The 57,671-nt window shown below is 38.5% G+C and carries 49 protein-coding genes (1 of these 49 running past the window's edge); 32 read left to right on the top strand and 17 right to left on the bottom strand.

The features are described from left to right. The 16 genes from RM549_RS12000 to hisIE form a co-directional block, all read left to right on the top strand. Window positions 1-345 carry the 3' portion of a nuclear transport factor 2 family protein gene (locus RM549_RS12000; protein WP_311685134.1) on the top strand. Its footprint begins 24 nt before the window's first position, so 345 of the gene's 369 nt are visible here — the last part of the coding sequence; the start codon falls outside the window, past its left edge; it ends in the stop codon at window positions 343-345. A 139-nt stretch (window positions 346-484) separates the two neighbouring features. Next, on the top strand, window positions 485-856 hold the full coding sequence (locus RM549_RS11995; RefSeq protein ID WP_311685132.1) for a BlaI/MecI/CopY family transcriptional regulator: 372 nt from the start codon (window positions 485-487) through the stop codon (window positions 854-856). Next, window positions 853-2,349: a M56 family metallopeptidase gene (locus RM549_RS11990; RefSeq protein ID WP_311685130.1), complete on the top strand. Its 1,497-nt coding sequence runs from the start codon at window positions 853-855 to the stop codon at window positions 2,347-2,349. The genes RM549_RS11995 and RM549_RS11990 overlap by 4 nt, the downstream gene beginning before the upstream one ends. Before the next feature lie 214 nt (window positions 2,350-2,563). Next, window positions 2,564-3,439: a succinate--CoA ligase subunit alpha gene (sucD, locus tag RM549_RS11985; RefSeq protein WP_311685128.1), complete on the top strand. Its 876-nt coding sequence runs from the start codon at window positions 2,564-2,566 to the stop codon at window positions 3,437-3,439. Window positions 3,440-3,565: 126 nt separating this feature from the next. Beyond that, window positions 3,566-4,312 (top strand): 3-oxoacyl-[acyl-carrier-protein] reductase, encoded by a 747-nt coding sequence (gene fabG, locus RM549_RS11980; RefSeq protein WP_311685126.1) that lies wholly within the window; start codon window positions 3,566-3,568, stop codon window positions 4,310-4,312. Between the two features lie 119 nt (window positions 4,313-4,431). After that, window positions 4,432-6,468, top strand: coding sequence for a vWA domain-containing protein (locus tag RM549_RS11975; RefSeq protein WP_311685124.1), 2,037 nt, complete (start codon window positions 4,432-4,434; stop codon window positions 6,466-6,468). Window positions 6,469-6,481: 13 nt separating this feature from the next. After that, window positions 6,482-7,285, top strand: a complete 804-nt coding sequence (gene fabG, locus RM549_RS11970) for a 3-oxoacyl-ACP reductase FabG (RefSeq protein WP_311685122.1) — start codon at window positions 6,482-6,484, stop codon at window positions 7,283-7,285. A 29-nt stretch (window positions 7,286-7,314) separates the two neighbouring features. Continuing rightward, window positions 7,315-8,130 (top strand): prohibitin family protein, encoded by an 816-nt coding sequence (locus RM549_RS11965; protein ID WP_311685120.1) that lies wholly within the window; start codon window positions 7,315-7,317, stop codon window positions 8,128-8,130. Window positions 8,131-8,391: 261 nt separating this feature from the next. Then, a complete protein-coding gene (hisG, locus tag RM549_RS11960) occupies window positions 8,392-9,255 on the top strand; it encodes an ATP phosphoribosyltransferase (RefSeq protein ID WP_311685118.1) in 864 nt (287 codons plus the stop codon). 20 nt (window positions 9,256-9,275) lie between these two features. Next, window positions 9,276-10,562 carry a histidinol dehydrogenase gene (gene hisD / locus RM549_RS11955; protein WP_311685116.1) on the top strand — a complete coding sequence of 429 codons (1,287 nt, stop codon included), beginning with the start codon at window positions 9,276-9,278 and terminating at the stop codon, window positions 10,560-10,562. Window positions 10,563-10,597: 35 nt separating this feature from the next. Further along, window positions 10,598-11,653, top strand: coding sequence for a histidinol-phosphate transaminase (gene hisC, locus RM549_RS11950; protein ID WP_311685114.1), 1,056 nt, complete (start codon window positions 10,598-10,600; stop codon window positions 11,651-11,653). Between the two features lies 1 nt (window position 11,654). After that, window positions 11,655-12,794 carry a bifunctional histidinol-phosphatase/imidazoleglycerol-phosphate dehydratase HisB gene (gene hisB, locus RM549_RS11945; protein ID WP_311685112.1) on the top strand — a complete coding sequence of 380 codons (1,140 nt, stop codon included), beginning with the start codon at window positions 11,655-11,657 and terminating at the stop codon, window positions 12,792-12,794. An 85-nt stretch (window positions 12,795-12,879) separates the two neighbouring features. Continuing rightward, window positions 12,880-13,464: an imidazole glycerol phosphate synthase subunit HisH gene (gene hisH / locus RM549_RS11940; protein WP_311685111.1), complete on the top strand. Its 585-nt coding sequence runs from the start codon at window positions 12,880-12,882 to the stop codon at window positions 13,462-13,464. 135 nt (window positions 13,465-13,599) lie between these two features. Further along, on the top strand, window positions 13,600-14,340 hold the full coding sequence (hisA, locus tag RM549_RS11935) for a 1-(5-phosphoribosyl)-5-[(5-phosphoribosylamino)methylideneamino]imidazole-4-carboxamide isomerase (RefSeq protein ID WP_311685110.1): 741 nt from the start codon (window positions 13,600-13,602) through the stop codon (window positions 14,338-14,340). 57 nt (window positions 14,341-14,397) lie between these two features. Next, complete coding sequence (gene hisF / locus RM549_RS11930) at window positions 14,398-15,153, top strand: imidazole glycerol phosphate synthase subunit HisF (protein WP_311685108.1); 756 nt, start codon at window positions 14,398-14,400, stop codon at window positions 15,151-15,153. After that, window positions 15,154-15,810, top strand: a complete 657-nt coding sequence (gene hisIE, locus RM549_RS11925; protein WP_311685288.1) for a bifunctional phosphoribosyl-AMP cyclohydrolase/phosphoribosyl-ATP diphosphatase HisIE — start codon at window positions 15,154-15,156, stop codon at window positions 15,808-15,810. 152 nt (window positions 15,811-15,962) lie between these two features. Here the strand turns inward: hisIE and RM549_RS11920 are convergent, their stop codons facing one another. The 9 genes from RM549_RS11920 to RM549_RS11880 form a co-directional block, all read right to left on the bottom strand. Continuing rightward, on the bottom strand, window positions 15,963-16,364 hold the full coding sequence (locus RM549_RS11920; protein WP_311685106.1) for a GlcG/HbpS family heme-binding protein: 402 nt from the start codon (window positions 16,362-16,364) through the stop codon (window positions 15,963-15,965). Between the two features lie 87 nt (window positions 16,365-16,451). Beyond that, complete coding sequence (locus tag RM549_RS11915) at window positions 16,452-17,306, bottom strand: pirin family protein (protein ID WP_311685104.1); 855 nt, start codon at window positions 17,304-17,306, stop codon at window positions 16,452-16,454. Between the two features lie 9 nt (window positions 17,307-17,315). Continuing rightward, window positions 17,316-18,050, bottom strand: a complete 735-nt coding sequence (locus RM549_RS11910; RefSeq protein ID WP_311499079.1) for an NYN domain-containing protein — start codon at window positions 18,048-18,050, stop codon at window positions 17,316-17,318. Between the two features lie 94 nt (window positions 18,051-18,144). Beyond that, complete coding sequence (locus tag RM549_RS11905; RefSeq protein WP_311685102.1) at window positions 18,145-19,299, bottom strand: baeRF7 domain-containing protein; 1,155 nt, start codon at window positions 19,297-19,299, stop codon at window positions 18,145-18,147. 382 nt (window positions 19,300-19,681) lie between these two features. Continuing rightward, window positions 19,682-20,500 (bottom strand): DUF1853 family protein, encoded by an 819-nt coding sequence (locus tag RM549_RS11900; protein ID WP_311685101.1) that lies wholly within the window; start codon window positions 20,498-20,500, stop codon window positions 19,682-19,684. An 86-nt stretch (window positions 20,501-20,586) separates the two neighbouring features. Beyond that, window positions 20,587-22,107 (bottom strand): vanadium-dependent haloperoxidase, encoded by a 1,521-nt coding sequence (locus tag RM549_RS11895; RefSeq protein WP_311685099.1) that lies wholly within the window; start codon window positions 22,105-22,107, stop codon window positions 20,587-20,589. Window positions 22,108-22,204: 97 nt separating this feature from the next. After that, entirely contained in the window at window positions 22,205-24,076 is a 1,872-nt protein-coding gene (locus RM549_RS11890) for a DUF4139 domain-containing protein (RefSeq protein WP_311685097.1), read from the bottom strand. Window positions 24,077-24,136: 60 nt separating this feature from the next. Continuing rightward, the gene (locus tag RM549_RS11885; protein WP_311685095.1) at window positions 24,137-24,646 is read right to left on the bottom strand and encodes a DUF6265 family protein; all 510 of its coding nucleotides are present in this window, start codon (window positions 24,644-24,646) and stop codon (window positions 24,137-24,139) included. A gap of 125 nt (window positions 24,647-24,771) precedes the next feature. Further along, window positions 24,772-25,164, bottom strand: a complete 393-nt coding sequence (locus RM549_RS11880; RefSeq protein ID WP_311685093.1) for a hypothetical protein — start codon at window positions 25,162-25,164, stop codon at window positions 24,772-24,774. 230 nt (window positions 25,165-25,394) lie between these two features. Here RM549_RS11880 and truA point away from each other — a divergent pair, with 230 nt between their 5' ends. After that, the gene (gene truA, locus RM549_RS11875; RefSeq protein WP_311685091.1) at window positions 25,395-26,186 is read left to right on the top strand and encodes a tRNA pseudouridine(38-40) synthase TruA; all 792 of its coding nucleotides are present in this window, start codon (window positions 25,395-25,397) and stop codon (window positions 26,184-26,186) included. Between the two features lie 91 nt (window positions 26,187-26,277). Here truA and recQ read toward each other — a convergent pair whose 3' ends face one another. Then, window positions 26,278-28,380, bottom strand: coding sequence for a DNA helicase RecQ (gene recQ, locus RM549_RS11870; protein ID WP_311685089.1), 2,103 nt, complete (start codon window positions 28,378-28,380; stop codon window positions 26,278-26,280). Window positions 28,381-28,556: 176 nt separating this feature from the next. On the opposite strand from recQ, the gene corA reads away from it, so the two are divergent. The 9 genes from corA to RM549_RS11825 all read left to right on the top strand — a co-directional run bounded on the left by corA (window position 28,557) and on the right by RM549_RS11825 (window position 38,246). After that, window positions 28,557-29,639 carry a magnesium/cobalt transporter CorA gene (corA, locus tag RM549_RS11865; RefSeq protein WP_311685087.1) on the top strand — a complete coding sequence of 361 codons (1,083 nt, stop codon included), beginning with the start codon at window positions 28,557-28,559 and terminating at the stop codon, window positions 29,637-29,639. 114 nt (window positions 29,640-29,753) lie between these two features. Beyond that, window positions 29,754-30,905 (top strand): lactonase family protein, encoded by a 1,152-nt coding sequence (locus tag RM549_RS11860; protein ID WP_311685085.1) that lies wholly within the window; start codon window positions 29,754-29,756, stop codon window positions 30,903-30,905. 204 nt (window positions 30,906-31,109) lie between these two features. Beyond that, window positions 31,110-32,081 carry a TIGR03885 family FMN-dependent LLM class oxidoreductase gene (locus tag RM549_RS11855; RefSeq protein ID WP_311685083.1) on the top strand — a complete coding sequence of 324 codons (972 nt, stop codon included), beginning with the start codon at window positions 31,110-31,112 and terminating at the stop codon, window positions 32,079-32,081. A gap of 13 nt (window positions 32,082-32,094) precedes the next feature. Continuing rightward, window positions 32,095-33,726: an alpha-amylase family protein gene (locus RM549_RS11850; protein ID WP_311685081.1), complete on the top strand. Its 1,632-nt coding sequence runs from the start codon at window positions 32,095-32,097 to the stop codon at window positions 33,724-33,726. A gap of 47 nt (window positions 33,727-33,773) precedes the next feature. Beyond that, window positions 33,774-35,384 carry an alpha-amylase family glycosyl hydrolase gene (locus tag RM549_RS11845; protein WP_311685079.1) on the top strand — a complete coding sequence of 537 codons (1,611 nt, stop codon included), beginning with the start codon at window positions 33,774-33,776 and terminating at the stop codon, window positions 35,382-35,384. A gap of 34 nt (window positions 35,385-35,418) precedes the next feature. Further along, complete coding sequence (locus RM549_RS11840) at window positions 35,419-35,790, top strand: sensory rhodopsin transducer (RefSeq protein WP_311685067.1); 372 nt, start codon at window positions 35,419-35,421, stop codon at window positions 35,788-35,790. Between the two features lie 6 nt (window positions 35,791-35,796). Continuing rightward, window positions 35,797-36,993, top strand: a complete 1,197-nt coding sequence (locus tag RM549_RS11835; RefSeq protein WP_311685061.1) for a D-arabinono-1,4-lactone oxidase — start codon at window positions 35,797-35,799, stop codon at window positions 36,991-36,993. Next, on the top strand, window positions 36,990-37,373 hold the full coding sequence (locus RM549_RS11830; RefSeq protein WP_311685058.1) for a sensory rhodopsin transducer: 384 nt from the start codon (window positions 36,990-36,992) through the stop codon (window positions 37,371-37,373). Before RM549_RS11835 ends, RM549_RS11830 begins: the two co-directional genes overlap by 4 nt. Window positions 37,374-37,379: 6 nt before the next feature. After that, window positions 37,380-38,246: an EamA family transporter gene (locus tag RM549_RS11825; RefSeq protein WP_311685056.1), complete on the top strand. Its 867-nt coding sequence runs from the start codon at window positions 37,380-37,382 to the stop codon at window positions 38,244-38,246. Window positions 38,247-38,859: 613 nt separating this feature from the next. Here RM549_RS11825 and RM549_RS11820 read toward each other — a convergent pair. The 7 genes from RM549_RS11820 to RM549_RS11790 all read right to left on the bottom strand — a co-directional run bounded on the left by RM549_RS11820 (window position 38,860) and on the right by RM549_RS11790 (window position 47,786). Then, window positions 38,860-39,771 carry a succinylglutamate desuccinylase/aspartoacylase domain-containing protein gene (locus tag RM549_RS11820; RefSeq protein WP_311685054.1) on the bottom strand — a complete coding sequence of 304 codons (912 nt, stop codon included), beginning with the start codon at window positions 39,769-39,771 and terminating at the stop codon, window positions 38,860-38,862. Between the two features lie 11 nt (window positions 39,772-39,782). Next, window positions 39,783-40,829, bottom strand: a complete 1,047-nt coding sequence (locus tag RM549_RS11815; protein ID WP_311685052.1) for a glutathione synthetase — start codon at window positions 40,827-40,829, stop codon at window positions 39,783-39,785. Further along, window positions 40,826-42,685: a peptidase MATCAP family protein gene (locus RM549_RS11810; RefSeq protein WP_311685051.1), complete on the bottom strand. Its 1,860-nt coding sequence runs from the start codon at window positions 42,683-42,685 to the stop codon at window positions 40,826-40,828. The genes RM549_RS11815 and RM549_RS11810 overlap by 4 nt, the downstream gene beginning before the upstream one ends. Before the next feature lie 425 nt (window positions 42,686-43,110). Beyond that, window positions 43,111-43,932, bottom strand: coding sequence for a 3-keto-disaccharide hydrolase (locus RM549_RS11805; RefSeq protein ID WP_311685050.1), 822 nt, complete (start codon window positions 43,930-43,932; stop codon window positions 43,111-43,113). Between the two features lie 38 nt (window positions 43,933-43,970). Next, window positions 43,971-45,179 (bottom strand): glycoside hydrolase family 88 protein, encoded by a 1,209-nt coding sequence (locus RM549_RS11800; protein WP_311685049.1) that lies wholly within the window; start codon window positions 45,177-45,179, stop codon window positions 43,971-43,973. Window positions 45,180-45,188: 9 nt separating this feature from the next. Further along, window positions 45,189-46,526: a BNR repeat-containing protein gene (locus tag RM549_RS11795; RefSeq protein WP_311685048.1), complete on the bottom strand. Its 1,338-nt coding sequence runs from the start codon at window positions 46,524-46,526 to the stop codon at window positions 45,189-45,191. A 21-nt stretch (window positions 46,527-46,547) separates the two neighbouring features. Continuing rightward, the gene (locus RM549_RS11790) at window positions 46,548-47,786 is read right to left on the bottom strand and encodes a DUF2264 domain-containing protein (RefSeq protein WP_311685047.1); all 1,239 of its coding nucleotides are present in this window, start codon (window positions 47,784-47,786) and stop codon (window positions 46,548-46,550) included. A 318-nt stretch (window positions 47,787-48,104) separates the two neighbouring features. Between RM549_RS11790 and RM549_RS11785 the strand changes: the two genes are divergently transcribed. The 6 genes from RM549_RS11785 to RM549_RS11760 all read left to right on the top strand — a co-directional run. Then, window positions 48,105-48,533 carry a hypothetical protein gene (locus RM549_RS11785; RefSeq protein ID WP_311685046.1) on the top strand — a complete coding sequence of 143 codons (429 nt, stop codon included), beginning with the start codon at window positions 48,105-48,107 and terminating at the stop codon, window positions 48,531-48,533. A gap of 315 nt (window positions 48,534-48,848) precedes the next feature. Continuing rightward, window positions 48,849-50,903 carry a catalase gene (locus RM549_RS11780; RefSeq protein WP_311685044.1) on the top strand — a complete coding sequence of 685 codons (2,055 nt, stop codon included), beginning with the start codon at window positions 48,849-48,851 and terminating at the stop codon, window positions 50,901-50,903. 467 nt (window positions 50,904-51,370) lie between these two features. Continuing rightward, complete coding sequence (locus RM549_RS11775) at window positions 51,371-53,851, top strand: glycogen/starch/alpha-glucan phosphorylase (protein ID WP_311685286.1); 2,481 nt, start codon at window positions 51,371-51,373, stop codon at window positions 53,849-53,851. Between the two features lie 985 nt (window positions 53,852-54,836). Further along, window positions 54,837-56,093, top strand: a complete 1,257-nt coding sequence (locus tag RM549_RS11770) for a tyrosine-type recombinase/integrase (RefSeq protein WP_311685042.1) — start codon at window positions 54,837-54,839, stop codon at window positions 56,091-56,093. Between the two features lie 866 nt (window positions 56,094-56,959). Next, window positions 56,960-57,316: a single-stranded DNA-binding protein gene (locus RM549_RS11765; protein WP_311685040.1), complete on the top strand. Its 357-nt coding sequence runs from the start codon at window positions 56,960-56,962 to the stop codon at window positions 57,314-57,316. 67 nt (window positions 57,317-57,383) lie between these two features. Continuing rightward, window positions 57,384-57,671: JAB domain-containing protein (locus RM549_RS11760; RefSeq protein ID WP_311685038.1), on the top strand; the 288-nt coding region annotated here is incomplete at its 3' end.

The following is a 57,671-nucleotide window of genomic DNA, read 5'->3' as shown; positions in this document are numbered from 1 at the left end:
ATTGAAAAATTCTATGAATGTTTCTATACAGATCCTGATGTGATTAAGCAATATCTACATCCTGATGCTGAATTGACCTGGAATAGCAGTACCGGTTTACGATTAATGGATTTTGATGATATTTCTGCTCTTGCTTCAGAAATGTCCGATTCTTACGATTCTTTACGAATGGAGGTTAAAGATATACTCAAGGAGGAAAACCAGGTTGTTATTAACTTCACTTACCACGTAAATACTATAGAAAATCCCGATGAAGAAATTCCGATGGCGCATTTCATGGCTATTTGGAAAATTAAAGACAATAAACTATATAAAGGGCATCAGTTTAGTCAGTTGGCAGATTAATGTCCGTTTTAAAAACAGATAAAATCCTTGTTGAGTTTTTCAGCAGGGATTTTTTTTGATTAAAAAAGTATTATTCTATGTTTGTAGAATTAAATATTTATTCTACATTTGTAGAGGTAATTCTAATTCCGTAGAACAAATGCAGCTTTCCAATTCAGAAGAACAACTAATGGAAATCCTTTGGAAGAAGGGAAAAGCTTTTATGAAAGATTTGGTTGCGGCTTATCCTGAACCAAAACCTGCAACTACTACGATCGCTACTTTGCTGAAACGTATGCGGGATAAGAATTTTGTAGATTATGTGCAGTACGGGCGCTCCCGGGAATATTTTCCGCTGGTGAAGAAGAAAGATTATTTTTCTAAACAGGTAAACGGGATGATCAGGAATTTTTTCAATGATTCTGCATCACAGTTCGCTTCTTTTTTTACAAAAGAAACAAATCTTAGCCAGGATGAACTGGAAGATTTAAGGCAGCTTATAGATGAACAAATTAAAAAGAAGAAAACATGAGTATTTATCTTCTAAAATCAGCTCTTTGTCTTCTGGTGCTGTTCATTTTCTATAAAATGGCGCTGGAAAATGAAAAAATGCACCAATTTAAGCGTTTTTACCTTCTGGGAGTATTTTTATTGTCGCTTTTGATCCCTTTAATCACCTTTTCCTATGAAACTGAAGCCATAAAAGTTCCGGTGCAAAGTCAGGAAACCATTGAGTTTAGAGAGAGTGCCGAAAATGGCAATTTTCGACCATCTGCTGAAGCTATGGCAGGCGTTCTTTCTTATACATTATGGACACTTTACGGAATTGGATTTGCAATTTTTGGATTTCGGTTTCTTCGGAATTTGCTTCAGATAAAAAATAAAATCAGGAATAACAAAAAGATAGCTTCAGCAAAATGCACTACTGTTTTACTCCGCACGAAAACCGCTCCGCATTCTTTTTTGAAATACATTTTTCTGAATAAAAAGGACTTTGAAGAAGAACGTATCGCTCCTCAAATTCTTGCTCATGAACAGGCGCATGTAATGCAGAAACATTCCTGGGATATTTTGTTTGTAGAAATTTTGCAGGTAGTCTTCTGGTTTAATCCGTTGTTGTTTTTTCTGAAAAAGTCAATACAGATCAACCACGAATTTCTGGCAGACGAAAAGGTGATTTCAGAAAACAATCAGGTATTAGATTATTCAAAACTTTTACTCAATTATTCGGCAGGTATTCATCATACCAGCATGTCGAGTGCATTTAATCATTTATTAATCAAAAAACGAATTCTTATGATTACAAAACCATTTTCATGGAAAAAACTGGTAGCAAAACTTAGTCTTTTGCTGCCGGTAATTGCAACTTGCCTTTTACTCTTTAATAACAAAATTGTGGCAAAACCGGCTTCGGTAGAATTTCCAAGTTCAGAGCTTCAGCAGGATTATTTATTTTATATTGAAGTTGAGGGAGAAAAAATAAAATTAAATGGCGAAGAAGTGAAGCTTCAGGGTTTTGCCAAAAAACTAGATGAAATTACCGATAAATATAATGAGGAGGAAATCAAGAATGGGAATATCAGGCTGCGTTTAATGAATATTCCTGATGAATTTGAAGAAAAGCTAAATAAAGAATATAAAAAAACCACGTACTTTAAATTGAATCCAAGTGAGGACGGATTATTTCCCCCGGCACCGCCAGCCCCACAAGCACCTCCAAGTCTGGATGAACTGCCAGAGCCGCCCGCTCCTCCTGTCCCGCCTGCTCTTGTTAAACAATCTAAGGTAGAACTGAGTAGGACAGAGGCCTTGGAAAAGCGCATGGCCATTTTGCAGGAAAAGGAGAAGCGAATGGAGCAACGTCAGGAGGAATTGGAAAAGCAGCAGGAGATGCTTAAGCGATTGCAGAAAAGCGAGGAGTTGCAGGCTATTACAGAAGAGCGAAAGGAAGAATTGGAGCAGAGACGACAGGAAATGGAAAAGCGTGCAGAAAAACTCAGAGATTCTGCAATAATTCTTCGTTAGGACACAATTCACGCGAATTTAGAATACTCAAGTTTAAACGTGAAATAGTAAAGCCGAAAAGACTTTTTTCGGCTTTACTATTGATTTCAATTTCAGAATAAATTATTATTACCCCCTCATTCTGCTCAAACTTCCCTTAATAAACTTTCTAAAAGGCTTTAAACTTTATCTTTAAACACTTACTTTTGTTATTCCAAAAAATCAATACATATTTATGAGCGTTTTAGTAAATAAAGATTCAAAGATAATCGTGCAGGGATTTACCGGAAGTGAAGGTACTTTCCATGCAGAGCAAATGATAGAATACGGAACTAATGTTGTAGGTGGTGTAACTCCCGGTAAAGGAGGTAGCAAGCACCTGGATAGACCTGTTTTTAATACAGTTTCTGAAGCTGTTGAAAAAGTAGGGGCAGATGTTTCAATTATTTTTGTGCCACCGGCTTTTGCTGCAGATGCCATTATGGAAGCAGCAGATGCGGGAATTAAAGTAATTATTACAATTACTGAAGGAATCCCGGTTGCCGATATGGTGAAAGCTTCAGAATATATAAAACATAAAGACTGCCGTTTGATTGGCCCTAACTGTCCTGGGGTAATCACTCCGGGAGAAGCAAAAGTAGGTATCATGCCTGGTTTCGTTTTCAAAAAAGGAAAAGTAGGGATCGTTTCAAAATCTGGAACGCTAACTTATGAGGCAGCAGATCAGGTTGTAAAACAAGGTCTTGGAATCACTACAGCTATTGGAATTGGTGGGGATCCAATTATTGGAACTACCACAAAAGAAGCTGTGGAATTACTGATGAACGACGACGAGACAGAGTGTATTGTGATGATTGGTGAAATTGGTGGCCAACTGGAAGCCGATGCCGCCCAATGGGTTAAAGCAAATGGAAACAGAAAACCTGTTGTTGGCTTTATTGCGGGAGAAACTGCACCTGCAGGAAGAACAATGGGCCACGCCGGAGCTATTGTTGGAGGTAGCGAAGATACTGCACAAGCTAAAAAAGCTATTCTAAAGGAGAACGGAATTCATGTTGTGGATTCTCCTGCTGAAATTGGTAAAAAAGTTGCCGAAGTTTTAAAAGGATAAACATTTTTATAAACTATTAAATCCTCCTGGAATCACCGAAACTGGTAAATTTCAGGAGGATTTTTCATTTCTTACCTTTTTGGTTTTGCTATATTTGAGCTACAATACAATCTAAGCAATCAACTTATGAAATTATTAGAAGGAAAAAATGCAATAATTACAGGTGGAAGCCGCGGAATAGGTAAAGGGATAGCAAAAGTTTTTGCAGAACACGGTGCCAACGTTGCTTTTACTTATGCCTCTTCAGCACAAGCCGCCGAAGAGCTGGAAAAGGAATTATCAGGATTAGGAATAAAAGCAAAGGGATATAAATCTAACGCAGCCAGTTTTGAAGAAGCACAGGAGCTTATAAAAAAGGTTGCTGAAGATTTTGGTGCCATAGACGTGCTTGTAAATAACGCCGGAATTACCAAGGATAACCTGCTTATGCGCATGAGCGAGGAAGATTTTGACCAGGTGATAGAAGTTAACCTGAAGTCGGTATTTAATATGACCAAAGCCATCCAGCGTACAATGCTCAAGCAGAGAAGCGGGAGCATCATTAATATGAGTTCTGTTGTGGGAGTTAAAGGAAATGCCGGACAGGCAAATTACGCAGCTTCCAAAGCGGGAATTATCGGTTTCTCCAAATCTATGGCCCTGGAACTTGGTTCCAGAAATATCCGGACTAACGTAATCGCACCAGGGTTTATTGAAACCGAAATGACCGAAAAACTGGATGAAAAAACAGTCGAAGGCTGGAGAGATTCTATTCCGTTAAAAAGAGGTGGTACGCCTGAAGATATTGCCAACGCTTGTGTTTTTCTTGGTAGTGACCTCAGTACTTATGTCACTGGTCAGGTTCTGCATGTAAACGGTGGGATGCTAACATAGGAAGTTGGAAATTAGAAGTGGGAAGTACAAAATGAGAAAAAGTACAAAGATTCAGATCTCATTCTTTTAACTTCGTTCGTACCTCGTCCTTCTACCTTCTAATCTATATTTTACCTCCAATGGAATTAAGCACTATTTTATTTATAGCCCTGGCTGCAGTTTTTGCGCTGGGGTTTGCTTTTTTTCAATATCTCTTTAGAAGTAAAAGAAGAACAAGGAATGTATATATTTTCTTTACTCTTCGTTTTTTATCAGTCTTTGTGTTGCTGATTTTGCTTATTAATCCTGAAATATCATCGACCACTTACGAACTTAAAAAGTCAAACCTTGTTTTGGCAGTAGATGACTCAGAGTCGATCGCACATCTTAAACAGGAGGATACGGTGCAGATTGTCATTCAACGAATAAAGCAGAATGAGGATATTCAGGAGCGTTTTAATGTGCAGCAAGTCAGTTTTGGAGAAAAGCTTTCTTCAGGCAGCGATCTAGAATTTAATGAGCCACAAACAGATATTTCCGTAGCTTTAAATCAGGTTAATAAATTATACCGAAGGGAAAACACGGCGGTAATTTTAATTTCAGATGGAAACCAAAATATAGGTCGTGACTATCAATATTTCAAAGCTCATGACAATATTAATCTTTTTCCTGTGGTTGTTGGCGACACTACGCAGTATGCAGATTTGCAATTATCGAACTTAAATGTAAATCGTTATGCTTTCCTGAATAATCGGTTTCCTGTAGAGGCTATCATTAACTACACTGGTGAAGAGAATATTTCTGCAAATTTCGTTATCCGCTCCGGAGAGAACGTGATTTATTCAGAAGAAGTAAAATTGAATGAGGATCAAAATTCTGCAATTATCGGCACTACATTACCTGCTTCGCAACTTGGAGTGCTGACTTATGAGGCGGAAATTATTCCGTTGGATAATGAAAAGAATAGGATCAATAATGTTGAAAAATTTGCTGTAGAAATTATAGATGAGCGAACTAATGTTCTGATTCTTTCAGCTATTGCGCATCCGGATCTTGGTGCTCTTAAAAAGGCAATTGAATCTAATGAACAGCGGGAAGCCACAATTCAATATATAGATTCTGAAAATTTAGAACTAAAAGACTTTCAGTTAATTATATTGTATCAGCCAAATAATACCTTTAATTCGGTAATTGAAGAAATTCAGCAGGAGAATATTAATTATTTTCTGGTTACCGGCACTAAAACCGACTGGAATTTTGTTAACGGAATCCAGGAGCAGTTTAAGAAAGATGCCTCTTTTCAGGAGCAGGATATTTTTCCGTTAGTGAATAACAACTTTAATAAGTTTCAATTTGAAGATATTGGTTTTGACAATTTTCCGCCGTTGCAGGATCAATTTGGAGGTATTGAGGTGCTGGATAATTCATTCAGTACTCTTCTTTATCAGCAAATAGAAGGAATAGAAACAGAGCAGCCCTTATTGGCAATTTCAGATGAAAATTCTTCAAAACAAGGTGTGTTATTTGGTGAAAATATTTGGAAATGGCGTTCACAGTCATACCTCAAAAATGGCAATTTTCGGCAATTTGATGACTTTTTTGGTAAGATTATTCAGAATTTATCGTCAAAAAAGAGTAGAGATCGCTTAACCGTGGACTATGAATCATTTTATTATGGAAATACCGGAGTAATTATTTCGGCTCAGTATTTTGATGAAAATTATCAGTTCGATCCACGCGCTAAAATTACAATTCAGCTAACCCATAAGGAAAGTGAAGAAACGATTGAAGCTCCACTACTGCTTCGGAACAATCAATACGAAGTTGATTTGGGAAATCTGGAAGAAGGAGAATATAATTTTAAAGTGCAACCTGAAAATTCAACAATATCAGAAAACGGCAGCTTTACAATTATAGATTTTAATGTAGAACAGCAATTCATTTCGGCAGATTTTGAAAAGCTTCAGTTATTGGCAGGAAATAATGATTCCGGGGTTTATTTTTCAGATACCACAGAGATTTTAATATCTGATCTTTTACAAGACAAACGTTATCTTCCTGTGCAGAAAAGCCGTGAAAAAACAGTACCTTTGATAGACTGGTATTTTCTACTGTTTCTGCTGGTTTTACTGCTCACAGCGGAATGGTTTTACAGAAAGTACAACGGATTAATATAAATTCATCTTCACTATGGAAAAAAGCTTAAAAGATCAGGTTGCATTGGTAACTGGAGCCAGCTCCGGACTTGGAAAAAGTATTGCTATTTATCTTGCAAGAGCAGGAGCGAAAGTTGCCGTGAATTATCACAGTGATGAAGAAGGGGCTCAAGATACTGTGAATATTATTAAAAAAGAAGGCGGCCAAGCTTTTGCGCACCAGGCAGATGTTGGTGATGAAGAGGAAGTGGAGGAGATGTTTCAAAAAGTCTTCGACACCTATGATAATTTTGATATTCTTATAAGCAATGCCGGTATCCAGAAGGATGCTCCACTGGATGAAATGACTTTAGAAGATTGGGAGCTTGTTATTAAAACCAATTTAACGGGTGCTTTTCTTTGCTCCAGAGCTGCAGTAAGATATTTTCTTAAACACGGGGTGGTAGATGGCATTAGCAAATCTGCCGGAAAAGTCATTTTCATGAGTTCTGTTCACCAGGAAATTCCGTGGGCTGGCCATATTAATTATGCCGCAGCTAAAGGCGGACTAACAGAGTTTATGCGTACGCTGTCCCAGGAGGTTGCCAATAAACAAATACGTGTAAACAGCGTTGCCCCAGGAGCTATTAAAACCTCAATTAATGAAGATGTCTGGAAGGATGAAGAGCAGGTGAAAGAACTTTTGAAACTTATCCCTTACAATCGCTTGGGAGAACCTGAAGATGTTTCTGAAGTAGTGCTTTGGTTAGCTTCAGATAAATCTGAATATGTTAATGGTACCACCATTTTTGTGGATGGCGGTATGTCACTTTATCCCGGTTTCATCGGGAATGGTTAAACACAAAAACAAATAAATTAAAACAAAGAATGGAAAGATTACCCAAAATTGCAATTCCGGCGTTTATTGTTGCCGTATTTTTAATAATTATTATAGCTAAATCTGCAGTTACCGTAGATTCGGGCCAGGCCGGAGTTTTATATAAAACCTTTGGTGGCGGTGTTGTTACCGATGAGCCTCCAATGAGTGAAGGTTTCCATATTGTGGCTCCGTGGAATAAAGTTTTTATTTATGAAGTGCGCCAGCAGTCTTTAGATGAGAATATGCAGGTTTTGTCATCCAATGGTTTGGAGATAAAATTAGATGCATCAGTATGGTTTCAGCCGGAGTATAGTGCTCTTGGAAAACTTCACCAGGAAAAAGGAGAGGCATATATTCAGCGTTTATTACAACCGGCAGTACGGTCTGCAGCTCGTGCTGTAGTTGGACGATACAATCCCGAGCAGCTTTATGCCAGCAAGAGGGAAGCAATTCAGAAAGAAATTTTTGAAGAAACCAATATTCTACTTGCAGAGCAGTATGTTCAGGTAAATGAAGTTCTGGTAAGGGATGTTTCCTTGCCGCCAACAATTAAAGATGCAATTGAGCGGAAGTTGAGGCAGGAACAGGAGTCCCTGGAATACGAATTCCGCTTAACTAAAGCAGAGCAGGAAGCAGAACGGCAGCGAATTGATGCTGAAGGTAAAGCCCGTGCAAACAGGATCCTTAGTGAATCTTTGACCGATAAGGTTCTACAGGAAAAGGGTATTCAGGCTACGGTTGAACTGGCTAAATCTGGTAATGCAAAAACAGTAATTATTGGTTCAGGAGAAAACGGATTGCCGCTAATACTTGGGAATAATTAAAAAACAATTGATAAAAATTGAAAAGCTGTTTTGCTTTTTAAAAATTATAGTTAGATTTGTGACAGTTATGAAAGCAAAGCAATTACATCATCATCATGTTTACTTCTACGCTTAGGCGAGGTAAGTTTGGTATGCTGTAATTTTCACCATATTTCAAAACCCGTTTGAGCCAATCAGACGGGTTTTTTATTTTCAATATTATTGAATAATGTTATTTAGGATTATAAAGGAATACTGAAACAGAAAAAGGAAAAAAGAACAATGAGTACAGAAAAACTTAGGATAGCAATACAAAAGTCGGGACGGCTTAACGAAGATTCCTTAAAAATTTTAAAAGATGCGGGAGTTTCCATAGACAATGGAAAGGAGCAGTTAAAAGCTTCAGCACGTAATTTTCCTTTGGAGGTGATGTACCTGCGAAACGGCGATATTCCACAATATCTTCGAGATGGGGTGGTGGATGCAGCCATTATCGGAGAAAATGTATTAATTGAAAAAGGTAAGGATATTGTCCGTGGTGAAAAGCTCGGATTTTCGAAGTGCCGTGTTTCCCTTGCGGTACCAAAATCAATGAAGTACAAAGGGATTCAGGATCTTGATGGTAAAAAAATTGCTACTTCCTATCCTAACACTGTTAATGAGTTTTTAAAAGAAAAGGGAATAACTGCAGACCTTCATATTATCAATGGCTCTGTGGAAATTGCTCCGAATATCGGACTTGCTGATGGAATTTGCGATATTGTTTCCAGCGGAAGTACACTTTTTAAGAATAATCTCAAGGAAGTGGAAGTAATGCTGAAGAGCGAAGCAGTGTTAGCTATTTCTCCGGAAATTTCTGAAGAAAGAAAAGCTATTCTGGAAAAGCTTCAATTTAGAATTAAGTCGGTGCTAAATGCGCGTACTTCCAAATATATTCTTCTAAACGCTCCCAACGAGAATTTGGGTAACATTATAAAATTGTTACCGGGCATGAGAAGCCCTACAGTTCTTCCTTTGGCTGAAGAAGGTTGGAGTTCGATCCATACTGTAATAAATGAAGAGCGGTTCTGGGAAGTTATAGATGAGCTTAAGAACAATGGGGCAGAAGGTATACTGGTTGCGCCTATTGAGAAAATGGTGCTTTAATTTTTTTGAAAGAGGAAACCATGAATAAAATATATAATCCTGGGGCTTCAGAATGGCTGGAACTTTTAAAAAGGCCCACCAGTACTGTTAATGATATTGAAGAAACAGTAAATAAAGTCTTTGCAGAAGTTATTGAGGATGGCGATGCGGCTATAGAGAAATACACCGAAATTTTTGATGGTTTTAAACCTGAAAATGTACGGGTTACTTCTATGGAAATTGATGATGCGCGTAACAGGATTTCGCAGGAATTGAGAGATGCTATCCACCTGGCATATGCCAATGTTGAAAAATTTCATGCTGCTCAAAAAACAGAAAAAGTTGTTGTAGAAACTGCTGAAGGTGTGCAGTGCTGGCAGGAAAAACGGCCAATTCAAAAGGTGGGCTTGTACATTCCCGGTGGGACGGCTCCCTTATTTTCGACAATCCTGATGCTGGCAATTCCGGCAGCAATAGCAGGTTGTAAGGAGATCGTACTTTGCACTCCGCCAAATAAAGAAGGCAACATACATCCCGCAATTCTATACACAGCACATTTATGCGGAGTGACAAAAATTTTTAAAGTAGGTGGGATTCAGGCCATTGCGGCAATGACTTTTGGAACTCAGACTATTCCGAAGGTTTACAAAATCTTTGGCCCCGGAAATCAGTTTGTAACTGTGGCAAAACAGTTGGCTACAAAACATAATGTAGCCATTGATATGCCTGCCGGACCTTCAGAATTGTTGGTGGTGGCAGATGAATCTGCAAATGCTGCTTTTGTAGCTTCAGATTTGTTAAGCCAGGCAGAACATGGAATTGATAGCCAGGTGATCCTAATTTCTACTTCAGAAAAGTTTATGGACGAAGTTGAAAAGGAAATTGAAGAACAGATAAAAGTGTTGCCAAGGAAAGAAATTGCGGAAAAAGCTATAGAAAATTCGAAGCTAATCTTTATAGAAGATAAAGAAGTTGCACTGGAAATCATTAATGAATACGGTCCTGAACATTTTATCGTCTGCACAGAAAATGATAATTATTTTGTCGAAAATGTGCAAAATGCGGGCTCTGTCTTTATCGGGAATTATACACCTGAAAGTGCAGGGGATTATGCATCGGGCACCAACCATACACTGCCAACAAATGGATATGCAAAACAATACAGCGGAGTAAACCTGGATAGTTTTATGAAGAATATGACTTTTCAAAAAATAAGTCAGGAAGGAATTAGAAATATTGGACCTGCAATTGAATTAATGGCAGAAGCCGAAGGTTTGCAGGCTCATAAGAATGCTGTGAGTTTGAGATTAATAGACTTGAATAAATAAAATGTCACCCTGAGCGAAGTCGAAGGGTCTTTGTTATGATTAAAAATTTCAACATAAATAAATTAGTCCGGGAGAATGTGGCAGGGTTAAAACCGTATTCTTCTGCAAGGGACGAGTACCAAAGTACAGGATCTGAAATGGTGTTTCTGGATGCCAATGAGAATCCTTTTCAGACAGATGTAAACCGATATCCAGATCCGCAGCAGCGCAATTTAAAGTCCGAACTGGCTAAAATAAAAGGTGTAGATACATCAAATATACTTTTAGGCAATGGAAGTGATGAAGTGCTGGATTTGCTTTTCAGAGCTTTCTGTGAACCAGCAAAGGACAATGTGATTACGTTGCCACCTACTTACGGTATGTATAAGGTTTTGGCAAATATCAATAATATCGAAAACAGGGAAATTCTGCTGACTCCCGATTTTGAGCCAGATATAGCCGAGATTCTGGAAGCAACAGACGAGCAGACAAAAATGATCTTTCTCTGTTCACCAAATAACCCGACGGGAAATTCTTTTTCAGAAGAGAATATTACAAAAATCCTTGAGAGCTTTAACGGGCTCGTTGTGATAGACGAAGCGTATATCGATTTTTCAGCAAAGGAAAGTTGGCTGCTTCAGCTGAAAAAATATCCGAATTTGGTGATTACCCAAACCTTATCCAAAGCTTATGGAATGGCAGGAATAAGACTTGGAATTTGTTATGCTTCCGAAGAAATTATTCAGATTTTAAACAAAATCAAACCGCCTTATAACGTAAACGAACTTACCCAGCAAAGAGCATTGTACAGAGTATTGAACCAGGATAAAGTAAATTTGGAAGTATCTGATATTCTGAGTGAAAGGAAGCGCTTATTTAAAGAATTAGATGAAGTTGATTTTGTTAAAAAAATTTATAATTCTGATGCTAATTTCATCCTTCTGAAAGTTGATAATGCAACCCGCAGATATGATGAATTAATATCCAAAGGAATAGTAATCAGGAACAGAACGACACAGCCACTTTGTGAAAATACATTGCGATTCACAGTAGGCACAAAAGATGAAAATGATAAACTAATCAAGGCTTTGCAAAGTCTTAAGCAACAATAAAATGAAAAAGGTTTTATTTATAGATCGTGACGGGACTTTAGTTTACGAACCTGAAGATTACCAACTCGACAGTCTCGACAAGCTGGAATTTTATCCGGAAGCTTTTTATTACCTCACAAAAATTGCAAAGGAACTGGATTATGAATTGGTAATGGTTACTAATCAAGATGGTCTGGGAACAGATTCTTTTCCCGAAAGCGATTTCTGGCCAATTCAGAATTTCATTACCAAAACTCTGGCCAACGAAGGAATTGTATTTACGGATGCTTTAATTGACCGGACTTTTGCTAAGGACAAAGCGCATACCCGTAAACCAAATACCGGATTGCTGCAGGAAAAATATCTGAATAATCAGGAATATGACCTTAAGAACTCCTACATGATTGGCGACAGACTAACTGATATGGAATTCGCTCTCAATTTTGAAGGGAAAGGGATTTTTATAAATACTCACGAAGCCCTGGGTGCAGATGAGCTGAAAAATAAAAAGGAACTTTTGGACGAATGTATAGCTCTTAAAACCGACAGTTGGAAAGAAATTTACGAATTTCTTAAGCTCAATGACCGTACGGCAGAGATTAGCCGCAAAACGAATGAAACGGATATATTTATAAAGCTCAACCTGGACGGCACCGGAAAATCACAAATATTGACCGGAATTGCCTTCTTTGATCATATGCTGGACCAGATTGCAAGGCACGGCCAGATGGATCTAATTGTTAAAGTTGAAGGAGATCTGGAAGTGGATGAGCATCACACCATCGAAGACACTGCAATAGCACTTGGAGAAGTCTATAGTAAAGCGCTGGGAAACAAATTGGGTATAGAGCGTTATGGTTTCTGTTTACCCATGGATGACTGCCTGGCACAGGTGGCGATTGACTTTGGTGGGCGGAACTGGCTGGTTTGGGAAGCGGAATTTAAGCGTGAAATGGTAGGTAAAATGCCTACGGAAATGTTTTATCACTTTTTTAAATCTTTTACAGATGGAGCAAAAGCAAACCTGAATGTAAAAGCTGAAGGTACCAACGAGCATCATAAGATAGAAGCGATTTTTAAAGCTTTTGCCAAAGCAATCAAAATGGCTGTAAAACGTGATGCTGAGAAAATGATTTTACCTTCAACTAAAGGAATGCTCTGAATGAGCAGATAGTACAGAGTATGGAGTATTGAGGTCCTGCAAGCTAAACCTCACTACTCATCACTTAGTTTTCAATACGAATAACATGAAAATAGCAATTATAGATTACGGCGCGGGAAATATCCAGAGCATCAAGTTTGCTGTACAAAGATTGGGTTTTGAAGCTGTTCTTAGCAGTGATGCAGAAGAAATACGTGGAGCAGATAAAGTGATTTTTCCGGGTGTGGGGGAAGCCAGCAGTGCAATGAGAATGCTGAAGTCAACAGGACTGGAGAAAGTTTTTCCCACTTTAACACAGCCTGTGCTGGGAATTTGTCTGGGAATGCAGTTGATGTGCGATTATTGTGAAGAAGGTGATACTACCGGACTCGGAATTTTTGATGCACAGGTAGTGAAATTCAACAACAAGCTGAAAGTGCCACAAATAGGATGGAACCACATTTTTGACCTTAAGTCAGAACTATTTGAAGGTATTAGTGAAAAGGAATATGTGTACCTGGTGCATAGTTTCTATATTCCGGAGTGTGAGGAAACGATAGCTTCTACTGAATACGGAGTTGAATACACCTCTGCCATTAAGAAAAACAACTTTTACGGAGTTCAGTTTCACCCTGAAAAGAGTAGTAATGCCGGGGAGAAGATCCTGAAGAATTTTTTGAAGCTAAGTTGAAGAATAAAGAGCAAAGAAAAAAGAGCCAGGAATCAGGGTTATCGGTCTGGACAATGAATAATTATAAAGAACATAGAATAATCTTACAGCGGAGCGGTCTAACATCTGGCAGCGAAGCGGTCTAAAATCTAAAGAATGAGAATCATTCCCGCTATAGACATCATTGAAGGTAAATGTGTAAGGCTCTCTAAAGGAGACTACAGCACAAAAAAAATATATAACGAGCATCCTCTTGAGGTGGCAAAGAAATTTGAAGCGCACGGGATTGAATACCTGCACCTTGTTGATTTGGATGGTGCAAAGTCGAAGCACATCGTAAATCATAAAATTCTGGAGGAAATAGCTTCCAAGACGAATCTAAAAGTGGACTTTGGCGGCGGATTAAAATCTGATAAAGATTTAGAAATTGCTTTTGAATGTGGTGCAAATCAGGTTACCGGAGGAAGTATTGCGGTTAAGAATCCGGAAATATTTAAGTCCTGGTTGCAGAAATTTGGTTCGGAAAAGATTATTTTAGGAGCAGATGCCAATGATGAAAAGGTGGCAATTAGCGGCTGGCAGGAAGAATCGGAGAAGGAGCTTATTCCGTTTATCAAGGAATATCAGCAGGAAGGGGTGAAGTACATCATTTGTACCGATATTTCCAAAGACGGAATGCTCGAAGGCCCGTCCTTTGAATTGTACCAGAGAATACTGGAGGAAACTTCGGAAACTGGCAACAAACTCAATTTAATTGCTTCCGGCGGAATTTCAACCTTTAATGAGCTTCCTCGTTTAGCTGAAATCGGCTGCGAGGGAACAATTATTGGAAAAGCGATTTACGAAGGAAGAATTAGCCTGAAACAGCTGGAAGCGTTTATTTTAGAAAGAAGTTAGATGTTAGAAGTGAGTATAGAGAATTTTTCTCGCTACTCAATACTCAATACCAATAAGATGTTAACAAAAAGAATAATCCCCTGTTTGGATATCAAAAACGGACGTACTGTAAAAGGCGTTAATTTTGTGGATTTGCGCGATGCGGGAGATCCGGTGGAACTGGCTGCAAAATATGCAGAATCTGGTGCAGATGAACTGGTTTTCCTGGATATTTCGGCTACAGAAGAGCGCCGTAAAACTTTGGCTAAGCTGGTCCTGCGTGTTGCTGAAAAGGTAAATATTCCGTTTACCGTAGGAGGCGGAATATCTTCAGTGGAAGATGTGGATATATTGCTTCAGAATGGCGCCGATAAAGTTTCGGTAAATTCTTCCGCAGTGAAGAATCCGGGGCTTATAAATGAGTTGGCAAAGAAGTTTGGAAGTCAGTGTATTACTGTTGCCATAGACGCCAAGCAGGTGCATGGGAAGTGGCTGGTTCATCTCGTGGGAGGAAAGGTGCCAACAGAGCTGGATCTTTTTGAGTGGGCAAAAGAAGTTGAGGAGCGCGGAGCCGGAGAAATTCTTTTTACATCCATGAACAACGACGGTACAAAAGGCGGATTTGCAAATATTGCCTTGGCAAAACTATCTTCAGAATTAAATATTCCTATTATTGCTTCGGGTGGAGCAGGGAATATGCAACATTTCACCGATACTTTTAAAGAAGGAAAAGCCGATGCAGCTCTTGCGGCGAGCGTTTTTCATTTTAAGGAAATAGAAATTAAAGATTTAAAAGAAGAATTGCGGAAGAACGGAGTTGCCGTACGACTATAAATAAATTCAGAGGAAAAACATTACAACAGATACAACAAGATGAACATAGACTTCAATAAAAACCAAAATGGACTCGTTCCAACCATTATTCAGGACGCTTCAACAAAAAATGTGCTGATGCTTGGCTACATGAACGAAGAAGCTTTTCTGAAGACCAGCGAGACCAAAAAAGTGACATTTTTCAGCAGGACCAAGAACAGGCTTTGGACAAAGGGCGAAGAAAGTGGCAATTTTCTTCATCTTGTTGCTGTCAAAAATGACTGTGATAATGATACGCTGTTAATCACTGTAAATCCTGAAGGGCCTACCTGCCACAAAGGAACCGACACTTGTTGGGGCGAAGAAAATGAGCCAAATTTTGGTTTTCTTTCTCAACTGGAAGGAATTATAGCAAAGCGAAAAAGGATGAGTGAAGTGGAGCCGGAATTACGTGAAGATAAATCCAGTTATGTGGTTTCCCTTTTTGATGAAGGCATCAATAAAATTGCACAGAAAGTAGGCGAAGAGGCTGTAGAGACAGTTATTGAAGCTAAAGATGATAACGAAGAATTATTTCTGAATGAAAGTGCAGATTTGCTTTTCCATTATTTAATTTTACTGAAAGCAAAAGGATATTCTTTAAAAGACGTGGTGAAAGTGCTGGAAGGAAGACATTAGAAGAGGTGAAGAACCACCCCTGCCTTTGACCAGCCCCTCCTTGAAAAAGGAGGGGAGCTATTATAAGCGGAATAAATAAAGTATAGCCTCAAAAATGGCAATTATCGACAATGAATTCTTCAAACTCCGAACCCCGAACTAACTACTCCAAACTATTTCACCGCATTCATACCGTATGTGGCAACTTCATGATCCTGGTCTACCGCACCTCCCGAAACACCTATTGCGCCAATAATATCACCATTAATGTCTTTAATAGGTACTCCTCCTGGGAAGGTAATAAGTCCGGCATTGGAATGTTCTATATTAAATAGAGGTTGTCCCGGTTGGGATAATTTTCCTATTTCCCCTGTATTCATGTCAAAATAACGTGCGGTTTCTGCTTTTTTTATGGCTATATCTACAGAGCCAAGCCAGGCACCGTCCATTCTTGCAAAAGCTGTAAGATTTGCGCCTGCGTCTACAATGGCAATATTCATGGCAACGCCAATCTCTTCTGATTTCTTTTGGGCAGCCTCAATGGCAGTATGTGCTTGTTCAAGTGTAATATTCATAATATACCAGTTTTAAAATTATTTTTTAATTTAAACATTACAACTAACACTTGACTCATGTTTAAGATGATAATAACAGTAGTTTAATTATTCCTTCCAGGCACCCATTTTACCGGTCTGGAAATCTGCATAAGCCTCATCAATTTCTTCCATAGTGTTCATTACAAATGGTCCTCTTGCAACTACAGGTTCATCAAAAGGTTTGGCATGTCCTAAGAGTAAAGTACTTTCAGATTTGGCTTCGATTTCAAGTTGCTCATCGTCATTATTAAATTCAGCCAAATGCAAAGCTTTTACCTGTTCACCATTTACTTCAAATTCTCCTTTAATTACGTAGAAAAAGATATTGTGGTCTTTAGGAATATCAAGACTAACCTTTGCGTTTTCTTCAAAATTTAGAGTAGCAAGGTTAACATCAGTAAACGTATTAAAAGCTCCTTTTGTACCTTCCAATGAACCGGAAACTACCTGACCAGTAACTTTTCCATTATCAAGGGAAATTGTTGGAATCTGATCTCTCTGGAATCCGACATATTTAGGTTCTGTCATTTTATGTTCTGCGGGAAGGTTTACCCATAGCTGCAAAATTTCAAGATCACCACCTTCTTTTTTAAATTTTTCCGAAGAAACTTCAGCATGTAGAAGTCCGCTTCCTGCAGTCATCCACTGTACGCCACCGTTCTCTATAACGCTCTTATGTCCGCCGGAATCTTTATGTGCGATGTCTCCATCAAGAATAAAAGTTACGGTTTCCATCCCCCGATGCGGGTGAGGACCAAAGGGCAATCCGTTGTTGTTTGGCGGATATTGTTGCGGGCCGTGATGATTCAGAAATAAAAAAGGATCGATCATCTGGATACTACCTGTTGGCATTGGTGAATAGGTAATAAGGTCTGAAATTGGACGATATTCGGCTTTATGTATTTGTTTTATGCTTCGCATGGTGTACTATTATTTGTTTCTAACATAGATAAGTTTGAACCTGGAATTATGATTTTCCCGGGATTCAATTTCAAATTTATCTATAGCATTAATCATTGGAGTTAACTTTTGATATCCGTAATTACGGGAATCAAAATTGGGTTGTTTTTTCTGAAGAAGACTTCCAACATCTCCTAAAAAGGCCCATCCATCTTCATCGGCAACATCAGAAATTGTATTGGCCAGAAGGCGGATTAATTTCGGATTTATTTTATCTACATTGTTTTTCTTTTCAGTCTTTTCTTTGCTGGTTCCCAGGCTTGAATCTTTATCCTTATTTTTAAGGATTTCGATATAAATAAACCGGTCGCAGGCAACAATAAAGGGCTCCGGCGTTTTTTTCTCACCAATTCCAATTACTTTTTTACCTGCTTCCCGCAATCTTGTGGCAAGACGTGTAAAATCACTGTCACTGGAAACGATACAGAAACCATCGACTTTGTTGGAATATAAAATATCCATGGCGTCTATGATCATTGCGGAATCTGTCGCATTTTTCCCCTGCGTGTAGCCGTATTGCTGCATTGGATTAATAGCGTTTTCCAGCAGCACGGTTTTCCATTTGGCGAGGTGAGGTTTGGTCCAGTCTCCGTAAATTCTTTTAATTGTAGGATTACCATATTTGGCAATTTCCTCCATCATTTCCTTAACATATGCAGAAGGGATATTATCTCCATCAATTAAAACTGCAAGGTTTATTTCCATAAAATTTTTGTGCTTTTCCTGAACTATAAAGATAGTGTTTTTGACTAAAAAAGGCGGCAGTAGCCGCCTTCTTGAATTTTTTAAAATGGTGATCCTAACTATACCTAAAGATAGCGTTGACTTTAGCTTCTTTATCTGGCATAAAAGCACTTTCGATTAGAAAGACAGATCCTCCGGTTTCAATAACCTTTGCTGCGGCAAGGTTCATTAAAGAAGTATTGTCTTTAGATTGTTCTTCCCGAACTTCAACTTTTCGATTTTTCTCATCATAAGAACCCCAGATTTCTGAACGATTCTCCAGGAATAATGTATCCACTTTTCCTTCAAAAGCTGCAGGAACAATGTCTGAAATACTGGAAGATGTTTTATCCGGAGTAAGTTCTCCGTAACTCTCAAGTTTAGAACGTTTTTTCTTTTCCAGATGAGGCTCCATAATTTTTAATGCTTTTTCATGCAGGCCAAACATATCGGCATCAGATGGATTCCCCGGAACTACTTGATCAAACAGGTTTTTATAAGAGTTTGCTTCCTTATAAATAGGGAAGAGGTAATCCTGACAAGCTACCACTAAAGGGACATTCTCGTCATGAAGTATTTCTTTTAAGCCTTTATCTATAGCATTAAAGAAACGGAGAATTTCATTTTTGTCATCCCGGTTAGCAGCGTCATAGCCATGGCTGGTGGAAGTTCCCATGGAACTATTTTGTGTTACGGTTTTCCTGTTTTTCTCTTCATAATCATAACCCACACGGTCTTCCAGACGTGACGGGGTTAAATCTTCTACATATACTTCACCAATGGTATTCTTTGTAGCTTCAAAAAATTCTACTTTATCCTGTTGTACAGCGAGAAGATAAAACCTTCCTTCATCTGTGGTTAGTGGCGCCAGTGGCTTTATATAAAAATGATTGGAAATGTAATGATGCGCTTCAAAATTTACAGGAACCGTATATTTCTCAAAAAAGCCTTCTGAAGAAAATATTGCCAGTCCATCAGACTGATGTCTCCAGAAATCCGGTTTGTTTAGTAGATCTTCAATTGGCTTCCCAATGTTCTTAATTTCTTCTGCAGATACGTTCTGAGATTCCAGTTCCCGTTTTACCTGGTCCCAGGTAGATTTTAGGTGTTTCTTATTTTTTTGCTCCAGTACTTCTTTTCCACCACGTTGAGTAGGAATGAAAATAGATACACACGTATCTTTTTTAAAGTCTGTTATTTTTTTGAATTCTTCCTGACTTATCAATGCCATACTATTATATTTTTTGGGTTAAAAAAGGGAATGAAAAAATTCATTTTCATCCCTATTCTTGTTTAGTTTTCTCTTCTTTCAAGATAAGCCGAATTGCAGTCAATTCAAAGGTTTTCAGACGTGCGGTGTGCTAAATCTTTCTTAATTAATGTTTATGTTTTTATAAGAAAAGCTTCAATTAAAGGATGCCTGTAATCCCAGGCATTTCTGGCGCTATTTAGAAACTAGCTTAATTATTTCTGAAGAAGGATTTATGGAATACTACCTGCCGATAATTGCCATTTTTGAAGTGTCATCTTTTTAATCACTTCAGAAAAGAATATCTGCTGAAGTCTGAAAAAAAAACTTAGCTAAAGAAAGTGCTAATTCCTTTTGAAGCTGCTTACCACCAAACTATAAAAAATCGCTCAAATTCAGATTCGCCTTTCTTCATCCAAAGAAGAGGAGATCTTTTACGTTCTATAAAAGAGTCCACCTGTTTTTTAATCAAAGCGTAAGAATGCCACTTTTCGGCATACTTTGGGTGGACAGGCCATTGTTGTTTTTTGGGTGAAAAAAAATGGTAACCTTCATACTCTTCACCGCAAAATTCTTCAGAATGTATCCAATAACCGGCAATACATTCTTTGTTGATGGATCCAGCTTTTTCAGTATAATTAAAATGCTTCGGAAGAAACAAATTAGCTTTAAAACAGACTTCCTGTTTCAAATCCTTCGAATTAAGCTGAAGATTGGAGAGATAATCTTTAGTTTCAGGCTTATAAAGTAGTGGAAACTGCTTTTCCTTTAGTTTTCTCAGCTTTTGAAGGAGCGAATCTTTTCTGTTGGGGCCAATCCAGCGTTCAAGCTCCTCGTTATAGTCAGGATCATAAACATAGAATTTATAAACCAGTTCAACGTGATATTGTTGATTTTCGGCAATGCTCTTAAGAAGAAAATCTATTTCTCCAATGGTAATTTTTTCCCTGGTAACCTGAATATTAGATCCTAGTATCTTGTAATCTTTTGAATTTTTAAGAAGCGCTTCAAAAAAGCTTTCCATCCTTTTTCCAAGAATAGAATAAGGAGAATATGAAATAGCGGTTTTTTTATCAGGTAGATCTGCAGGAAAATCAAATTGAGGAATACCAAATAGATCGTTTTTCCATAAGGGAGGCGTAGCCAGAAATCCTAAAACCTGCTGATAAATAATTTTTTCCATAGAAACCCCAAGATAGGAATTCCTGTTCTTAGGAAGAATAAAATATCTCCGGGAGCACTTTAATTAAGATGAAATAATTTGAAGTTCTATTCTGAAGCCAGTTTTATCGCTTCCCCTACATGTTTTTTGTAGAACTTCCAATTTTCACGGGCAACTTTTCTCCCCTGTTCCAGGCCTGCAATATTATCTGCCTGGATGTGGTATCCACCTAAAACCCTCGAAATTCCGGCAAGTTCTGCCGCTTCAGAAAAAGTTGGAAACTTGATGGTTACTTCCTCACCAAGATTGTCAGGTTCGGTTAAAATTCCCGGAACCAGCGTTACTTCAGATCCAAATTCATCACTACCTGTAAATAGCTTTAGAGCTTCCCCACAGGCACCACTAATGGTACTGTGACCGGAGGTATAACCTGGAAAAGGAGGACAAAGAAAAGTGTCCGGTGAATATGGTCGCCAATCCTGACCTTTCATTTCGATCATTCCTTTACCCGGACCGCCCCAGCCTATAATTGTCTTGTCCTTAAAGTATTTATGAACGAGGGCATAAGGACGTGCAAAGTCGTAAAACAATTTTGCATCCCAGGAGGCGATAAAAGCATCCATAGCAGTGATCTGATTATAGAAATACATTTTTACATCCAGATCCAGAGTATGTTCATCACGGATAGAAACTTCCTGGGCAAATTTGAGCCAGTGCCCCGCCTGTTGGACAGATTGTGGACCATCTCTCATAAATTCCACCAGTGCTCTTTGCTCGTCTGTTAAATTAGCCTGTAATTCCACCACCTCTTCAACTTCTTTTTGAAGCTGTTCTGAACCAACTAGAGGAGGAGGTCCCGGTCTAAACTGGTCTCCTGATTTTAATCCGATAGGTTTTACCTCTGCCCAATAAGGAGTAAGGCATTTTGGAGCAAATTTTCCTCCTTTCCCATCAGAAAAATATTTTGACTGCCAGCGGTTAATATCTACATTTTCATCTGCAGTGTTTACCGGCTCGTAACCTGAATAATCGAAATAGGGCGTTCCATTGGAACCTTCTTCTTCGCCGTATTGATTAGCACCATCATTATGCCTGGCTTCTATAACAGCTTTTGCTGCCAGGTTTCCTACACCGGCGGGAGTAGTGGGGTCAAGGGATTCATCATCCGGATCCATTCCCAGTTCTACCATAAAGTCGCGGAACATTTCTTCGTCACTATAATAATACTCATTCATAGCTCGGAAGGCGGCATAGCTTATAGCTATTTCCTTGTTCCTTAGATTCTGTTCTGCCGTTGGTCTTCTGTCTACTTTTTGAAGGTATACAGGAATGGCCTTTTCGTCATATCTAGACCAGGCATCGAATACAGCAGTAAAAATAAGTCCGAGAAATCTGGAAGAAACAGTAGGACGCGGATTAAATTTATCTGTATCATTAGCAGTGGCTTGCAGCGCCACCTTACCCCATTTATAGGCAATATTGTCTGCTCCTTTTGGTTCATTTATTTCAATAGCATTTTCAGATCTACTGTCGGAGTTCTGAGCCTGGATGCCAGAAATTACGGAGAAAGTCAATAAAAAAGTGAGTAAAAGTCTTGCCATAACCTTGTAAATAATAATTCTGTACATGTTTCTATTAGATTGTAAATGAATTAAATACTCACGACAATTCATAATTTTTTCTTAATTTTTTTGCCAAAATCATTTTCAGCCTGTAACGCTTCAGCTATTCCAGGACTACCCTTTCACGCCTTGGATATTTTACCTCATAACCCAGGATGAGTTCCTTCTGTTGCTGAGGATCCAGCGATAATTGCCATTTTACCTCTCCCGTTTTTTCACCCAGTTTACCACCAGAGTGTTCTGTTACCTCTACTTCGATGTCCCCAATAGCCGAAACCGGGATTTGATCGAAAAGTGTAAGCTGGATTGGCTGAGACTTCTTATTCCTAACCAGGATTTTAAATTCCCGGCTGTCAATCCTGTTAGTTCCTATAAATCTTTCTTTAGAGTATTGATCTACTTTTGTTCTTCCAATCACGATGTTACGGTCCCGGCCAAGGGAAATATTCAGGGTATCACTAAGTGATTTTGCATCAAGAACGGTGCGACCCACAAAAGCATCTTCAAAGAAAAGATTTGCTTCACCCTCGAGTAAATTATATTGATCCCAGTTTATTATGCGGGCGATTAAAAAAGCATCTTTTTCCAGTTTTGGAACTGCATAATATTCATAATTGGTTTCGATGGCGTACTCATTAAGTTCAATGGCTAATTTCTCGCCATTGGATTTAATTGAATATGGTTTTTCTACTTCAAATTCTACAGTGGTTTGGTTTTCTACCGCTGTGGTTGTAATTTGTTTAGATTGTGGCAGAGAGGAAGCTCCTCTAATTCTTACACCTGCAACACTGCCCTGCAATTCTCCTCCATAACCGGTTACCACTACCTCTTCAAGTGCCTGAGAGTCTGCTTCCAGTTTCACGTCCATCCGGGAACTTATTATAGGCATTTCTTTTGTCTGCATTCCTACAAAAGAAAAAACCAGCCTTTCTGCATTGTTTGGTAAAGTAAGCTGGTAATTACCGTCAAAATCTGTTTGGGTGCCAACGCTACTTCCTTTTACCACCACATTTGTGCCCGGAAGTGGCAAATTGTTTTCATCAAGAACTACACCCGTAACGGTCCGAACAGAATGATCTATTGCGCCATTTATTGATGGTCTGAAAATTGTATTTCTTGCAAAATTGAGATACCAGGTGGAAAGTTCTGGAGCTACGCCGCTCTCATTGGGATTTCCATTGGAAAACTTCAGTTTCACATTATCCCAGTCCACACCGGTATTTTGGTAAACATCTGCTTTATACTGAAGCTGTAGCGGATTATCAATGTCTTCTACCCGAATGTCATAATTAGGAAACCAACCTGCGTTTGCTACTAAATAATTTACCGTAAATTCTCCGCGAGTGGCATTATCTGCTTCTATCCTAATTTCTATTTGTCCTGAAGGTAAATTTTCCTCCCGGCTTACATCAGAAATTTGTTTTTCCAGTCGCGATTTTCTTTCCGTTAATTCCCGAATTTCAATTTGAGTCTGGATTTCTTCATTTTTAATATCCGTAAGTTGTTCATCATAAAAATTTATAGCTTCTCTAAGCTGAGAAAGTGAGGCTCCGGAATTTGTTCCGCCCAGGTTTTTATTTTTGTCGAGCAGACTTTGCTTTTCCTGAAGAATTTCCAGCCGCGACTTACTTTCTGAAAGCTGAAGTTCCAGGCTACTAATCAGGTTTTGAATACTATCGATCTTCTCATTTTTTTGGCGCTCATTCAGGAAGTTTTGTTTATGGTTAACAGAAAGAATAGTGAAATCCCCGTCTGCACTTACCTGCACACTTTTGTCATTTATATGCGGAGATAGCCCTTCCAGTAGGAGCACAGAATTTCCTGCGGGTATTTGCACTGTTCCTTCGCGGCTAATTTGCGCTCCCTGAAGAAAGACTGTAACATTCCTAATTGAAGTTGATAAAGGAACTTCTTTAAAATTTTGAGCAAATGCTGAAGTGGAAATCAGCAGAAGCAATAAGATGATTTTTTTCATTTCGGTTTGATTGATGATTGTTCTTGATGTGATATTTGGATCTTAGCAGTCATCTGCTGATTATTCTGTAGCTGCTTTAGAGAAAACAAAGGGAATTTCCGTTTCCTCATCTGCTATTGTCGCCAGCAATTGACTGTTCCGCAGTTCGTAGACAATTTTCTTCGGAAAATCATTTTCTTTATTTACTGCAGTAAACTTTTCTGAAGAAAAATCTAAAATAGGGAATAGGGCAGGAGCTCCATCTTCTCCCGTTACTTCCAGGTTCCAGCTAATGTCATTATTGAAAATCCTCAGGTTCTCCTGAAAAATTGTATCTCCGCTATTTAAGGTATAGCCAAAGCCAGTATATTCTCCCGAAGATTTCTTTTTCCAGGTTTCGAAGGTTTGATTATTGCTTGTGTCATTCGTCCTGATCCAGCTGCCCATGATCCAGTCAAAAGAAACGGCATGATCTTCATTGGATTTTCTGGTAAAACTATTTCCGCAGGAAAATAGAAGTAGTACAATGGAAAAAGTAAGAGCAGCTCTGATTTTTGAGTGGAGAAAATTTCTGCCGTAATATCTTTTCATGAAGAAGTACATTGGTGATAAAAATCTACAAGGTCGATAATTACCAAATTTCAACCTTCTCTTTAAAATCAAGTCAACCTTACTCATTTCTCAACCTGCTTGAACAAAAACAGAAAAAATTTAACCTACTCTTTTAAAATCAGGCCTGCAGGAACTTCAAGGTCTTCTGGTGCAGGATCGTACATATTAAAGTAAAGGATAATAGGTTCTTCCAGTCCATCATAATTTACTTCATATTTATCCAGCATACCGCCACCAAGAATACCATTTTCAGTTTTAAATTCACAACAGCTTCCTATTCTTGTATAGGTGATTACTTCGCCATTAGGTCCGCTAAGATTGTTTAGGTAGTCCTGTTGATTACGTGGTCCTTCCTGCAGATCGTCACTACCAACAATTATAGGATGCCTTGGATCAAACCCAAAATTTCGTTCCATCTCTTCCTGCAACTGTGGGTTACGGGAAGTTCCACAGGCAGCCAGAAGAAACAGGCTACATATAAAAAATATTTTTTTCATATCATTTTTAATTTTTGAACTACCTGATGAGCATGCTCTATGCGGCTTTTTTAAAAGCTAGTATCAGATAATTAGATCATACTAAACTAGAAATAAATTCGGTAAGTTGTTATTAATAACTCCAATTTTTATAACAGTTCTTCACTTGTTTAAAAATTTTACCTTAACCTGAAAGATTAAGAAAACTGAAAATTTCCATTGGTTTGTTACCTTTGCTGAAACTAAAAATTTTGCAGCGAAAACGCTATTATTATCTTATTAAAATTCAGTTTTTGGGCTACAGGTTACATGGGTGGCAAAAACAACCCAATCAAAAAACCGTTGAAGGTCTCGTAACCAAAACGTTGCGATGGGCAATGCCTGAAGCAAAATTTAAAATCCTGGGCAGTAGCCGTACAGATGCAATGGTATCTGCACAGGAGTCGGCTTTTGAACTTTTTCTGGATAACGAACCATTAGAAGATCTGGATGAATTTCTGAAAGTTTTCAATCTCAACTTGCCTCAGGATATTAGGGCTTTGGCGGTGCAAGAAGTGGATTCGAAATTTAATATTATCCAGCACCCCAAGATAAAAGAATATGCTTATTTGTTCTCTTTTGGAGAAAAAAATCATCCATTTTGTGCGCCAATGATGGCTAATTTAATAATGGATCTTGATATTGCAAAAATGAAAGAGGCAGCGCGATTGTTTGAAGGCACTCATAACTTCCGGAACTACTGTGTGCGGGTTTCTGAAAACAGTAAATTTGAGAGGGAAATCAATAGAGCAGAAATAACCGACAATGATCTTTTTAGTGCCAGTTTTTTTCCGGAGAAAACGTATGTTTTTCATGTGCATGGCGAAGGTTTCCTACGCCACCAGGTACGCCTTATGATGGGCGCGCTAATCCAGGTGGGAAAAGGGGAGCTGAGTTTAGAACAGATTCAGCAAAGTCTTACCGGCGTTCCGGAACTGCAGATGGATTATATTGCTCCTGCGTCTGGGCTGATTTTGAATAAAGTTGGGTTTAAGGATCTTTAGTAAAATCTTTTCTTTTGTCCCGTCGAGCGAAGTCGAGACGTTTTTGGTTGAGTCTTAGACTGAGGCTGACAAAAGCGAATATTCCAAAAAACTATCCCTCCTTCTCCAAAATCTTCAGGGAAACTTTGATGGTTTCATAACCTATTGCTTCCTGAAAGTGTTCAAAATATGCTTTTAAAGAATCAGGATCATCGAGATCTTTTTTTGCTTTTTTGACGGCGTCTAAATCGGCTTTGGAAACGAACTGATGCAGATCAATAGCTTCTCCTTCATCAAAAAGCTTTAGCAAATGGGAAAAAATGGTTGTACTGGCTAATTTCCGTTTTTTGGCTATTTCTTCCACACTCAATCCATCGTTATAAAGCTCGCCGGTAATTTTATAAGTCTGTCCTTTTTTAGCCGATTTCTTTTCACGCTTTTCTTTGCTGAAGCTGATAATCTCTTTGATGAAACGATATCCGTAATCCTGCATTTTTTGGCGACCAACCCCATTGATCTGTAAAAATTCATCATCTGTCATTGGCCTTTCCTTCTCCATTTCCTTTAGCGTGGCATCATTAAATATAAGGTAGGCCGGAATTTCCTCTTCTTTGGCTATTTGCAGGCGCAACTGCCTCAATTTTTCGAATAATGAGTTGTCTTTTTTCTTAGTAGCGGCTTCAGTTTCCTGCTGAATAGTTTTTCTATCGGGAACTTCGGCTAAACGGACTTTCTCACCTTCAAAAAGTACATTTTTTGCTGCTTTTGTAAGCTGAAGATGATTGTTTTTGTGAAAAGCGACTTCAGCATAACCGATATTGATCAATTGGATGATGTATTGCTGCCAATGATGCCACGAAATGTCACTGCCAACGCCATAAGTAGGCATTTTTTGATAATCTTTTGACAAAACAGCTTCATTTTGAGAGCCTCTCAAAACGTCAATTATCGTACTTATAGGTTCGCTGCCTTTAAGCCGGAAAATGCATGAAAGTGCTTTTTGTGCAATGACTGTTCCGTCAAAGAAGGCAGGTGGATTTTGGCAAATATCGCAGTTCCCGCAGTCTTCCTGCTTAAGTTCTCCAAAGTAATTTAGCAGAATTTTTCTCCGGCAGGTCAATGCTTCAGAATATTGCTTCATGCGATCCAGTTTTGCCAGCTGCACCTCTTCATTTGCCGCATTGGAGGCAAAACGCTGCAGCTGCACCACATCGGCATAACTGTGGAAGAGAAGCGTATCAGAGGGAAGTCCGTCACGTCCCGCACGTCCAATTTCCTGGTAATAACCTTCCATGTTTTTAGGCATGTTGTAATGGATCACCCAACGAATGTTGGATTTGTCAATTCCCATTCCAAAGGCAACGGTCGCGCAGATAATCTGCTTTTCATCATTAATAAATTCATCCTGGATCCTCGTGCGATCGTCATGGCTTAGACCTGCATGATAAGCTTCGGCTTTAAAACCTTTTGCTTTAAGTTTAGCTGAAACTTCTTCAGTAGTTTTTCGGCTTAAGCAGTAAATAATTCCGCTCTCTTTTTTCCGGTTTTTTACAAAAGATGCGATTTGCTCAAAGCGTTTTAGTCCCGGTCTAACTTCTAAACTTAAATTTTTCCGGTCAAAAGAAGCAACGTGTTTTTTGGCCTTCGGAATATTTAATTGTTGCGCAATATCACTACGCGTAGCTTTATCTGCAGTAGCAGTTAATGCAATTACGGGAGTAGAAGGGAAGCGGTTTTTGAGATAGCCAAGTTGCGTATAAGCAGGACGAAAATCATGGCCCCAGCTGGAAATACAGTGCGCTTCATCTATGGCGATTAAACTTATCTTTCCGTCGGTGAGAATCTTGTCAATAAACTGAAGGCTTTCCGGAGCAACATACAGCAGTTTTAATTCCTTGTTATCGATCTTTTGAAAAATAGCCTGTTGATCTGCTTCTTGTTGGCTGCTATTAAGGTAGGCCGCAGGAACTCCGTTGGCAGTAAGACCATCAACCTGATCCTTCATTAAAGCAATAAGAGGGGAAATTACCAGCGTGATTTCGGGAAGAAGAAGGGCCGGAAGCTGGTAACATATCGATTTCCCGCCACCGGTGGGCATAATCACAAGGTTATCTTTTCCTGCAAAAACAGCATCGATTACTTTCTTTTGAAGTGGACGAAAACTATCGTACCCAAAATATTCTTTAAGCGTTTTTAAAAGTATAGCTTCTTCCATTTTGCAAAGGTAAAATTTGGGAGTATAAGAACATATTCAAAGTAAGAAATCTTCATTTTAAATTTGTAATTTGTTTGTAACAGCTTCAGAAGAAAAATGATTAAGCTTCTCTCTTTCCGCTCAAATTCCGGAGTGTATAGCGATTATTGTTACTTTTATAAAAACTTACAATATCCATGGCAAAAATAAAACGCTATTCACTTAAGCGACCAAAATCCACTAAGGCCTTGCATCAGGCGCCGGGAACAATGACTTATGTGGGGCACAAAGAGAGCAAGGAAACATTGCTGGAAGTTATAGATTATAACAAAGACCATTACCAGCGGTTTACCTCAAAATCTTTGGAAGACGCCTTTAAGTTTGAAGAAGAAAATAATATTACCTGGATAAATATTGACGGACTTAATAACACTTCAGAAATTGAAAAACTTGGTAAATATTATGATTTACATCCTTTGATCCTTGAGGATATTGTAAATACGGGACAGCGGCCCAAAATTGATGAATATCCCGACTATATTTTTATTGTTGCTAAAATGTTGTATTACAATGGGGATGGTATGATTAATAACGAGCACCTTAGCATGGTGGTGGGAAAGGATTATGTGCTCACTTTTCAGGAAGCAGATGGTGATGTTTTTGAAGGCGTGCGGGAGCGTATAAAAAACTCAAAGGGACGTGTAAGAAATAATGGGGCAGATTATCTCATGTTTGCGTTATTGGATGCAATAATTGATAATTATTTTGCGGTAGTTGATGATATAAGTGACAAAATAGAAATTTTTGAAGATCGTATTTTCCAGGCAAGGAGCGATGAAAATCTGGTGTTGGAAATTCAGGATCTAAAGCGTACGATTTTAAGAATAAGACGAGCTGTCTTTCCGCTAAGGGAAGTGGTTAACCGTCTTTTAAAATCTAAAAGTGAGATTATAGAAGAAAAAACCGGAAGTTATATTAGTGACCTTCACGATCATATGATTCAGATTTCTGAAAATATTGACCTGTACAGGGAAATGATTCGGAGTTTACTGGATATGTATATGAGTACTATTAGTAATAAAATGAATGAAGTAATGAAGGTGTTGACCATTATGGCTTCTATTTTTATCCCCCTTACTTTTATTGCCGGAATTTATGGGATGAATTTTGAATATATGCCCGAGCTGCAATGGAAATACAGTTATTTTGTTCTTTGGGGCGTAATGCTCTTACTCTTTGTGGGTATGCTTATTTACTTTAAAAGAAAGAAGTGGCTTTAACTACTAATCTTACATTTTTCATAAAAATTTATAAAGGTCTGAGGTTATAAGTTTTCAAATTTTAAATTTATAACCGAATTGATATCTACCTACTTAAAAATTGATTGCTATAACATGAAAAATAACCTTTTTTGGGCATTATCATTATGCCTGATTTTTACCTCCTGTAAAGATAAACAAGAACCCAAAACAGAATATTTAGATAATATGAAAACTGCATATATAGGTACTTATACCCGCGAAGAAGAACATGTAGACGGAGAGGCAGAAGGGATTTATACGATCTATCAGGAATCGGGAAGCGGAAGCTTAAGGTTTGGAACTATTGTTGCCGAAATTACCAATCCTTCTTTTGTAAAGGTTTCCGGAGACGGAAAAAATCTTTATGCAGTAAGTGAACTGGCAGGGGAGGGCGAAGAAAACGGATTTATTTATTCATTTAGAATTAAAGAAGATCAGAATATTGAAGAACTGAATAAATTATCTACAGAAAGCACTGCTCCCTGTCATGTCGCTCTGGACAGGAGCGGAAAATATGTTTTTGTGGCGAATTATATGGGCGGAGTGGTCATGATGTATAAGAGACAGGAGGATGGAAGCCTGGAAAAACAGCAACGTATCGATCTGGAGAATCCAGAAAAATCGCATGCACATTCTGTCACCCTTTCTGAAAATAACAAGTACGCCTATATAGCAGATTTAGGTAATGATAAAATTTACATTTATAATTTTGATGCAGAAAAAGGAGAGCTTACTCCTCATGATGATCAAATTTCTGTAGAATTGGAAGAAGGATCTGGACCACGACATTTCACTCTTTCTAAAGAAAACAATGTAGCATATTCGGTTAATGAATTGAACAGCAGCGTTTCTGTATTTGAAATTAAAGAAAACGGCGGATTAGAAATTATTCACAATATTTCTACACTTCCTGAAGATTTTGTAGAAAGGAACTCTGCGGCAGATATTCATTTGCATCCATCCGGTAAATTTCTTTATACTTCCAACAGGGGCCATAATAGCATAGCTGCTTATAAAGTAGATGAAGAAGGGAAATTGTCTATGTTGGATTTTTATTCAACAGATGGTAGAACTCCGCGAAATTTTGCTATTGGTCCACAGGGTAAATATTTATATGCTGCAAATCAGGACACCAACGAAATTTCAATTTTTGGAATTGATCAGGAGAGCGGCGAATTAACACAGCGTCTTCCGAACTTTAGCGTAAAAACACCGGTTTGTATAGAATTTGCACCTACCGAATAAAATTTTTAAATCTGCCTTTACGCTGAAATTTTTTTAATTGTGGCAGGTTTTTCATTTTCCGCAATTTTATAAACTTACTTTTTTGCACTACAAAATTGTATTGAATGTATTAGCAGCAGAAAATTTATCTTTTTTTTATGACCTGAGGCCTCTCTATAATTTTAAGAGGCGCTTTCATTTTTTTATCTTACAGAAGACAACTTAATGAAAGTATTTATGAAATTAGGATATCACGCTTCTCACGAACAATTCCCACCTTCAGAATTACTGAAACTTGTACAAAAGGCTGAAGAAGCCGGTTTTGAAGCCGTACTCTCTTCAGATCATTTCCATCCCTGGAGCAACAAACAGGGGGAAAGCGGTTTTGCCTGGAGCTGGCTGGGTGCGGCCATGCAGGCGACAAATCTTGAATTTGGAATTGTAAACGCTCCCGGGCAGCGGTATCATCCGGCAATAATTGCGCAGGCCGTTGCTACCCTGGACGAAATGTTTCCAAAACGTTTCTGGATAGCTACAGGAAGCGGTCAGGCTTTAAACGAAAATATTACCGGGGACAAATGGCCTTCTAAAGAAAATCGTAATCAGCGCCTTCAGGAAGCTGTAGAAGTGATGCGGGAACTTTGGAAAGGGGATTATGTTACCCACTATGGGATTATTAAGGTAGAAGAAGCCAAATTGTTTACTCCTCCAACTCAGATGCCTACTGTTTTTGGTGCTGCCATTACCTTGAAAACTGCAAAATGGCTGGCCGGTTGGACCGACGGATTAATAACAATTTCCAAGCCTATAGAAGAATTAAAGGAGATGGTCGATGTTTTTAGAAGCAATGGCGGTGAGAATAAGCCTATGGCTTTAAAGGTTCAGGTTTCCTATTCAGCTACTAAGGAAAAAGCTTTACAGGGCGCTTACGAACAATGGAAGAATAATATTTTTCCCAGTAAACTCACTTCAGAATTGAATACCCCAGAGCAGTTTGATGATATGGGGGAAAAAGTTCGAAAGGAGGATATCGAAAAGTATGTAATCACGGGAAGTGATCCGCAGTTATTTATAGATAAAATACATGCTTTTAAAGCACTTGGATTTGAAAAAATAATGCTGCATAACGTAAATGAAGAACAGGAAAAGTTTATCGATTTCTTCGGGAATAAAATTCGACCTGAATTTCAGAAATAAAAATTTAAAATAAATGAACAAATACTGGTACAAAAATGCAGTGATTTACTGCCTGGATGTAGAAACTTTTAAGGATTCTAATGGTGACGGGATAGGTGATTTTCAAGGGCTCACCAATGGTCTCACCTATTTATCCAGTCTGGGCGTAAACTGCCTCTGGTTAATGCCTTTTTTTGATTCTCCTAATAAGGATAACGGGTACGATGTTAGGGATTACTACAAAGTGGATCCTCGTCTTGGAGATGTGGGACATTTTGCACAGCTTATAGACGCTGCAGATGAAGTGGGAATTAGGATTCTTATAGATTTAGCGGTAAATCATACCTCTACAGAACATATGTGGTTTCAGGAAGCGAGAAAAGATAAAAATTCCAAATATCGGGATTTCTATATTTGGGTAGATGAAAAACCTGCAGATGAAGGGGAGAATATTATGAGCGGCGGTGATGAGGAAGGTTCTAATTGGGAATGGGATGAAGAAGCCGGGGCTTATTACTTCCATACTTTTTATACGCACCAGCCAGATCTTAATATTTCGAATCAAAAGGTACAGGAAGAAATCTTCAGGATTATGCAGTTCTGGTTAAAGATGGGTGTTTCAGGATTTAGGATTGATGCTGCGCCGCACATGTTCAATGAAAAAGGAAAAGTGGATTTCTGTAAAGATCCACATTCGGTTTTTAGACATTTTCGGGAATTTGTGGAAACCCAGAAGAAAGACGCTATTCTACTGGCAGAAGTAGATCTTCCTCCTGATGAATATGAGAAATTTTTTGGAGATGAAGATGAAATGCACATGCTTTTCAATTTTTATGTAAATAATTATATGTTCCTGTCTTTCGCCAGAGAAGAAGCTACTCCATTGGCAGATGCACTTAAAAAAATGCCACAAATTTCTGAAGAGGAACAAATGGCAATTTTTGTAAGGAACCACGATGAATTGAATCTTAGCAAATTATCTGATGATGAGCAGCAGGAAGTTTTTGAAGCTTTTGCCCCGCAGGAGGATATGCGCATTTTTGGACGTGGAATCAGGCGGCGACTTGCATCTATGTTTAATAATGATCGCAAAAAAATTGAATTGGCTTACAGCTTATTATTTACGCTCCCGGGAACTCCTGTACTGCGATACGGACAGGAAATAGGAATGGGCGAAGACCTTTCTATGGAAGGTCGATCAAGCGTTAGAACAGTAATGCAATGGTCTGACGATAAAAACGGAGGATTTTCTGATGCTCCCGAGGATCAACTTATACGCAATATTATTTCTGACGGAGATTTTAGTTATAAAAAGATAAATGTAAACGACCAGCATCGGGATCACGATTCTTTACTAAACTGGATGGCACATGCCATTAAATTCAGAAAAGAATTTCGGGAATTTGGTTGGGGCGATTATACAGTAATGGATAGCGGGAACAAAAGTGTGCTTGCCCACTGCCGGAATTCTGACAAAGGAACAGCAATCGCTTACCATAATTTTTCTGATAAGGAGGTTGTGGTTAAAGCCAAATTTGAAAAACCAGATGAAATAGTGGATATTTTTGGTGACGAACGTTATGACGCTTTTGATCCTGAGACCCAGGAAATAAAATTAAACCCCTACGGGTACCGTTGGCTGCACAAGAGGAAACGTTTTTTATAACTTAAGACCAATTACAAAGAAAATTATTAACAACAGAAAATATTACAATGAAGGATTTTAAACCAGAAAATTATAAATGGTGGCAAAAGGAAATTGTATATCAAATATATCCGCGTTCTTATAGAGATAAAGACGGAGATGGAATTGGAGATTTACCCGGAATTATTGAAAAGTTAGACTACATTAAGGATCTGGGGATAAAAGTAGTCTGGATATCGCCAATTTATCCTTCCCCAATGGCAGATTTTGGGTATGATGTGAGTGATTATACTGCAATTCATCCCATGTTTGGAACAATGCAGGATTTCGATAAGCTCCTGGATGAAATCCATAAAAGGGATATGAGATTAATTCTTGATTTTGTACCCAATCATTCCTCGAATGAGCATAAATGGTTTCAGGAATCAAGAAGTTCTAAAGATAACCCCAAGCGGGATTGGTATATATGGAAAGACCCTGCGCCAGATGGAGGTCCACCAAATAACTGGGGGAGCGTTTTTGGCGGAAGTGCATGGGAGTACGATGAAAATACCGAACAATATTATTATCATGCTTTTTTAAAAGAGCAACCAGATTTAAACTGGCGTAATCCTGAAGTGCAGGAAGCAATGTTTAATGTTTTACGCTTTTGGCTGGAGAAAGGTGTAGACGGTTTTAGAGTGGACGTTATGTGGCACCTTATAAAAGATGCCCAGTTTAGGGACAATCCGCCAAACCCCGATTATACTGAAGATAAATCCCCTTACGACAAACATCTTCAGGCTTTTACAACAGATCAGCCTGAGGTGCACGATATTGTGGAAAAAATGAGGTCGGTTATAGATGAATATGATGCGCGGCTTCTTATTGGGGAAATTTACCTGCCGGTGGAGCAGCTCGTGGAGTATTATGGTAAGGATAATCGCGGTGCACATCTTCCGTTTAATTTTCAGTTAGTACTATTACCGTGGGATGCCAGGGAGATTGAAGCAGCAATAAATAAATACGAAGGAGCCCTGCCGCCGGGAGGTTGGCCAAATTGGGTTTTGGGAAATCATGATAATTCCAGGATCGCCACAAGGGTAGGAGCGAAACAAGCCAGAGTTGCTGCAATGCTGCTTTTGACCTTGAGAGGAACTCCCACCATATATTACGGAGATGAAATAGGGATGGAAGATGTGCCCATTGCACCAGATCAGGTTCAGGATCCTCAGGAAAAGAATATTCCGGGGAAGGGACTCAACCGCGATCCCGAAAGGACTCCGATGCAATGGGATTCTTCAGAAAATGCAGGATTTACAAATGGAAAACCCTGGCTTCCGTTAATGAAAAATTATAAAGAATTAAATGTTGAAAAGGAGTGGAATTCCGAAGAAAGCATGCTTACTTTTTACAGAAAACTTATAGTTCTCAGGCAAAAAGAGCCGGCACTCCAAATTGGCAAATATCGACCTGTATTAACAGAGGGGAACTTGCTGGCTTATATAAGATCTTCTGAAGAGAAAGAAATTTTCATCATTCTTAACCTTGGGAACTCCGGGGAAATTATGGACACTGATATACCTTTTTCTGAAGCTGTTATTCTGGCTTCTACTCATTCACTTAGGGAAGGAGAAAAATTAAAAAGCACGATAAAGCTTCAGTCTAATGAAGGATTAATAGCAGAAATAGAAAAATGATCAACAAATATAATTAACAGCAAAAGGCAACATTATGAGAACATTCGGAAAAAAGACATGGGTTATTGCTGAAGGTTATATCCCTTCTTACGGAACAGGACCCGAACCAGAATTCACGAGTCATGAAACAGCTTGTATTCTGAATACTTCCAATCAGAAAGCACAGGTGGAAATCACGCTTTTCTTTACAGATAAAGATCCTGTAGGACCTTATAAAGTTGAGGTAGGGGCACAGCGAACAAAACATCTTCGGTTTAATGATCTTCAAGATCCCGAGCCTGTTCCAAAAGATACGGACTATGCTTGTGTAATAGAATCAGATATTCCCGTGGTTGTACAGCATACAAGATTGGACTCCAGACAGGCAGAAAATGCTTTGCTTACTACTATAGCTTATTCAGAATAAATTTTTATGGGGGAGAAAGAGTGGAAAAACTGGAGTGGAAGTTTAAGCTTTAAACCGGGTGCAATTCTCACACCAGAATCTGAAGAGGAAATAGTGAAACTTGTCAAAAAAGCAAGAAAAGAGAACAGGAAAATAAGGGTAGTTGGCGCCGGACACTCTTCCAGTCCGCTTGTACAAACTGAAGATATTCTTCTTTCCCTGAAGCATTTTAAAGGAGTTGAAGCACCAGATTTGGAGAAAAATCGGGCTACTGTGTTGGCCGGAATGACGGTGAAAGAAGCAGGAAAGGACCTTTACAGGTATGGACTGGCTATGCACAATACCGGAGACGTAGATGTGCAGACAATAGCGGGCGCGATAGGTACGGGAACACATGGCACAGGCAAAGAACTGCGCAACCTTTCTTCAATGCTTGTGGGCGTAAGAATGATTACCGGAACAGGAGAAATTATTGACACGTCTATAGAAGAAGATCCAGAACTCTTTAGGGCTTTACGGGTGGCATTGGGAACCTGTGGCATTTTTCTGAAGATGCGTCTTCAATTGCAGCCATTTTTCAGGTTAATAAGAAAAGAATGGTGCGTACCTATAGAGAAGTGTCTCGAAAACCTGGAGGAATTACAGGAGAATAACCGCAATTTCGACTTTTACTGGTATCCGAGAAGTGAGGTGGCCAAAATAAGGGTGATGAATAAGGAAGGGGAGGATATGCCGGAAGTCTCTTTTGGTAAATTAAAATTCGAAAAAGAAGGAAGAAGCCATAGAGTCTTACCACGGTCCCGGCACCTCAAATTTGATGAAATGGAATATGCTCTTCCCGCTAAAAATGGACCGGAGTGTTTCCTGCAAGTACGAAAAGCGATAAAAGAAAAGTGGAGAAAGGATGTGGCATGGAGGGTTCTTTACAGAACAATAAAGGCAGATGATGCCTATTTGAGCAGCATGTTTGGACGAGATTCGGTAACGATATCCCTGCACCATAACGCCGGACTCTCATTCTGGGATTATTTTAAAGCTATTGAGCCAATATTCCTAAAATACGGCGGGAGACCCCATTGGGGAAAGAAGCATACGCTTAAAGCAGCGGAATTAAAAGAGCTGTTTCCCTGCTGGGATGACTTTCAGAAGTATAGGGAAAAATTTGATCCGGATAATGTTTTTCTGAGTCCGTACATGGAGGAACTTTTAATACCAAAACAATGAAAGCAATAGGAAAAATCGACTGGGCATTTTCAGCAGGACGCATTCCTTTTAAAAATAATGGAGAGGAGCCCGAATTTATAAGCCATGATAAAATCGCGGTTTTAAATACTTCCGAAGAAAATGCAATCGTTGAGCTGTTGCTATTTTATGAGGATCAAAAACCTGTTGGCACTTACGAAATAATAGTAGAAGCCAAACGTCTACGAAAAATAAGGTTTAATGATATAATTGATCCTGAAGCCATGCAGCTGGAACGAAATTACAGTTGTTTTATTAAGACCAGTACTCCGGTGGTCATCCAGTTTAGCAGGATGAACACCGGTGCAAAAGCAAACGCGGAAATGAGCACTATTGCTTTTCCTGTAGAACCAGAAAAATAGAAACATGTGTTAGGATTTTTATTGGCATTCGGTACAGCCATTTCAGAGGCGCTAAAAGACATTACCAGTAAATTCAATTTGCATCATATTGATGAATATACTGCAGCCTTTTCTATGCATTTGGTGCAGAGTATTCTACTTGCCCCGCTTATTTTTTATTTCGGTTTTGAAGAACTAACTCCGCGGTTTTTATGGGCATTACTGGCAAGTTCTATACTTCAGTTAATTGTAATCCTTCTTTATTTTAAGGCAATTAAACGATCGGAGCTTTCAGTCACTGTTCCGTTAATAACCCTCACTCCGTTGTTCATGCTGCTTACTTCGCCAATCTTAATTGGTGAATTTCCCAGCCTTTTGGGCATTGTAGGAATTATTTTGATAGTGGTGGGTACATATATCTCCAACATTAGCGAAGACAATAAAAATTTCTTTGCGCCATTTACGATGCTGGTTAAAGAGCAGGGACCAAGATACATGCTGTTGGTTGCTTTTATTTGGAGTATTACCGCAAATATTGACAAAATTGGAGTGGAGGAGACTTCTCCGGTTTTCTGGTCCTTTAGCAAAGATTTTGTTATCCTTTTTTATTTAATTCCAATACTGGCAGTAAAATCCAAAAAGCCGTTATCCCAGATAAACAAAAGAAAATGGCCTTTGCTTCTGGTCGGATTTTTCAGGTCTGCAAGTGTGCTAACACAAATGTTTGCGATTCAGTTTATTTTGGTGGCTTACGTGATTTCGATTAAAAGGGCCAGTTCTGTATTTATAATTCTGTTTGCTTTCTTTTATATGAATGAAAGAAAGAACTTTAGGAACAGGCTTATTGGTATTGTAATTATTCTTATTGGGCTTTTTGTGATAGCGATTTCCTGAAAAAGTCACTGCTCAAAAATGGCAAATATCGACCTTGGGAGAGAATTTTTTAATTTGAAAAATTAATAGCCTTCGCCAAGTTAGATTGGGATCAAAGTTTGCAGATTTATTTTTTCGAGATGGCCTTCGACAGGTTCTGGCTGACGGTGATTTGCGTGTAATGCGCGTGATACAAAGGTTTACTCGGAAAAGGACGCTCGTTTATATCGAGGAGCTCGTATATGGCCGAGAATTGTCGTTTTTTAGGTAATTCTTCAGAATGAAATGTCCTGTAGGTAAAGTTTAAAGTCACTGCTCAAAAATGGCAATTATCGGCCTGGGGAGGTTTTTTTAATTTGAACATTTGAACATTTGAAGATTTTCTAATTTGGAAAATTAACAGCCTTCGCCAAGCTAGATTGGGATCAAAGTTTGCAGATTTATGTTAGGAGATGGCCTTCGACAGGCTCTGGCTGACGGTGATTTCTTTTGCCACTCTATCTGGAACATCCTACTTTGAGGACATATTTTATACGTGATCGAAAACTGTCATTTTTCAGGTGTCTCTTCAGAATAAAAAAGGTTTTCTGAAATTTTTCAGAAAACCTTTTATTTATGTACTATTTAGTGTTCTTTACACTTCCTGGACTACAAAAAATCCGTCGTTGCCTTGTGCCTGGTAAAGCGGCATAAAAATGTATGCATCCCATTCGCTTTTTACCTCATTTCCGTTTTGCTTTGCAAGCAGCTCTCCTTTTTCAATCTTCTGAAAGTTTTCATAGCCCGGCTGCATTTCAAAAATATCCCCATCTTCAAGTCCGTGACGATGAATAATTTCAAAAGTCTTTTGTGGCGGTGCATTTTTTTCAGCAAAACGATTTACACAATCCGGATAGGTTGAAATCTTCTCAAGATTTAGTCCACAAGCTTCCTTTAACGCTAGCCAGATCACGCCTTCATGATTCTCTACAGAACGCTCATCGGTGTGTTGTCCTGCTTCAAAAACGAAACCCGTCATTCCGATGCGGCTCAAATAATGGTCAATATCTCCCGTAATAATATCGCTAAAACCTCTTATAATGTAAGTCGGAAATTTATGCGCCCATTCGTCATTATCATTCACTTCCTGAACGGAAACGTAGGGAAGACTGGCCGAAGAAGTTGTATGACAATCAAGAAAATAACGTTTAGTGAAAACTTCTTCAGAGAATTTCTCCAGAAGTTCTATAATTTCGAACATTTCTTTTTTCTCGTGAGAGTCCTTTTTTCCTTCCTTTACATTTTCTTCAATCCAGGTACGATTAAGGTCTTCATCTATATAACGTTTATTTTCGTTGAGCGCCATTTTATTACCTGCAACACCAACGATGGTTCCTTTTATTTCCGGTCGCGTCTTTTCCAGTTCAGAAAAAACCCTTTCCAAAGCTTTTACTCCGCTTGGTTCATTACCGTGAATTCCACCGGTAACAAAGAGGAGAGGACCTTCTTTACCTGAAGTGTACTTTCCTATTATTCTTGGAATTTCTTCTTTTAATTCTGAATTCATATCATCTTATTTTAGTCCATTGTTGCTAAAGTGCGGTTGGCCAGGGTGCCTTTGTACATCTTTTTGTAGTCTACTTTTCGCTCTATGGCTTCAATAACCACATCTGTAAATTTTGGAAGTCCGATATCTGCAAATCGCTCCATCCCACCCGGGCTAAGCACATTAATCTCTATAAGTTTGTCTTTTACAATATCAAGTCCCACAAAGAAGAGACCGTCACGGATTAATTTTGGAGCAGTAAGTTCTACAATACGTTTCATATCATCGGTCAAATCACTGCTATCTGCTGTTGCTCCCAATTTAAAATTACTACGGAATTCGCCTTCGCCGCTCACTCTACGTATTATCGCTTTCTTACCATCCTTTTCCATTACTCGGCCATTCATAAGAAGGACTCTTACATCACCATCCTTAACAGCAGGAAGAAATTCCTGTGCAATTACATAACCCTGAGAACTGATAGTCTCTATAATTTGGTTCACATTTTTCTCATTTTCGTCGATAAGAAAGACATCCTTTCCTCCGGAACCTTCCAATGGTTTAAGCACCATTTTTTTATTTTGTTTTTCCCAGAATTCCAGAAGGTCTTTCTTACTTCTGGTAATAATAGAATCTGGTTTAATAGATTGCGGTAACTCTTCAAAATATAATTTATCTATAAACGCGTGGGAAAGGGCATAGGCATCATTTAAAACCAATACACCTTCCTGCTGTATCATTCTTCCAAATGCAACACCGGCCTGTTCTGCCCATTGTCTGTCGTCTTCTTCCGTAGGATTATTTCTTATAAAAAGTACATCAATATCTTTAGAAGATATTTTCTTCTTTTTCGCTTTAGAACCCTGTAGTGCCTCCAGAAATTTTTCAGGTGATTTTACTTTGGTATTTTTAGGCAAAGAGGTGCTATTTATACTAATTGGCGCATCGTGATGAAAATTAAAATCCCCCACTCCCATTGCAAAGACTTCGTGTCCTCTAACATGCGCCTCTGTCATTAATGCTGTGGATGTGCCATTCTTTTCGGTGGCTACATCGTTCAATACAAAACATATTTTCATTTACTTACCATTTTTGAAAGAGGTAACCCCTCTCTGATTAAATTTAATTTCTCTTTTACATTTTCAGTTAACAAGTAACTGGGACGTAAAGCCCCTGGTTTTAATATTTCCCTGTCGGTTAATTCTTTGATAACCCCCGTATGTTTAATTCCAAATTTACCTGCTAAAAGAGGTTCGTATTCTCCTCCATCCTGCAGATATTTTCTTAGTTCCACTAATCCCTGTAAATAGATAATGTCTTTTAAAAAGCCTCCTCCCTGCATAATCCTGGAGGTAATATTAAAAGCCCTTTCCTGGGAAAAATTATATTTTGTTACAAGAACCTGGAATATTTCACGAAAATCCCCTCCATCCATTAATGCTTTACCGGCCACCACTCTTCCCGCCAGTGTTCTTAATCTATTTGGGGTAAGGCCATCTACCATATATTCTGCCATTACAGCAAGTCCCTCCTGTAGCGGGTCATAATCTGCCAATCCAATACTTAACTGCTCCAGCGGCTGTCTTTTACCATTATGATAGGTTAAAACATGAGTTCCTACTTCATGCTGAATTAAAGCTTCAGACTCTTTACGTCTCATTTTGTAATCTTCAGGAACATATAATTCTCCCTGGGAGACCATCATGATGTTTACATCTTTACGAATGTGCACTTTCCCTTTAAAGTTTTCATCCTGGTTCCTGAAATAATCAAATTCTTTTCGGGCAAGGCTGCTGAATTCCAGAGAATCGATAAGATCCTTATCTGGTGTTTTATTTTTTTCCTCCGCCTCTTCAATTTCGTTTAGAACCTGCTCTGCCTCTTCAGCTAAATCTCTTCCAATCCCTTTATGTAACCTGATGCTATTGTAAAAGAAATTTCGAGTGCCACGTTCATTGAGCATCGTGATCTGTTGATCAAGTTCTTCCCGCTTTTCCCGAAAAATCTGAGACATTGCAGGATCGTCTACATCTTCAATTTTTAAATTATAAAGTTTCCTTTTTAGCACATCGGGATCTATAGGAAGGAGCCGATAATGATAATCCAGAACTTCTTCATAATTACTTTCAAAGAAGGTCTTCTTTATCTCGTGAATATTGGAAGGGGAAACCAACCATAGAAACTGATAGGATTTTTCAATTTTGGAAAGCTCCCGGTCAATTTCAAACACTTTGTCCTTAAGCACCTGTCTTCCCAACGCATTATAACTGGGAACACTACTGGAAGTCTGCACCCTTAAAAAATCATATAATGCGATATGAAGCGCTTTTATAATAAAATCTCTGTAATTTCTGAAAAGAACAGGATAAAATTCTTTGTTATCACCCCTGTAAACAGGAGGAATTTCCAAGCCCAATAGAACTGCACCACACTGCTTGGTTTCTTCTATAGAGAGAAGGGGATTATCCCCGGAGGCCTGCCGTTGTTTGGTATCTTTTATTTCTGCTTTTAAATAAAGACCTGAAAATACACTGTTGATCTTGTTAAGTTCATCCTGCAAAACTTCCAGTGTCGTAGGTAATTTTGTTGAGGGACCTTTAATTATAAAGGTGTCACTGCCGTTTTTTCCTGAAAACATTTCCAGGAGCATGTAAGACTTAAATTTAACCGACATTTCATCAGAAATAGCAAACAGAAGCTGCTGGTAACCTTCAAAATCTTTGTCACCTATTACCAGGTATGAGGATTCGCTTATGACCATTCTTTTGGTATAAGGATCATTTTTCCTCTTTCGGTAAATTACCAGGTAGGGAAGTTCTTTTTCTATATGCATCATTCCGCCGCCCGGAAGTTTGCAATTCGTTTCTGATTCTTCCTTTAAGGTTGTTAAAATTTGTTTAATCGATTCTTTAGATAATTCTGATATATTCAGCATTATTTGAAGCTTCTTTTTAATTTAATTTCCTGCAGCATTATAAGTGGCTGATGCTGTGCTTTTTCAGTATTTAATAAAAGCTGCATTTGTTTAAATTTAATAATTATATCGGGTCTTAAATGAGGAAAAACCTACTTTGGCTTTTATTTAAGAAAGCGGGTTCTGCTGAACTAATGCAACAGGAAAGAAATAATTCTTTATCTTCTGAAAAATGAAGATGAGTAGTAAACAAAAATTTGATAAAATGGACAAAGAAAGATATTAGGAAATTGCAAAGCAAATACACAGCGACGAGAGCCCTGTGGGTATAGATGCGAAGAAAACGCACATAATTATAATCGATAAGCTTATGCAGATCGAAGAACGCTTAAAAAAGCTGGAAGATGGTAGGTAAGGATCAGGCTTTTATACCACCATTATGCAATTTAATTAAGCTTTAGGATTTTGATGTTTTTAAATTCCACACCCTGGCCTTCTGCCTGTAACCCGATGTAACCCTGAGTTAGCGGCTTGCCATCTTGTTTTATTTCCGGATCATAACCATGAACCACCTCGCCGCCAATTTGGGGTTTGCTGTACTCAAGGACGGTATTTCCATTTACTTTATGAATTACCAAAGAGTCGCGGTAAACAATCAGTTCGGCCTGTACCCATTCTCCGGGTTCATAGGTTTCAGAAGAAGAATTTAAACAGTGCCCGGGATACATTTCTCCCTGATAGAAAATTTCTGTACCGGGAGAACACATATTTCCTGTAGGTCTTGGCTCTCCATTACCGGCATCTGCAAGCATCTGGTATTCTACAGATATTGGCCAGTCCTGTTCCTTTAAAATCGTCTTTGGATCCTGAGAATGAAACATTACGCCGCTGTTGCGGTAAGTATAATCGGGAGCATCTTCCATCCATTGATCTGTAAAGCGGTATTCGAACTTTAAATGAAAAGAAGAAAACGGTTCTTTGTAAAATAAATGTCCGTAACGTTCACCAAATTCTTCATATTCGTCATAGTTAACGAGAACCGCCCCGTCTTTTACCTGGAAAGTGTTGGCATAATTATCGTCAACTTCGTGATTGTTGAATTTCACGATCCAATCATCCAGGTCTTCTCCATTAAAAAGCGTCTGCCATTGTTCTTCTTTCGTTTCCTTTTTTACTGCAACTTCCTCTTTTTCAGTATTTGACTTGTTGCCACAGGAAGTGAAAACTGCCAAAACACCAATAACTATTGTAAATCTGAATATTTTCATTTCTATTATGCTATAAGATTTTCCTAACTCTTAAAGGTTTATTGCTCCTGGTAACGCTTTAATGCTTCTACAAAATAGTAGTCGCCATAGGTGAGTGGCACATCTACTTCAGAATTTTCAGGAAGATGTCCAACACCATGTTTTAGAATAAAGCCTCCGTTCGTACCTTCTTCAGCTAAATACTCGGGGCTCATAAGAGTATTCAAAGCAGTTTCAGCAGCAGTAAAATATTTTTCTTTCTTACTCTCATCTACATATTCACTCAGCTCGAGTAGGGCAGAAGCCATGATTGCACCTGCCGAAGAATCTCTTAAAGCATCTGGAATATTTGGCGCATTAAAATCCCAATACGGAATATTATCTGCGGGCATGTTTGGGTGGTTCAGCATAAATTCAGCAATTTTTACTGCCTGGTCCAGGTATTTCTCATCCTTGGTTTTTCGGTACATTTCTGTAAAACCATATAAACCCCAGGCTTGCCCACGTGCCCAGGCAGACTCATCTGCAGCACCCTGGGCCGTTCTTTTCTCCTTTACTTCTCCGGTATTCTCATTGTAATTTATCACATGGTAGGTACTGTTATCTGGTCTAAAGTGATGCTCCATAGTAGTGTTGGCGTGAGTAATGGCAATGTCACGATATCTGTCGTCACCGCTATGCTCTGTAGCCCATATCAACAATTCCAGGTTCATCATATTATCAATAATGACCAAAAAACTGTTGTCGTTAGAATCCCACGAACGTATGGCACCAACTTCTTCGTCAAACCTTGTAGCTAAAGATTTGGCGCTGTTCATCAGGATTTCGTCATATCTCTCCTGGGGATCAAGAATATTTGCATTACCAAAGCTGTCAAACATCATGAATCCCAAGTCGTGGGTAGAGGTGTTGTACTGCTCTTTTTCAAGATCTTCTAAAATCCTTTCTGCTTCCTCCAAAAGTTCGGGATCACTGGTTTCTTCGTATAAATAAAGGAGTGTGCCGGGATAGAACCCGCTAACCCACCACTCAGATCCGCTGGTTTCGAAGCGGTCTTCTTCGGAATAATAAGTTTTCGGAAAACTTCCATCTTTGGGTAGTTGATTGGCCATGTACTTGTATTGTTCTGCGGCCAATTCCAGGGTGGCATCTATTCTATCTGCGGGAATTTCTTTTTGAGTCGCACAGGAAGAAAAGAAAACCGTCAGCATTAGCATTAAAATTTGCAAATTTCTGGATAAACTGAATTTTAATCTATTGTTTTTCATTGGTATAAATTAATTCGGTAAATTATTTATTTCAAGGATTCTCACTGGAGTTGCAGGTTCGCTGGCAATTCCTTCTCCATCTATTTGCGTAACCTTTTGTACGAAAATATGAAGCTGATTTTTTAACCTATAAAGTTCTTTATCAAAATTCGGTTCCCATTCTCCTACAGCATTTTTAGTGAGGTCCTTAATTTGCCAATTATCGGCATTTAGTTTTTTGTAAGCCAAAGAAACCTTGTTTCCTCTTTCCTCGTCCCTGAAAAGCAGATACGCGGTAGTGAAATTACCTTCGGAATTTACTAAAATCTCCGGACGTGAAACAGGTATTCTTTTTGTACCACCTCCCCCAAGAGTAAAAAGTGTTTTTCTGAAGGTGGTATGCTCTTTTTGCCAATTATCATCCTTTAAATATACAATTTGAAACTGAGTGCTGTTATTTTCATTCCAGTAACTTGCTATATAAGGATTTCCTGAAGCATCTGTAGTCATTGAAGTTTGGTTGATGAGGCTGCTGCCCTGCGGAACTTTCCATGCATATTCCGCAGTTTTTGCTGTGATTGGCAAATTATATTTTTCTCCTGAAGATTTCTCCCAGGTGAACCCCCCGTCTGTAGAGCGGGCGTAACAAATATCATGATTTGTAGAGACATCCCAGGTTTCCCGCCATACCCAGGAAAGGTGAATTGTTCCCTGGCTGTCAACAGAAGCCTGCCAGTATGCGTTACGCTCATTTTCTCCATCTATAAGATTATCATGAAGTTGTTTCCAGCTTTTGGTATCCTTATTATAAGAATTGGCAATTAATGAACCCCGTCCCGATTGACCTGACCGATACAAAAAAATTAAATTTCCATCGGGTAAATTGTAGAATTGGGGATAAGAGACCTTTTCTTCTGCAATTCCCGTCATTTGTATTTCTTCAGATAATTCCAAACCCAGGGGTTCTTTGCTAATGGCGTAACGTAATGGCGTATCGTGATGATCCCAGCTCACGTGCAAAAATCCATTTCCGTCTACAGCAATGCTTATCGCGTTGTGCGCATCTTTTGTGTTTCCTTTGTAATGAGTTTTATGAAGTAGCCATTCGTCACTTCCGGGATTACGTTTGGCCAGAATAAGATTGCTGTTTTCATCATAATATGCGGTAAACTGATGATCCTGAAATGACGTTATCGCATTTTGCCTAAAAATAACCGTGTTGACAGAATTGTTTGCCCAACCAGATCCTATTTTGGTTTCCTCAATTTTTAGAGATGCACATCCGGAAAAAAGTAGCAGGAAGCCAACTAATAAAAAATAACTTCTGAAGTGTCTGAAAAGGTTTTTTTGTGGCCGAATCTTGTTCATCCTTAGATAAGTAATGATTTATTAATTAGACCAAATTTTCTTCTGGGTCCAGTCCTCGGCAGGGGCAGACCAGAAAGGTGCTTCCGGAGGCAGGCCCAGGGCAAGAAAAACTTCAGTACACAAATAGAGGCTTCCGGTAGAGATATAAGGTTCGGCAATTTCCGGCTGGTGGCCATAAAAACCTAATGTTAACCAGCCTTCCTGATCAAACATATCTTCTGCCTCCATGTGCTTGTTAATTACCGCATGTAGAGCACCACGTACTTGTGCCGGAGCTATTTCTTCTGGTAACTCCTGAAAAAGTGCTATTTGAGAGAGCAACTGAAATGCCCCAAATCTATAGGCCAGCGAGCGGCCAATAGGAGGGTAAGTACCATCGGGCGCTATCAAATTCTCCTGAATTTCTGCATATCGCTGTGCTTTTTTAAGAGTTTCCGGATATTCTTCAATAAATGAATCATACCTGTAATCCTTAAGCTCTTCTTCTTCTTTTTCCTTCAGAACATTTAGAATGTCAAGCATCATAGGCTGGATCACGTAGCTATTGTAATAATCCCAGTGAAATTCGGGACCGTCACCGTAGACTCCGTCGCCTAAATACCATTCGTTATGCTTATGCAAAGCATATTCAATTCTAACCAAGTCTGCCTTACCTTCAAATTTTAATATAGCAGCTTCGACCATTCCGGTAAAAAGGAGCCAGTTAGTATAAGGAGGAGAAATAACCCGACTATTTTTTAGAGATTGAAGTACATTTTGCTGAGTTTTTGCATCCAATCTTTCCCAAAGTTGGGTGGGGGCTCTAAGCAATCCCTGTGCAAAAAAAGCAGCATCTACGAGCGCCTGATCATCCTTATCAAAATTCAGATAATCCGGCCCTTCAGGATCTGTGGCATTTTTAATACCTGCCAGGCAAAGCTGGATATATTTCTCCCGTAACTGTCCTTCTTCGGTATCATCGGGTCCTAATTCCAGCCAGGGAGCAATACCAGAAAGGGTCCTGCCAAAAGCTTCCAGGTGTGAAACTTCTTCTCGCCGTCCATAAGGATTTGCAGCCATTTCTATGGGCATTTTCAGCCTAAGTTCATTTCGGCTTAGTGAAATTAAAACGGGATCTGCTATTTGCTGTAAAGTTTCTATAAAGTAAGCACGTACATTTTCCTGATCGTTCTGCTCAATCTGAGCATTTGCTAATTTGGCGTAGAAAAACAGAAGCGTAGAAAAGAGAAGTAGTCTTGGGTACTTATTTCTTATAAACATAGATTCCAAAGTGAAAAAGGTTAAGAAAATCCCAATATAAAAAATATTAACTGTATAAACTACATTTATAAATTATTTTCTGTTCTGGGAGCAATTTTTGTTCTTTTAAAAAACAAATGAGAGAGAATGAATTTACTCCAAAAAAAAAGATTCCCGGATGCTATAATAGATTATAGCGAAGCAGGAAACTTTATTCACTTTTTTGATGCCACTTATAAAAGGTTAATAATTGCCGAATTTAATATCTGTTTTTTTTAGTTTTCTAGTTAAAAATATATCGATATTCGCCGAAAATTGAAACCCATGAAAACCTCCTGTATGTCAAAAATTACATTAAAAATTATTTTTATGCTTTTGCTGGTCTTTTCTTTCAGCAAAGCTAATGCCCAGGTAAGTGTTTCCTATTTCGGAAATGCCAATATTTCAAAAGTTGGTGTGGCGTATGACTTTAATGAAAAACTGTGGACAGAGTTACGTATTTTGTCAGGAACTGACCTTCAAAATTTTACAGCAGAAGCAGTCCTGAATTATAATTTTTTACGACGCGAAAAATACAATGCATATGTTGGAGGTGGAGTAGTGGTAAATGTTTTTAACGGATTCGTAGTGCCGCTGGGTGTTAGTTTTTCGCCATTCGAAAGCCTAAAAAATTTCTCTCTCCATGTAGAATTGCAGCCAATGTATGAAGTGGATTTTGCAGATGTCTATATTTATGGATATGGCGGTATTCGATACAAATTCAATTAAGTAAAATCCATGTGTACTTTTGCTTCTTCAGGATAATAACTTCTTGAAGACCTTAAGTGGTGATCCCCATTTATAAAAATCATGATTGCTCCAGGTCGATATTTGCCAAATTTGACCCGGAATTTTACTAGAGCATGGCATCAAATTTATGAATCCCTCCTTTTTGTTTAACACTTCCTTTGCAGTAAATTCTTATAGATTATTTTAATTTCATTTCTAAACCTAATCAAGTTTAGTTATGAAAGAAAAAGATAAAAAGCCTTCAAAAAAGATTGAAGACTTAAAAAAAATACTTCAAATCCTAAAGGGAAGACGATGACCACTAACCAGGGGTTAAAAGTCAATGATACCAATAATTCCCTAAAAGCAGGAGAGCGGGGAGCGACGCTTCTGGAAGATTTTATACTCAGGGAAAAAATTACCCATTTTGACCACGAACGCATTCCAGAGCGTATTGTACACGCCCGCGGTAGTGGAGCGCATGGTTATTTTGAGCTGTATGAAAGTCATGATAAGTATACTAAAGCTGGGATTTTTACAGATACATCAAGAAAAACTCCAGTTTTTGTGCGATTTTCTACAGTGGCAGGTTCCAAAGGATCGGCAGATCTGGCACGTGATGTTCGGGGTTTTGCTACAAAATTCTACACAGACGAAGGAATCTTCGACCTGGTAGGGAACAACATGCCCATCTTTTTTATCCAGGACGCGATGAAGTTTCCGGATTTAATACATTCTGTAAAACCAGAGCCAGACAGAGAAATTCCGCAGGCAGCTTCAGCTCACGATACTTTTTATGATTTTGTTTCCCATACTCCGGAAACGATGCACAATCAAATCTGGTTAATGAGTGACCGCGCCATTCCGCGTAGTTTCAGAATGATGGAAGGTTTTGGGATTCATACTTTCAGACTGGTAAATGCTGAAGGGAAAGCCCATTTTGTAAAATTTCATTGGAAACCCTTACTGGGAGTAAAATCTGTTACCTGGGATGAAGCAGTAAAAATCCATGGTGCAGATGCAGATTTTCACAGAAGGGATCTTTGGGATGCTATAGACGCCGGGGAATATCCGGAATGGGAATTAGGGTTCCAGATAGTTCCAGAGGAAGACGAGCATAAATTCGATTTTGACCTTCTGGATCCTACAAAGTTAATTCCTGAAGAAATGGTGCCGGTAAAACGCATTGGAAAAATGACGCTTAACCGTAATCCCGATAATTTCTTCGCCGAAACAGAGCAGGTGGCATTTCACCCAGGCCATGTAGTACCAGGAATAGATTTCACAAATGATCCATTGCTACAAGGCCGCTTATTTTCTTATACAGATACGCAGTTGTCGAGACTCGGCAGCCCCAATTTTAATGAAATCCCGATTAACCGTCCGGTAAACGAAATTCATAATAATCAGCGGGATGCACATATGCGAATGACGGTGAATAAAGGAAAAACAGCATATTTCCCTAACTCGATTGGTGGTGGCTGTCCTCACCTGGCAAAAATAGCCGAAGGCGGATTCAGCCATTATGAAGAGCGCATAGATGCTAAAAAAATCAGGGAACGTAGTGAAAGCTTTAACGATCACTTTTCCCAACCAGCCTTATTTTACCGCAGTTTAACAGAGCATGAGCAGGAACATGTGGTACAGGCTTATTCTTTTGAATTAGGGAAATGTACTTATGACCATATTAAGCAACGTATGCTTTATATCCTTGCTCAAATAGATGAAACTTTGGCTGCTAAGGTTGCGATCAATCTGGGATTGGATATTCCTTCAGAAATAGATCAGCCGTTAAATCAGGCAATAGGAGCCGATGCCGATGTAGAGAAACACCAACCTGGAGCTAAAAAGAATTATTTAGATAAATCCAAAGCTTTAAGTCAGGAATTTCTACCTTCAGAAGGTATTGCGACAAGGAAAATAGCAGTATTGGCGGCAGATGGATTTAAGGAAAGTGATTATAACAAAATCAAAAAACCTTTGGAAGATGCCGGAGCCATGGTGCAGATTGTTGGGGTGCATGGAGGCACTATAAAATGTGATAAAGGAGATTCGCATAAGGTGGCACATGCACTAATGACCACAGAAAGTGTTGTTTTTGATGCTCTTTACATTCCCGGCGGAAGAAAGAATATCGATACACTTATGAAGCAGGCAAAAGCCAAAAAGTTTATAAATGAAGCTTTAAAGCACTGTAAAGCCATAGCCTTAGATGGTGAAGCTGAAGAACTTTTTGACGCGACTTACGGTAAAGATTTTAAAGATGACGATGCGGTATGCATAAATGAAAGTCCGCAAAAATTTATAAATGCTATTAGTCAGCACCGCAATTGGAAAAGGGAAAAAGCAGCAATGGAAATTCCGGCTTAATATCTGTTGGCAAAATTGAAGATAAAAGGTTCAACTTTAATAAGGTTGAACCTTTTATTTATATCGATAATGCCAAATTTGATGCCTGACTTTTTGCTGACAAAAAGTACCACAAAGTTTACAAATAAATATTCGCAGAGAAAAGCCTTTTCGCTCTTTACAAAATCTTAGTGCTCCTTTCGGTTAAAATATAAAGGCCAAAATTCAAAGTTTTCGGTTTTGAACAATCCTGAAGGCCGAAAATTGTCAAATTTGATGCCTGACTTTATCTGAAAATTTGACAGCTTTAAAAATACAACTTCAACTGAAGGCCATTACTTTTAATCGCAAATAATCTTTTCCTTTTAACAATTCTTTCCACGAAATTTATTAAATTCTCGGCAGGAAAATCAGATCAATTCTTGATTCTTAATAAAATAACCCCCAGTCACGGAGAGCTATCTCCCTGAAAATAGTTAATGACATGAATTCCAAAAATAAAAAAAACTGAAAATTATTTTACCCAACCGGGAGTCGCAAATATCGGACTCAGCAAGGAAGACATAAAAACTTCTTTTCTGGAAAAGTTGTTTTACAGCTTAGGCCGAATTCCTGTGGTGGCTACAAAAAATGATTTTTACACTTCCCTCGCCCTTACTGTTAGGGACAGGGTTTTTAGAAAATATGTAAAATCCCTTGAACAGTATGTAGAAGAAGATGCGCGTGGGGTAGCATACCTTTCTGCAGAATATCTTCCCGGTCCACATTTGGGGAATAATCTGCTTAACCTGGAAATTATGGAGGAAACCCGGGAGGCACTGGCAGAACTTAATTTGAACCTGGACGAAATTCTTAATGAAGAGGTGGAGCCGGGTCTTGGAAATGGTGGCCTGGGCAGGCTTGCAAGCTGTTACATGGATTCTCTTGCAACTTTGGGAATCCCTTCCATCGCTTACGGAATACGCTATGAATTTGGAATTTTCAAGCAGGAAATCCAGGATGGATGGCAAATAGAATCTACAGATAAATGGCTGCATAACCGCAATCCGTGGGAAGTTATCCGGCCGGAGATCTCTTTTGAAGTCAAATTTGGTGGTCATACAGAGCACAGTAGGGATCAGGATAATAAGCTGCACATAGAGTGGATCCCGGGAACTGAAATTAAAGGTACTGCTTTTGATACGCCCATTCTGGGTTATCAAAGCAATGCGATTATCCTGAGATTGTGGAAAGCAGAGGCAACAGAATCTTTTGATTTTGCAGCCTATAATCTGGGCGACTATTATCGTGCAGTGGAGAAAAAGATGCGGTCAGAAAATATTACCAAAGTTCTTTATCCCAATGATGAAAATCTTTCCGGAAAAGAATTAAGGCTGAAACAGCAGTATTTCTTTGTTTGTTGTTCGCTTAAGGATATTATCAGGTTGCACCTTTTGCAGGGACGTAAACTGGAAACTTTACATGAAAAATTCACTATTCAGCTTAATGATACCCACCCGTCCATTGCGGTGGCAGAACTTATGCGGCTGCTGGTAGATGTGCATCAAATGGGATGGGAAGATGCCTGGAAAGTTACTCAAAATACTTTCGCCTATACTAACCACACCTTATTGCCTGAAGCTTTGGAAAAATGGCCGGTTAATCTTTTAAGAAACCTGCTGCCAAGACATCTCGAGATTATATACGAAATAAACAGCAGGTTTATTACAGAAATTCGGGAAAAAGATTTTAGCGGAGAACAAATTTCCCGTATGTTCCTCATTGATGACAGGGGAGAACCAACCGTTAGAATGGCGCATCTGGCGACGGTGGGAAGTTATAAAGTAAACGGTGTTTCTGCATTGCACTCAGGACTGCTTCAGGAACAGGTACTAAAGGATTTTGCACAGCTCTGGCCCAAAAAATTTACTAATGTTACTAACGGAATAACCCACAGGAGATTTCTTGCCGTAAGTAATCCTCGTCTTGCAGCATTAATATCAGAAAATATTGGAAAGGACTGGCTTACCCAGCTGGATAAATTAAAAGGCCTGGAACCTTTTGCCGCTAACAAGGATTTCCGTAGTAAATGGATGCAAGTGAAACTGGAGAACAAAAAGAACCTTGCCACCCATATTAAAGAGCTTACTGGAATTGAGATAAAACCTGAAATGTTACTAGATATACAGGTTAAGAGAATACATGAATACAAAAGACAGCACCTTAAAGTACTTCATATCCTGAGTTTATATCTGCAGATTAAAAAAGATAAACAAAACACTGTTCCACCAACAGCTTTTGTTTTTGCAGGAAAAGCCGCCCCGGGTTATTTTATGGCCAAACGTATAATAAAACTTATCACCTCGGTGGGGGATCTTATTAATAATGACCCTGAAGTGAATGGAACTTTAAAAGTAATTTTCCTGCCAAATTTTAGTGTAAAACTTGCCCAGCACGTTTATCCGGGAGCAGATCTTTCTGAACAAATATCAATGGCAGGAAAAGAAGCTTCAGGAACAGGAAATATGAAATTCGCCCTTAACGGAGCACTTACCGTTGGAACATTAGACGGGGCTAATGTGGAGATAAGAGAAGAAGTAGGGGAAGAGAACTTTTTCCTTTTTGGCCTTACGACAGAAGAAGTAGCAGATAAGAAGAAGCAGGGCTACCATCCTTATAAAATATATTCTGAAAATGAGAATTTAAAACGGGTAATAGATTTTCTAATATCCGACGAGCTTACCAAAGGGGATCCAGAACTTTTCCGGTCTGTTTATGACAATCTTTTAAATCAGGATCCTTATCTGTTACTGGAAGATTACCAGTCTTACGTAGACCAGATGGAAAACGTTTATAAAGTATGGCAGGATCCTGAAAAATGGGCTCAAATGTCTATTCTGAATGTAGCAAATATGGGCAAATTTTCCAGTGATAGGTCTATAAAGGATTACTGCGAAAAGATATGGAAAGTGGGAGCGGTGAAGGTTTAAAAACTGAAGTCTCAGACAATATTTGAAGATGATCTTACCTTACAATTCGATTTAGTGATATTTGTTGTTTTTACTTACCTGTGGAACCGATTTGCTGTTCCGATGTTATGTACAGTATAAAATGAATTTCACGAAAGGTATAACTCGAAAAATATGAATCGACAGCCGATTACATTTCGTGAGGGTTAATCAAATCAAAATTATTTAAGCTTCTGCATCATTATTCTGAATTGGCGTTACTTTGATTCTATTTAGATTTTGCAGGCAGATAAAAAAATTGGCTAAAAACCAAATATAGAATGTCCGATTGTATTAAAAAGTTATAATGCCTTACAGTGTATCATTGTACTGCACTGTTCCTTTTGATCGGAACATGCGGAGTACCACTCGGCAACTTGCACAGTTTTTATATAAAACGTCATTAATACATTATCTAAAATGTAAGTTTTGCTTTTCGCATTTTTTATATTTTTAACATTTATTAGCGCCATTGGCTGATTAAAAAATGGGACTCAGCAGCCGAAGGAGTACCCCAAATTCTTTTTTCTAAAAGCTATTGCAGGTTTTTTTTAGGTCTTGATCACATAACAATTATTTTTCCATATAAGGCTGCCAGTTGACCAGGATGTATTTCTGCTTTCCATTTTCCAGACGGGATAAAAAGCCGAATTCATATACGAAAAGATATTTTTTCACAAAAATTAGAAAGTGCGCGTTTTTTCTATAACCTAAAATGATTAATTACCAAAAACAACAAAACCCCTGGATTTCCAGAGGTTTCGTGGTGATCGCGCCAGGATTCGAACCTGGGACCGCCTGCTTAGAAGACTCATTTTTTAAGTTCATTTCTTTATAATAAAGAATGTATTTAATTGATTTACAATTATTTAATAAAACTTGAAATCGTTTAATGTCATCTGGTGTGAAGAAAAAGTGTGCGTAAAGTGTGCGTAATTTTGCTTAGATTTATAATAAATAAATTGCTATGGCACGAGCAAGATTAGTTTTAGATACCCGGAAAGGATCCAGAAGCAAAGTAGATGGTTTATATCCCTTGGCAGTTAAAGTTTTTCATAGAAAAGCAAGGCTTATTCGTCTATCTTGTTCAACTTCAAGAGTTGGATGGGATGAGAACAATATGATTTTGAAAAAATCAGTTTTTGCAAATAAAGATTTAGACTGTGATACAATAAACAAGTCAAACTACAATAAATTACATGCTGCTAAATCTTTAATAATTGAGCTAGGAAAAACTATAAATGATATAGATGTTGATCGATTGGTTGAGTGTATTAAGGAGAAATGGGATAAGAAACTTGATTCTGAATTAAGAAGAAATCTTGACAATGAAGTAACGATAAACGAGTGGTCCGAAGTTCTGATAAAAAGAAAACTGAAAGAGCAAAAGCCAGGAACTGCACAATGGTATAGAGGAGGAGTAGCGGCCATTACGAAGTTTAACCATGGCAAACCGGTAAAATTCCATGAGATCACAGTAACTTTTTTGAAAAATTTTGAGGTAGAACATAAGGCCAAAGGAACTTCTCTTAATGGTATAAGTGTTTATCTGAGAGCAGTGAGAGCGATTTATAATTATGCTATTCAGGAGGAATGGTATGAGCCTATTAAACACCCTTTCAGTACATACAAAATTCCTACAACAAGACGTACTAAGAAAAAAGCCTTATCTAAAGAGAAAATAATTGCAATAAGAAACCTGCAATATGAAGAAGGAACTAATCTCTGGCATTCCAGGAATTATCTTCTATGTATGTTTAATTGTCGAGGTATGAATTTCATAGATCTAGCGAAATTAAAAATCAAAGATATAGCTGAAAATCGTCTATACTATGGAAGAAGTAAAACAGGGGATCGTTTATCAGTTAAAATGACAAACGAATTTCTCGAAATACTTAAATACTACATAAAAGGTAAAACTAGAGATGAGTTTATATTTCCCATTGGATATGATGGTTCTGTAGAAAATTTCACACGATACAAATCGAGCCGGAGGTTAAGTAATAAATTATTTAAGATAATCGCAGAGGATGCAGGAATTGAAGAAAAAATCACCACTTATTATATAAGACATTCCTGGGCAACAATTGCAAAAGAAATGGGAATATCTACAGAAATAATTAGTGAGGGATTAGGGCACCATTCACTAAAAACCACTCAGATTTATCTAAGAGATTTTGATAATAAAGTACTCGATGAAGCCAATGATTTAATTGTGTCATAGATAACAGAATTGCAGAGTCACTTCTTAGCCTAGATGTTTGGAGAAAATTATAAAAAAGTAGCTACCCCAATTTAAGAAATTTTATTTTGGAAATCGCCCGCCTTCCATTAAGTGTATGGATGAGATCCAAAGCTTCTGATCTATTTCTAATCCTATTTTTGCATTCCCGGAGAAACAAGAAACCGGTCTAACCGCATTCTACATTTCTTCTTTGGGATTGAGTTTGTTTTTTACCGCTGTTAAAAGAAAAAAGTTGAGTTATTAGATCCCGTTCAGCACATTCCCACTCCATTCCGCAGAAAAAGCTCCATTACGGGCAAAGAGCTTCACTTAGAATATCATGGACCCCATCCCCAATTTTTCTTCTCCATTTCGTTAACCCGGTCCGCTTCGCCGGAAACGGGACACTGCATTCCAATCCAAAATTGGGTATGGAGTCCGCCGAATCGGAATTCCATAATTGCTTTTAGTTCCGCTTCCTGTGTTTTGGTATTTCAATAAGTCTTAGAACTACTTCCGTACCTCCGCTGTCCCTTTCCTTTTTTTGTAAGCAAAATACCAACATTTGAAAGTTGACGGACTGCATAAGCCAGTCGTACCTCCTTTTTATAAGTCCTAATCAATTTCAAATGTTGAAAACTGTATCAGCAACAAAAAAAGGTAACAGCGAAGGCACTACGGGAAGTAAATCTAAAATGAAGATCATGAAATCACATCAAAACATCCAAAAAGGAAGCGCAACTAAAAAACAAAAAAAGGAAAACGCTCAGGATACAATAAGTAAATCTGTTTTAAATGTTCGAAGGGTTCGGACAATCATTCATTAACCTCGTCTGTCGTTAAGCCAGACCTTAAATACTTTTATTATGAGTACTATTAGAAATCACGTACAGTTAATTGGAAATGTCGGTCAGGATCCAACAGTTACCAACCTTGAAAGCGGCAGGAAAGTAGCTAATTTTTCACTTGCCACTAATGAGTATTATAAAAACTCAAAAGGGGAGAAGGTGCAGGACACTCAATGGCACAATATCGTAGCCTGGGGAAGAACTGCAGAAATCATCGAAAAATATGCTACAAAAGGAAAAGAAATCGGCGTGAGTGGAAAATTGAAATCCCGAAGCTATGAGGATAACGAAGGTACAACACGCTATGTAACTGAAGTAGAAGCCAGCGAAATTCTTTTGTTAGGTGTAAAAAATGGCAATAATCCAGCCGAGTAAAAAATAAGAGGGCGTTCCCGTGGAAAGTAGCGCCCTCTTCCATTATTCACTTTAAATCAAGATCACAATGAAAACTAAAGTTAACGAAATATCGATAAAATATCAGGGAAATTTCAAGATCTCTCAGGCGCCTCTAATAACTTCTTCTTTTAGTGCAACCGAAATAATTTTTAACTCATGGAATAAAGACCAGATTGGCCTTCAGGAGTGTTTTAAGGTAATGTTATTAAATAATGCTAATAAAGTAAAGGGTATTTATGAAGTCTCTACGGGGGGAATTACCGGTACTATGGTGGATCTTCGAATCCTTTTCGCTGTTATACTTAAAAGCCTTACTACTGCCGTGATCCTTGCT

Source organism: Autumnicola patrickiae, assembly GCF_031846525.1.
Classification (GTDB): domain Bacteria; phylum Bacteroidota; class Bacteroidia; order Flavobacteriales; family Flavobacteriaceae; genus Autumnicola; species Autumnicola patrickiae.
The sequence above is the reverse complement of the archived record's forward strand: the minus strand, read 5'-3'. Positions and strand labels throughout refer to the sequence as shown.

Coding starts and splice junctions, on each gene's coding strand:
- RM549_RS11790 (WP_311685047.1), bottom strand. CDS start 47,786: ATGTTTATAAGAAATAAGTACCCAAGACTACTTCTCTTTTCTACGCTT.
- RM549_RS11795 (WP_311685048.1), bottom strand. CDS start 46,526: ATGAACAAGATTCGGCCACAAAAAAACCTTTTCAGACACTTCAGAAGT.
- hisF (WP_311685108.1), top strand. CDS start 14,398: ATGTTAACAAAAAGAATAATCCCCTGTTTGGATATCAAAAACGGACGT.
- RM549_RS11830 (WP_311685058.1), top strand. CDS start 36,990: ATGAAAGCAATAGGAAAAATCGACTGGGCATTTTCAGCAGGACGCATT.
- RM549_RS11965 (WP_311685120.1), top strand. CDS start 7,315: ATGGAAAGATTACCCAAAATTGCAATTCCGGCGTTTATTGTTGCCGTA.
- hisG (WP_311685118.1), top strand. CDS start 8,392: ATGAGTACAGAAAAACTTAGGATAGCAATACAAAAGTCGGGACGGCTT.
- RM549_RS11910 (WP_311499079.1), bottom strand. CDS start 18,050: ATGGAAATAAACCTTGCAGTTTTAATTGATGGAGATAATATCCCTTCT.
- RM549_RS11915 (WP_311685104.1), bottom strand. CDS start 17,306: ATGCGAAGCATAAAACAAATACATAAAGCCGAATATCGTCCAATTTCA.
- sucD (WP_311685128.1), top strand. CDS start 2,564: ATGAGCGTTTTAGTAAATAAAGATTCAAAGATAATCGTGCAGGGATTT.
- RM549_RS11905 (WP_311685102.1), bottom strand. CDS start 19,299: ATGGCATTGATAAGTCAGGAAGAATTCAAAAAAATAACAGACTTTAAA.
- RM549_RS11850 (WP_311685081.1), top strand. CDS start 32,095: ATGAACAAATACTGGTACAAAAATGCAGTGATTTACTGCCTGGATGTA.
- RM549_RS11815 (WP_311685052.1), bottom strand. CDS start 40,829: ATGAAAATATGTTTTGTATTGAACGATGTAGCCACCGAAAAGAATGGC.
- RM549_RS11840 (WP_311685067.1), top strand. CDS start 35,419: ATGAGAACATTCGGAAAAAAGACATGGGTTATTGCTGAAGGTTATATC.
- fabG (WP_311685122.1), top strand. CDS start 6,482: ATGGAAAAAAGCTTAAAAGATCAGGTTGCATTGGTAACTGGAGCCAGC.
- RM549_RS11860 (WP_311685085.1), top strand. CDS start 29,754: ATGAAAAATAACCTTTTTTGGGCATTATCATTATGCCTGATTTTTACC.
- RM549_RS11995 (WP_311685132.1), top strand. CDS start 485: ATGCAGCTTTCCAATTCAGAAGAACAACTAATGGAAATCCTTTGGAAG.
- RM549_RS11890 (WP_311685097.1), bottom strand. CDS start 24,076: ATGAAAAAAATCATCTTATTGCTTCTGCTGATTTCCACTTCAGCATTT.
- RM549_RS11845 (WP_311685079.1), top strand. CDS start 33,774: ATGAAGGATTTTAAACCAGAAAATTATAAATGGTGGCAAAAGGAAATT.
- RM549_RS11990 (WP_311685130.1), top strand. CDS start 853: ATGAGTATTTATCTTCTAAAATCAGCTCTTTGTCTTCTGGTGCTGTTC.
- RM549_RS11810 (WP_311685051.1), bottom strand. CDS start 42,685: ATGCTGAATATATCAGAATTATCTAAAGAATCGATTAAACAAATTTTA.
- RM549_RS11885 (WP_311685095.1), bottom strand. CDS start 24,646: ATGAAAAGATATTACGGCAGAAATTTTCTCCACTCAAAAATCAGAGCT.
- RM549_RS11785 (WP_311685046.1), top strand. CDS start 48,105: ATGTCAAAAATTACATTAAAAATTATTTTTATGCTTTTGCTGGTCTTT.
- RM549_RS11780 (WP_311685044.1), top strand. CDS start 48,849: ATGACCACTAACCAGGGGTTAAAAGTCAATGATACCAATAATTCCCTA.
- RM549_RS11765 (WP_311685040.1), top strand. CDS start 56,960: ATGAGTACTATTAGAAATCACGTACAGTTAATTGGAAATGTCGGTCAG.
- RM549_RS11880 (WP_311685093.1), bottom strand. CDS start 25,164: ATGAAAAAAATATTTTTTATATGTAGCCTGTTTCTTCTGGCTGCCTGT.
- RM549_RS11855 (WP_311685083.1), top strand. CDS start 31,110: ATGAAAGTATTTATGAAATTAGGATATCACGCTTCTCACGAACAATTC.
- hisC (WP_311685114.1), top strand. CDS start 10,598: ATGATTAAAAATTTCAACATAAATAAATTAGTCCGGGAGAATGTGGCA.
- RM549_RS11805 (WP_311685050.1), bottom strand. CDS start 43,932: ATGAAAATATTCAGATTTACAATAGTTATTGGTGTTTTGGCAGTTTTC.
- RM549_RS11820 (WP_311685054.1), bottom strand. CDS start 39,771: ATGAATTCAGAATTAAAAGAAGAAATTCCAAGAATAATAGGAAAGTAC.
- RM549_RS11975 (WP_311685124.1), top strand. CDS start 4,432: ATGGAATTAAGCACTATTTTATTTATAGCCCTGGCTGCAGTTTTTGCG.
- hisH (WP_311685111.1), top strand. CDS start 12,880: ATGAAAATAGCAATTATAGATTACGGCGCGGGAAATATCCAGAGCATC.
- hisD (WP_311685116.1), top strand. CDS start 9,276: ATGAATAAAATATATAATCCTGGGGCTTCAGAATGGCTGGAACTTTTA.
- corA (WP_311685087.1), top strand. CDS start 28,557: ATGGCAAAAATAAAACGCTATTCACTTAAGCGACCAAAATCCACTAAG.
- hisA (WP_311685110.1), top strand. CDS start 13,600: ATGAGAATCATTCCCGCTATAGACATCATTGAAGGTAAATGTGTAAGG.
- recQ (WP_311685089.1), bottom strand. CDS start 28,380: ATGGAAGAAGCTATACTTTTAAAAACGCTTAAAGAATATTTTGGGTAC.
- hisB (WP_311685112.1), top strand. CDS start 11,655: ATGAAAAAGGTTTTATTTATAGATCGTGACGGGACTTTAGTTTACGAA.
- RM549_RS11835 (WP_311685061.1), top strand. CDS start 35,797: ATGGGGGAGAAAGAGTGGAAAAACTGGAGTGGAAGTTTAAGCTTTAAA.
- fabG (WP_311685126.1), top strand. CDS start 3,566: ATGAAATTATTAGAAGGAAAAAATGCAATAATTACAGGTGGAAGCCGC.
- RM549_RS11770 (WP_311685042.1), top strand. CDS start 54,837: ATGGCACGAGCAAGATTAGTTTTAGATACCCGGAAAGGATCCAGAAGC.
- RM549_RS11920 (WP_311685106.1), bottom strand. CDS start 16,364: ATGAATATTACACTTGAACAAGCACATACTGCCATTGAGGCTGCCCAA.
- RM549_RS11895 (WP_311685099.1), bottom strand. CDS start 22,107: ATGTACAGAATTATTATTTACAAGGTTATGGCAAGACTTTTACTCACT.
- RM549_RS11800 (WP_311685049.1), bottom strand. CDS start 45,179: ATGAAAAACAATAGATTAAAATTCAGTTTATCCAGAAATTTGCAAATT.
- RM549_RS11900 (WP_311685101.1), bottom strand. CDS start 20,500: ATGGAAAAAATTATTTATCAGCAGGTTTTAGGATTTCTGGCTACGCCT.